The sequence below is a fragment of the Paenibacillus sp. FSL R5-0923 genome, from assembly GCF_038009145.1.
Lineage (GTDB): Bacteria > Bacillota > Bacilli > Paenibacillales > Paenibacillaceae > Paenibacillus_AQ.
Map to the genome: position 1 here is coordinate 2,768,233 of NZ_JBBPAT010000001.1, position 57,671 is coordinate 2,825,903.

Consider the following 57,671-nt stretch of genomic DNA (forward strand, 5'->3'; position numbering starts at 1 on the left):
GATTTAACTGCGCGGATGATTAATCCACCTAATGAAACGCCACTTGGCGCTATTATTGCACTGATTGGTGTACCATTCTTCCTTTATCTTGCACGTAAAGAAAGGAGGGAGCTGTAATGATGGAAAAGACGACATTCGGTTCCTTCGAAGCCGCCAAAAACAAACGGGGCTTAATTATCATGATTTCGTTGGCTGTACTAATTGTGATTGCTTTTATTATTAGTATGAATACAGGTTACATACGTTTGACTCCTATGGAGTTGATTAATACATTGTTCGGTAAAGGAACCGACAAGCAGGAGTTAATCTTGTTTCAGTTTCGGCTGCCACGTATTGTGATTTCCGTTCTAATTGGGGCAGGTCTGGCTGTATCCGGTGCTGTGATGCAGGGCGTCTTTCGTAATGCGTTGGCGGACCCTGGTATCTTAGGGATTAATGCTGGTGCAGGAATTATGGTTATGCTGTTGATCTCTTTTTACCCTACGGCAACCGCGGCTCCAGTGTATCTGCTGCCAATGGTAGCGTTCGTCGGTGCGGGGCTTACAGCTGCCTTAATCTATGCTCTAGCTTATAAACGGCACCAAGGAATATCGCCTATGCGTCTACTGTTGACTGGTGTAGCTGTCGCAGCTGGGATGAGTGCAGCTATGATCGTGCTTACGCTAAGGCTTGATCCAGAAAAATACCAATTCGTCGCTACTTGGCTAGCAGGCAGCATTTGGGGAACAAGCTGGAAGTTTGTACTTTCACTCCTACCGTGGATTCTTATTCTGGTGCCTTATGTCATCTATAAGGCAAGGGTGATGAACGTACTGAATCTAGGGGAGCAGACCGCTGTGGGACTTGGTGCCGCAGTAACGAAGGAACAATTTCGGCTTCTTGCGGCTGCGGTAGGATTAGCAGCGGCGAGTGTCGCTGTCAGCGGTGGAATTGGTTTTGTGGGATTGGTCGGACCCCATTTGGCGAGACGGTTAGTTGGGCCGAAGCATCAACTCATGCTTCCGACTTCGGCACTGCTTGGGTCACTACTCGTTATTACAGCGGATACCATTGGACGCTGGATCCTCCAGCCATCTGAGATTCCTACGGGTATCGTTGTAGCTGTAATTGGAGCACCATACTTTTTGTATTTGTTAGCCCGTACGAAATCTTGATGAAAGTAGGCTGATCTCTCACCAGAAGGAGCGAATTATTAACATGTTGCGTCGTTTTTTTGCTTACTATAGGCCCTATAAGGGATTGTTTATTCTTGATTTTTCTTGTGCGATTGCTGCTGCACTACTTGAACTGGTCTTTCCGTTAGCCGTTAACCGGGTAGTAGATGATCTGCTGCCAAGCGGCAATTGGAGATGGATACTCTATTCATGCCTCGGCTTGCTGGGGATATATATTGTCAGTGCCTTTATGCATTTTGTCGTCACTTACTGGGGGCATAAGCTGGGGATTAATATCGAATCGGATATGAGAAAAAAGCTTTTTGACCGAGTTCAGAAGTTATCTTTCAATTTCTTTGACAACAACAAGACCGGCCATCTAGTATCCCGGATGACAAATGATTTGATGGACATCGGTGAGATTGCCCACCACGGTCCAGAGGATCTCTTTATAGCAGTAATGACGCTGCTCGGTGTGTTCGGCATTATGCTCAGTATCAATTGGCAATTAGCTATTCTGACGTTTGTGATCGTTCCGCTTATGATTTATTTATCCATGTACTTCAGCCGGAAAATGTCTAAAGCCTTCCACATTATGTTCGCGGACATTGCTGACTATAACGCACGTGTGGAGAACAATGTAAGCGGGATCCGCGTTGTGCAAGCTTTTGCTAATGAGAATCATGAAATTTCCCGTTTTGCGGTCAATAACGAACGCTTCCGTATAACAAAGCTGATGACCTATCGAATTATGGCTTGGAATTCATCCTTTAGCTTTGTTCTCATGAAACTGGTCTCGTTATTTGTTCTCGTATGCGGAACATATTTTGTAATCCAGAAGCAAATGACCTACGGTGAATTTATTGCTTTTGTGATGTTGTCCAATGTATTTTTAGGACCATTACAACAGATTAACTCGGTCATTGAGACCTATCCCAAAGGCATTGCAGGTTTTAAACGTTATCTCGAACTGCTGGAGACGGAGCCGGATGTTGATGATGCGATTGATGCTAAGACAGTTCATGATCTTAAGGGGAATATAACCTTCCATGATGTGGCTTTCGCCTACAGCGATAAAGAGAACGTACTCCAAAATGTGAATCTGTCGATTCAAGCAGGAGAGACCGTTGCTCTGGTCGGTCCATCTGGTGCGGGTAAGACAACGCTTTGTAGTCTACTACCTCGCTTCTATGATGTAAGTGAGGGTAACATTAGCATTGATGGAATTGATATTCGTTCCATGAAGCTTGAATCTCTTCGTTCACACATCGGGATTGTACAGCAAGATGTATTTCTGTTTGACGGAACCATCCGTGAGAATATCGCTTACGGGCGGTTGGGTGCCTCCGATGAAGAAATCTGGGAGGCAGCACGGCGCGCCCAACTGGAAGAGCTGATCAAATCCCAGCCTGCTGGGCTGGATACTATGATCGGGGAGCGGGGCGTTAAGCTCTCTGGAGGTCAGAAGCAGCGGCTATCCATTGCCCGGATGTTCCTGAAGAATCCAACGATTCTCATTCTAGACGAAGCCACTTCGGCGTTGGATACCGAGACGGAGTCCGCAATTCAGGAAGCACTTGCGGAGTTGTCACAAGGTCGTACGACGCTTGTTATTGCTCATCGATTGGCAACGATCAAGAATGCCGACCGTATTGTTGTTGTTGCGGAAGGTGGTATCGCTGAACAAGGCAGACATGAAGAACTGTTACAGACTACCGGAATTTACAGTCGACTACATGAGGCACAATTTGGAGCGTAAGAAGCTAAGGGCATCAATAGAATATACTTTTGGAGGGACATAATGAACAATCAACTGGAATTATACGATGTAACGATTATTGGCGGCGGACCTGCTGGGATGTATACAGCTTTTTATAGTGGAATGAGAGACCTCAAGACGAAGTTGATTGAAGCGAAGGATGAGCTCGGAGGAAGAATGCTTATTTATCCTGAAAAAATGATCTGGGACGTAGGCGGAGTAACGCCGACTCTCTGTCATCAGCTGATCGGGCAGCTCAAGGAGCAGGCGCAGACCTTTGAACCCACAATTGTGCTAGGACAGCAAATTATGAATCAAGAGAGACAAGAAGACGGGACATATATCTTAACCTCGTCTACCGGGGAACAACACTGGACACGAACCGTTATTCTGGCAATTGGTTACGGAATCCTACAAATGGCTAAGCTCGAAATCGAAGGTGCGGATCGCTATGAGGTGACGAATCTTCATTATACCGTTCAGGAGCTAGAGCCATTCCGTGGCAAAAGAGTGCTGATCTCCGGCGGAGGAGACTCTGCAGTAGATTGGGCAAATGAACTGGAGTCCATTGCAGCAAGTGTAACGATTGTTCACCGTCGTGAACAGTTTGGGGGTCATGAGAAAAATATTGTGCGGATGAAGGAATCTTCGGTCAATGTCCGCGTGCCCTATGCAGTAAGCCAATTACACAGCAGTAATGGGGAAACGATAGATCAGGTGACGATCAACCACATAGAGACAGGTGAATCAGAGCAATTTGAAGTGGATGCAGTGATCGTAAACCATGGTCTTAAGAGCGATTTTGGTCCGTTAAAAGAGTGGGGCCTTGATATGGGCGAATGGTGTGCGAATGTATCTGATAAGCTGGAGACCAATCTCCCAGGCATATTTGCAGCTGGTGACTTTGTGGATTACACAAGTAAGGTACGTTTAATTGCCGGTGCTTTCACGGATGCAGTTCTGGCGCTTAATAGTGCCAAGCTGTTCATAGATCCAACTGCGGCTAAAGTTGCTTATGTGTCTTCTCACAATGAGCGGTTCAAAGAGAAGAATAAGGCGCTTGGTGTCGTTGACGACCATTAATAGCGGTAAATTCTTAAGGAATAGGTTTGATTTTAATGTTGAGCGTATAGGGCTTCTTATCCATTTCGAGCGGAGAGAAGCCTTATGCGCCTTCTTTATATTTCAAGGTTTAATAGCCTGATGATCTGGAAGGGAGCAGGAATGAAGCTATCTAATAATAACCTGGTACACAGAATTTATATGTTAAAAGAGGCTGGGAAACGCCAGTGCGGCGGTGGTCACATCAGTAATCTCCAGATGGCCCAGTCCCCACTCTTCCTGACACCAAAAGAAGCTACCGTTCTAATAACCATTGAAGGAGAGATAGTAGCTCTTAAAATAGGTGAAATTCTTTTTTTAAGTGCAGGTACGATTTATCATATTAATGCTCCATTAGAGACCGTTATCTCTGTTCTAGCAATCTCCTATGAGGTATATGGGCTAAGCAATAGCACTGAGCAAGAATTGGTTTATGGACTTTGCCGTGAATTTTTTCCGGTCAATGGGATTTTACCAGTACGTACGACGAATAAAATAACCCGCTTATTCAGCGAATTGGAAGATGTTGCTGCCAATAATTTAGAAGCACAGGCAGATAGAATTCAATCCTTGCTGTATCAGCTGCATCAACTGGTCGTAGAGGCTGACGCTGAAGCAGACATTACGGATAGTTCATATTTCAGAATGCTCTCTTATATTCACCAGAACATCCAAAAGGAGATTACGCGAGAGATGATGTCTAGAATGATGGGATTTAATCCTCGCTATTTCTCAGTATGGTTCCGCAAGCAGACGGGGTGGAGCTTCACCGAATATGTAGCTCATTTAAGAGTGAATAAAGCGAAAAAATATTTGATGTCCAGCCAAGCAACAATCCAGCAAATTTCTCAAAAAGTAGGCTATTCAGATGGACTATATCTGAGCCGGAAATTCAAGCAAGTCACCGGGATGACTCCAACAGATTTCCGTTTGCGTCCCAAACCGAAGCGGATAGTAGCGTTGCAATTTTTCGGGGATTTACTTGCGCTGGGAGTGAAGCCTGTCGCGGTTGAAAAAGATGTGATGAACTACTCATTGCTTTTACAGCCGGAACTAGCGGATGTACGATCGTTTGAGTTGCAGGGATGTTCGGCGGAAGCGGACTTGTCTGGACTGGAAGCTGATATAGTCATTGCACCGACCTATCTGAGCCCCCGTCAGCTTAAATGGATGGAAAAGTTGGGTCCACTAGTTACGGTGGAATGTGATGAAATGGACCGCTTAGAACAGATTCGTTTATTCGGCAGACTGCTGGGAGAAGAGGAGAGGGCAGAAGCATGGATAAGACACTATCATTTGAAAATAGATTTGGCCAAGCAGCGCTTGTCCTCACTAATTGAATCTGGTGAAACGGTAGCGGTGTATGAGATTAGGCAAGATAACAGTATTTATATCTGGAATCATACAGCCCGAGGTGTGTACAATCTGTATCCAATGCTAGGGTTAGCTCCGCCGGACAAGGTAAGGTCAGATGTTCTGGAGCGGAATGATCATCTATGCATCTCACTGTCGGAATTGCCAATATACGCGGCTGACCATATGTTTGTGGTTGTATCAGGACGAGAGGACTGGATGTCGAGAACACGTAAACGCATTAGCAAGAGTGTGGTTTGGCGCAATCTTCCAGCATTCAGGAATGAACGCATATATTACCTCAAGCTTGAGGAATTTTGGGGCAGCGAAGGGCTTGCACTCGAACGTCAGTTGGAGATACAGACAGATTTGTTAATCGGCTATAAGTTAAGCTGACAATCGTCCATAGCCAAATTGATGTATTAGCGTGTATATATGTTTTCCCACGGAGACGTTATATTAAACATGGATCTAAATGATATTGATTATCAATATCACAATAATATAAAGTCTCAAGGGGGATTTACATTGTACAGAGTAATATCGTTAGGAAAAACAAGTATGATAGCCGTTGTACTTACGCTGGTGCTAATGTTGAGCGCATGCGGACAAGCTGCTAATCAGGGGAATGCTCCAGCTAGCACGTCTGCTGAAGTGGCTAAAAGCACTAATGATTCTGTAGTTGCCAGCACGGAGCCGGCTGCTGATGCAGAGTACTGGACATACGAAAGCGACAAAGGTCCGGTGCAGATCCCACGCAATCCACAAAGAATTGTAATTCCGGTACAAGACTTTATCGGTGATCTTCTGACGCTGGGGGTGACGCCCATTGCCGTAGCTGGGAATGACATCTTGAATCATCCATATTTCAAAGAGGCGCTTACAGGTGTAGAAGTAGTGGGTGATGACATGACGGTGTCCCTGGAGAAAATAACGAGCCTGGAACCGGATTTGATTATCACTTATCAGGAAGATACCTATGAGCAAATCTCCAAGATTGCTCCGACTGTCTTTATTCCTTGGGGCAAATACGACTATAAGGAACGATTGATCGAGATCGGGAAAATCTTGAACAAGGAGCAGCAGGCTGTAAAATGGGTGGCGGATTTCAATCAGAAGCTGGAAGCGAAGAAAGCGGAATTGGCCGATCTGATCGCAGCTGACAAAAAGGTGGCAATCTTTGAAATTGCCGGTAAAGAGCTGTATCTATACGGTTCGTCATATGGGCGTGGTGGAGAGATTATATACAACGGATTGGGGCTGCATGCACCTGATCTTGTCGAAGAGGTAGCCTTTAAGGAAGGCTGGGCTTCCCTTTCTCTCGAAACGCTGCCCGAGTATCTAGGAGAAGCTGATTATATATTCCAAGGCTTCAGCCGTGGTGTGGAGCAGGACAAGCTGGACATTCTGGACAGTGTCTTCTGGCAAAGTCTACCTGCTGTTAAGGCGGGTCATGTGTTCACTTACGATCTCAAAACTTATTATCTCTCTGATGCTTATGCGCTGGACAAGCAGCTGGATGAGATAGTCACGTTGTTGAAGTCCCTACAATAAGTTAAATTTGAAGCGTGAGATAAAAACACTCACAGATAAAACGCATTTAGATGCTTATAAGTTATCTTAGTAGGAATTTTGTACAACAATAAAGGGATGTCCGCTTAGCCGCTATGGCTTCGGACATCCCTTTTCCTCATGCATTATTTATTATTTATTAGCCAATCGGCCAGCTCTTCGGTCTGGGTTAATACCGCGATAGGGTCATAATACCAGGAACGTTCTTCTTTCCAAACATAGAGGTGTCCATTTTTGACTGCAGGAAGGTTGCCCCAAAATGAATCAGCCTTGTAATCAGCTTCTGTAAGGTTATTTGAGGTTAAGATAATATAATCTCCGGCATACTTAGTTAACGCTTCTTTAGATATTTCCGCCCATTGCTTCTCCATAATCTCCGCTGCTACTTCTGTAGGCGGCTTGCGACCAAGCGCTTGATAGATGGGCTGTCCGCCTCGGCCAAAGTTATCGCCATAGACCCAGATAGATTTTCCACCGTCTTCCATGATGGAGAAGGTTGCATCCGCCGGGAGGACCTTGTCCACTTTTGCTTTAGCTTCGGCTATCCGTTTGTCATAATCTGCAAGCCAATTCTTTGCTTCTTGTTCCTTTCCAAGGAGTTCTCCGAAATAGGTTAATTCTGCATGAGCATCTTTTAAATCCCCGTAAGGCACAATGATGGTAGGAGCAATTTTGCTAAGCGTTTCATAGCTTTCTGCTTGTCCCGAAATAATCAAGTCAGGATTTAGTGCGATGATTTTTTCAGGTGACATTTTACCGTACGCTCCTGTGTCTGTAACACCGGTAAGAGCCTCCTTATAATACATATTCTCTAAGGTCAAGCCTGGAGCTCCGATAGGAATGGTATCAAGAGCTATTAGACTTCCCAAGTATTCCTCAGCGACAATTCGTTTAGGATGAACAGGGATTTCAACATCACCTTTTACGGTATTTACTGTCTTGACAGCAGGGGTTTCAGCACTTTCTGCTTCTTGACTAGTTTCGGTTGGTGCTTGTGTTGCTGCTGTTGTATTACTGGTGTTACTGGTACCACCTGTATTCTCCACCGTAGTATTGGAATTTCCACAAGCTGATAGGACTAGAATTAACGTCAGCATGAAGGGAAATAGAAGCCAATGATTCTGTTTCGAAGTATTCTTTTGTAGATTATGCAATTTGTTGTTCCTCCTATGGTAATTGATTATCATTCTCAATAAGAACTTTACAATCTTCTCTGGTTATTTACTATGGACGAATATGATCTTCGTTTGTGCATATTTATGATGTCATCACACGCAGCAATTCTTTAAGCTGTGCTTGAGAAGACAGCGGATCAAATCCATAGAACATGTCACCCTGGTTCAGGATGTATACCCGATTGTTACGGACTGCATCTAACTGCTTCCAATCACGAGAACGCAGAAGGCGAGAGAGGCGTTTTCTTCCCTCAGAAGATGATGGGATGCTAGTGATAATAATATAGTCTGCAGGATAGGTTCCGATTTCCTCAATAGAAGACACTAGATACCCTGAATCCATTATTCCGTTCTCCATAATGATAGATGGTGGCTTGAATCCAAGATCTCCGTACAAAATCTGACACCCCCTACCGTAGCTGCTACTGAAACAATAAGCTGCTCGGGAACTAAGCTCCCAAACGATAGCTGTCCCTCTTTCCGATCCTATCGAATGGTTCAGTTTCTTATTGGCAGCATGGCAGAGCCCATCGTAATGACCTAACCATTCTTCTGCTCGCTGTCGCCGGTTGACTACATCAGCGATCAAACCAAATTGCTCTCGCCAGCTCATTTGCATAAAGGGTAATTCAATGACCGGAGCAACTGGAGTCAGAATCTTATTCTCAGGAATATTGTAGCTGATAATGATATCTGGTTCTGCTAAAGCTATCGAATCAAATAGAAGGGAAGAGTTACCTTCGTTCATCGTAAGTTGTTTGGAGGCTGGCACTTGCTCTAAGCTCCGATGCCAATCCGAATAAACACCGAGTTGAGGCATAATTTCCAGTACCCGTAGGATAGCTGTGTGATTGTAGTTTAAAGCAACAATTTTTTTGTTCTTATTCTGATAGGCTGTAGGTGAAAGACCCACAAGCTGCTTGAATTTACGGCTCAGATAAGTTCCTTCTTCATAACCAACCTCATGCGCCAGCGTTGTTAGATTTGGGGAACTGGTGAGGATTCGCTGCTGTGCTCTGCGGATTCTTAACAGTGTAATATAAGCGCTGAAAGTTTGACCCATAATTTTACGAAAGGTACGTGAGAAGTGTTCAGGGCTTACCCCAGCTAACGTAGCCATCTGCTCCCGAGTAATATCTTCGTTGTAATGAGCTTCTATGTATTCAAACACATTTTCAATCCAGCTTCCTGACGTCTCCTTTTTAGCAGCCAGTTCATGATGAAGATCCACGATGAATTGAGTGAATAATTGCTGGACCTTAAACGGTTTCCGATCATCGGGTTCTATCCAAGCACTGTAAAGCTCACCAGATAGTGCGATCAATTGTGCGGAGGCGTGGTGTAAGGCTGGGCTGCCATTTAGAAAATTTTGCTCTTGCCTATGGTTGGGCATACTGGTGTACTCTATCCACATCCCCTGTAACTGTTGCTCAGTCTTTAGCTTCAATTTTGAAGTTGCAGCAAAGGTCATGATGATTCCGGATTCGAGGCTATGAAGTTCGCCATCTATCTCAAGCTGACCTTTACCTTCCCAGACAAACATAATACAGGAATTCGTAGCTGGGATGTTATCGGTTGCGTAGTGGGAAAGACTTGTTAGGCTACTAATCTTAACAGGCATATAAAAAGGATGGGAATGATGTGGCATCCCGCCGGATTGGATGGGCATGGTAGAAATCGCTCCCCTTTTCAATGATAATCATTCTCAGTTATAGTATACCAGTCTTTCTTTCTATTGACTATAATGGCTCTTATGATAGTGTTTAGAATAATCCGCTAACGGAATATTTTAGGCATGAAAGGAATGGGGATTTCATGACAACTTGGAATTTACAAGGAACCGTAAGTCACTTGTTGATATGTAATGGTAGCAGCTGCAAGAAACATAAAGGTGAAGAGGTAGCTGAAGCGATAGAAGATGAGATTGAAAAGCAAGGTGCACAGAGTCTTATACATACGACGGTAACCCGTTGTAATGGTAGATGTTCAGATTCCTGCGTCGTGATCGCATACCCTGAAGGTGTGTGGTACAAGGAGATCACACCTAAATCAGCGAAATCGCTAGTACGGAAGCATTTACAGGGCGAGAGACTTGAAGATCATCTGCTGTATACATATGATGGTCAGCTGATGGCTGCAAATGACAAGGGAGCTAAAGGGAAGAAGAAAAAATAGCTGTCAACTGATCGAAGCTTCGCAGCTAAGTGAAATCAAAGTAGAAATGATTGAAGTACCGTCAATGCGCTGGCGGTATTTTTTTGTCTTTTCAGGAAAGCAACTTCGTTTCTTTTTGTTTAGTAGAGGATTATGATTGAATGAAAGGAAGATCTAGGGGGAATAGACATGTTTAAGAGGTTTACAATGGATGATCATGCAGAAACGGCGCAGTTGTTTGCGGAATCTTTTTGTGTATTACATGAAGAAACTTTTCATACATATATGATGCTTGCGACTGAAGAATACAGTACTACGATTGCAGAATTCATGGCGTAGCAGATGCCAAAAAACCGGATTCTAACAAAGTATATCAATCCATTGGTTTTGTGGAGGCGGGCAGAATTGCAGATATCAAATTTGACTTGCGCCCCTAACGTTGACTATGCTATTAAAAAGTGAATAAAATAACACTTCATATAAGGCGCATGGGGGAGAGGGTTCGATGGAGAGGCTGCAGGTGTGGCCGGGGAAGTTTAAGAAGTTTTTTCTGAACAATAAATTTGTGGTAACCTTACTTGTTTTATTGTTAACTGGGGTAACTATCCTGGTGTTCTCAAAGATACCGTTTATTTTTACGCCTATCTCTGTATTGCTGCACACGGTGGCTGCACCATTGTTACTATCCGGTATCGCTTATTACTTGTTGAATCCGTTAGTAGACCTAATGGGAAAAAGATTCAGGATGAAACGTGTGTATGCAATCATCATTCTTTATCTGTTAATTGCGGGTATTATTACGTTGATTCTGGTGATGGTGATTCCGATTCTTCGAACGCAATTATCTGGTTTGATTGACGATTTTCCAAGGTATAGTGACTTGATCCAGGAACGATTTATGAATCTGACGGGAAGCGAATTCTTTGGTCAAGTTCAAGATAGTATAGGAACCAACCTAAGTGAAATCACCAGTAAAATTACGGCTTGGGGCACTTCTTTTCTGAATAATGCGCTAACAGGTGTAGGAAGCTTCGTCGGAGCCGTTACGGAGATTGTGCTGGCGGTGGTGACGACACCGTTTATTCTATTCTACTTGCTTCGTGATGGAAAAAGATTGCCAGATTACATTTTGAAATTTGTACCTACCGCGCTGCAGCCGCAGACTCGGATGGTAATGTCGGAAATGAACGCCCAGGTATCATCCTATATTCGAGGGCAAATTATAGTAAGCTGCTGCATTGGTGCGCTGCTCTATATTGGCTACTTGATTATTGGTCTGGAGTATTCACTTGTCCTTGCCATTGCTGCTGCATGTACAGCAGTTGTTCCCTATTTGGGTCCGGCAATTGCTATTACACCAGCCTTAATTGTGGCCATGGTCACTTCGCCATTTATGCTGCTGAAGATGATCATCGTTTGGACGGCTGTACAGCTGATTGAAGGAAAGTTTATCTCTCCGCAGATTATGGGCAAGACACTGAAGATTCATCCGATCACGATCATTTTTGTGATTATTTTTGCCGGCAAAATGTTTGGCGTTCTTGGCATTATCCTTGCAGTTCCTGGTTACGCGGTGCTCAAGGTTGTATTTACACATATTTTTCAATGGTTCCGGTTCCAGTCCGGATTGTATAAGCAGATTGAAGAGAATAAGGAATAATGTGGAAGGGTGAAATGTAATGGTAGGACCGATAGCAGTAACCTCTTACGGTAAGCTTCAAGGACGAGAGGAGGATGGCGTGAACGTTTGGCGTGGAATCCCTTTTGCCGCTCCACCAGTTGGAGAGCTTCGATTTCGTGCGCCGCAGCTACCAGAAGCTTGGAGCGGAATTAGAGATGCTTCTGAATTTGGTCCAGTTAGCCATCAGCCAGCGGATACGAGAGGTACACGTTTCGGTGGCTTAACACCACTTCATTCTGAAGATTGTTTATATTTAAATGTATGGTCACCTGCATCCCCAGGCGAGGCACTCCCTGTAATGTTTTGGATCCACGGGGGTACATTTGTGACTGGTGCTGGAAGTCAGCCACAGTTTGATGGCACTAGTTTCGCGAAGAATGGTAATGTAGTCTTGGTGACGATTAATTATCGACTGGGACCATTTGGTTTTATGCATCTGTCTTCGCTTGGTGATGGATTTGCGTCTAATCAAGGCTTGCTGGATCAAATTGCCGCGCTGGAATGGGTAAAGCTTAATATTTCCGCCTTTGGAGGCGACCCTCAGCGAGTTACGGTATTTGGAGAATCAGCTGGCAGCATGAGTATCGCTGCCCTTCTGGCTATGCCTGCTGCAAAGGGATTATTTGCTGGAGCGATCATGCAAAGTGGAGCTGCTCAAACCTTGCCAAATCAGCAAGGAAAAGATATTGCTGTAGCATTACTTACTGAACTAGGCATTTCTCCTAATGGAGATACTAGCCTACTTAATACGTTCTCAGCGGAACAAATTATAGAAGCAGCCACAAGAATGACCATTAAATTAACGGGTGGTTCAATAGGCATGTTATTTCAGCCTGTCATTGATGGGGATACGCTTCCTGTAGATCCTGCACAGGCTGTGGCAGAAGGATCAGCCCAGGGTATTCCTTTGTTGATTGGAACCAATCGAGATGAGGGGAATTTATTTTTCAGGGGAGAAACACCAGGTGCAGACTTTGATGAATCGCTCAAGGCGCTGGAGCAGATGATGGGAACTGGAAGTCTGGCGGAGGTTGCCAGCCACTATTCTTCTACATGGGAGGGACAGGCGGAGATTCTAACGGATCTATATTTCTGGGGAACCTCTATATCCTTAGCTGAGAATCAATTGGCCTATGCGCCTGTGTGGATGTATCGTTTTGATGGGACGGTCCCTGGCCATCCATTGTTAAACAAAGCTGTACATGGTGCGGAAATTGTCTATGCTTTTAACAATCTGTCTCATGTAACTCGCTTGGGTGCGGAAATTACACCCGCAATGCAAAAATTGGCTGAAAGTATGCATGCGGCATGGATTGCCTTTGCTCATCGAGGAGACCCAGCGACATCTGAGCTATCATGGCCTGAGTATAATCTCGAAGGACGTCCTACACTGATCTTTGATGAAGAGATGCGAGTAACTCAAGATCCCGATTCAGAGAAACGCAAGAGAATTGTCTCTATTCTGGTTTGAGAAGTCTGAGGAGATGAACGGGGATGAAGGTCCAAGGATTTAATCATGTGACGGTAAATGTGAGTGATTTATCACGTTCATTGAATTTTTATACTGGTATTTTGGGTCTTCAGCTAATACACAAAGGGAATACAGATGCCTATCTGGAATGGGGAAGCGCATGGATTTGCCTCATTGAAAAGCCAGAATACACTGAATTAATGGGCAGTGTAATTGGGATAGACCACATTGCCTTTAGTATAGCGGAAGAACATTTCGAGGAGGCTTTACAGGTACTCGGTACCCACGAAGTACGAATCATTAGAGGACCTGTTAAAAGGGGAGTAGGCTGGACCGTCAACTTTCTCGATCCAGATGGGATTCAGTTAGAGCTACACACCTCTAATCTAAGAGAACGAATGGGTGTTTGGAATAACAAACAAGAATAAAATAGAAAGGGGAGCTTCTTAGCCAACTGGCTAAGAAGCTCCCCTTTTTTCTATCGACCTAAATATTCCTTAATCCCCAGAACTACTGCTTCGGCTATCCTATTCTGTACATCTACTGTGAAGAGTAATGCTTCGTCCTTGGTATTACTTAAGTAACCACATTCTAATAAAATGGCTGGCATTTTAGTTTCTCTTGTTACATGATAATTTGCTTGACGAACCCCTCGATCCTGAAGACCTGTAGCAACAGTAAGATATTTATGAACGGTTTGCGCGAATAATAAACTATCTTTACGTGTGTAATAGGTCTCTGTACCACTAGGATTGCTCTTACTGCCCACTGGGATACTATTGGCATGGACAGAGATAAACAAATCTGCTTTTACCTTATTGGCGAGGTTGGATCTGTCCTGCAGGGTCGGGTATGTATCATCACTTCGAGTGAGCACAACCTCAATATTTGGCTCTTTCTTTAGTAATTCTGCAATTTTTAGTGCTGTTGGCAAGGTGAAATCCTTCTCTTTGCGGTTACTTCCAGTGCCAGGATCTTTCCCACCATGTCCTGCATCAATAACGATTATCTTCTTGTCTGTGTTGCCAGTAGAAGGTGGAGGCGTTGTGACCGGTACTTCAGGTACAGTGGTTGCAGGAGGCGTGGTGCTTGTCCCATTTAGATCCACTATAATAAGTCCATCGTTAGCATTCGTTACACTGTAGTTATTCGCACTGTTCAGATCAATCACGATCCGGATCGTAGAGGGAGAACTACTGAATAATGAATAACGAATGGTTGAGACGTTAGGATATTCGGTAATCGTCAACTGCCCACTTTGGTTTTTTCCGACAGAAAGGTTCTGATGAAAGCTGTCGCCAAAGCTGGTATTCGGTAAATCTACGACAATTCGGTCTTTATCTGTCATTGTGAATACATTTGGTGTTACACTGCCGTTCATCGCGATGATGAGCTTGTTATCGATGAAGCTAAGATTTGTGACTGTTGCCGTCGAGGTGTTTCCATCAGTTGTTGTGTTACCATTCGCTCCATTATCAGAGGGTGCGGTTACAGATGTGTCTGGAACTGTAATTTCTGGTTCGCTTCCGCCAATCTCTGGTACTGGAGAAGTTAAGTATACCGTTTTGGTCACATTATCCCAACCGACAGTAGTTCCTGTCTGTTCACCAACAAATCTTAAAGGAACGAGGGTCGTGTTGCCACTGAGAAAAGGAGGGTTGTCCAGTTTTACCTGTTTCCCCGAAGCCTCTGCCATCGCATTATTCACGATAAGCTTTAATGTCGTTCCCTTTTGCTCAATGGTTGCAGTCTTGGTCACATTATCCCATTTCACGGTATAACCAAGCTGCTCCGTAACGAGGCGAAGTGGAACCATCACGCTTCCATTTACAATTTGAACTTGTGCTTCTTTTGAAATCTTTAGATCATTGCCGTCTAGATTGATGTGTGTCTCTGCAGAGCCGGCATAACCAGTTCCTGGATGAACCAGCACCAACAAAAGCAGCAGTAACGCCAAAAAACCAAACTTCTTCATCTGCAATCCCTACCATCCCCGTTTCTTGGTTTCTAGCAATTCTTACTTTTTCTTCCTATGATGCAGTTTCGGCTTATATAAATCTTAAACGACAATAGTTTCCAAAAGTTGCGCTCTTTTAGAGTGAAAAAGGAAAAATTTCGGTATAAAAAGCGAAAAGAGAGCTTTCCCAAACATTTGGGTTAGCTCTCTTTCCCTAACAATATTTTATTGCAAAGAAGTATAACCCGTTTTTTCTACCAATTCCTGACCTTGAGCAGATTGCATCCAATCTAGAAAGGGCTGAATATTGGGGTTGTCACTTCCAGCAGTCACAGCATAAAATTCTGTAGCCAAAGGGTACTGTCCACTGCGAATACTCTCTTTGTCGGGCTTAACACCATCGATGGCGAGTAGTGCAATTTCCCCACTTTGATTCATTTCTGAGGCGTAAAATAAGAAGCTGTACCCGAGTGCATTTTTATAATTGCGATAACTGGAGGTTTGTTTAATAATTCCGCTCATAATATCCGCCACGTCTTCCTTAGGAGGTGTCATGAGTGTAGTGTCTCCCATAAACTTTTGCAGCATCGTCTGGCTCCCACTATCCTCTGGGCGTTGAAAAGCGCGAATACGGTTATTAGCTCCGCCTACATCTTTCCAATTGGTGATCTTGCCTGCGTAGATATCTTTAAGCTGGGCGGTGGAAAGTCCAGTTACTTCGTTTCGTTTATTCACAAAAAATACGAAAGCCTCGCGGCCGATGGGTGTGATCTTCAGCTCGACGCCTTTTCGCTTCGCATGTTTCTGTTGGGCAAGAGAAGGAGCAGCGACAAAGATAATATCAGTTTCACCTTCGATTAGTCTTTTGTAAGCTTCCGGTGTGCTACTGCAAATCACTTGACTTGTTTGAAAATCATATGGATTATAACTGGCCGCAGGATAAGCAGATTGCACGAAAGCTGAATACAGTGGGTATAGTGCGGTTGCGCCATCCAATTTTGGTAAGTTGTTATCGATATGATATGAAGAAGGTTTATCCAAATTCACTGCTTTGGTATTCTCAGCAAAAGGTTCGTATTGTACCAAATTAACTTCCCGATCATCGACCGTGGCAATGCTGTTGATATATGTTTGTTTGATCTCATATCCTGCGGTTACGAGCACACTAAGTCCGAGGATGGATAGCAATATAATATTGCTTGTTTTTCGGGACAACACATTAAATATAAGGAGTACAACATAAATAGCTATCACAACAGATAAAATCGCCACAAGTGGAGTATAAAACATTAGTCCCCCGAAAAGCGCGGTAATTATTGAACCTATGAATCCTAAAAAAGCTATGACTCCGACAGCAAAAAAGGAGAACAATAACTTCGTCCAGAATGACTCCTTCATCCAAAATGATTCTTTCATAACAACCTCCTTAGAAAAATTCCTAAACTATGGAAAAATAAACATAATTTCATTATACAGATTTTTTTGGATGAGACAGTAGAACAATAACGAATAAAATATGTAAGAAAAGCTGTGATACATGAAAATTTTATGTATATTTTCATAAAGTACTGGACGAATGGCAAGAAGAGGTTTATTCTGAGATTGTGAAAAAAACAACGGAATACAAGATTCTCGGGGTAGGGTGAAATTCCCAACCGGCGGTAATGTTCAAAGCGAACTGAGCCCGCGACTCACTTGTTCTGCTTGCAGAGAAGTGACTGATCTGGTGTGAATCCAGAGCCGACGGTAAAGTCCGGATGGGAGAGGATCATAAGATAAAGGCGCTAGGAGTCTATCCTGTACGTCTTTATTGATAATGCCCCCGAGTCGACCATTTATGGTGATTCGGGGGTTTTTGGTCTCTTATCGAGGGTTTGTATCGACAAGGAGAATGGAATTATGAGTAATGTAACAGCTTCATCATCAGCTAATAAGGTAAGCAGCACGTCGCCGTTACGCAGTGGGTTTTGGCTCGTTGTGTTCGGTGCAGCACTATGGGGCGTTGATCCGCTCTTTCGTATTATCCTCTTAAAATCTTTGACCTCATCGCAAATTGTTCTTTTGGAGCATGTGGTGCTTTTCTTGGCTGCTTCCCCTGTTCTTTGGCGTCACCGGGCGGAGCTAAAAGGTATTGGATTTCGCCAGATTGGAGCTTTGCTAATTGTTTCCTGGGGAGGTTCTGCTGGGGCGACAATTCTATTTACGATGGCACTCTCCAGTGGGGATTTAAATGCTGTGCTGTTGCTGCAAAAGCTTCAGCCAATATTCGCTATCGGTCTTGCAGCCTTAATTCTTAAAGAACGTCTGCCTAAAAATTTCGGAATCCTCATTATTGTGGCACTGGTAGGAACCTATCTGCTGACCTTTGGCTGGAGTATTCCATTCGGACATGTGAACAACTTTATCGGTGTTAGCAGTCTGATGGCCTTAGGAGCGGCCGCATTGTGGGGTGGCTCAACAGTAATGGGACGTTATCTGCTTGGGTCTATGAAATATGAGACCGTGACTTCCCTAAGATTTATATTGGCGCTGCCGTTGCTTTTCGTTATCACCACATTAGAAGGTGCTCCTTGGCAGATTAATGGTGGATTTGGTGCATCTGCTGCCATAGCCATTAATTTGTTGCTGCAGGCTCTGCTGCCAGGACTACTCAGTATGCTGATGTATTACAAAGGACTCAGCACTACCAAAGCTTCCTTTGCTACATTGGCTGAACTAAGCTTTCCTATGACGGGAGTAATCATTAACTGGATCGTATTCCAGCAGCTCGTCACGCTACCGCAAATTATCGGGTTCGCGTTGATCTGGACCGCTTTATTCTTCATATCGAGTCAACAATCTAAAGCACAAACGCTCTGAACAGACTCTGATTGTATAGATTGAACAAATAAAGTATAAAGGGATGACTGGAATGCCTAGCGGCTTTCGGATCATCCCTTTTTGTATGTCTCTACAATACATTAGACTGCAAAAACTGCAGAAATGTTTCGTACGTAGCATATAGCGCAATAATTTAAGCCTTTACAATAGAGAAGACGATAACAGTGCTTGAACAAGCTATCACCTGTCTACCTCATTTTGCAGGCAGAAATTATCTATGCGTTAATGAAGATTATTTGTACAATAGAGGCTATGACATTTGAGTCGGAGTGTGAAGGAAAGTGTATAGATATAATTTATTTACCAAAATCGTAAGTATCATGGTCATCATGCTGATTCCTATTACGATCCTCTATTTCTATTCCAATAAGACGACCACGGATGTGCTACGTACGGAGTTAAATACTTCGAACAGCAATCAGCTCAGTTTTTTTCAGAATCAAGTAGAGAGTAATATGGAGCTGTTGTCCTCCTGGCCGATCCTGCTCATTCATGATCCTGATATTTTGAGCTTGAAGGATACTTATTTGAAGGGAACACATTTGAACCTGGATGCGATTAACCTGATTAAGCGGATTCAGACCAAAATCAGTATTCAGGAAAGCTCCTCCAACTGGAAGAGTAAGTTGTACCTCTATTCACCGTCCATCCACCGAATGGTGTCAGAGAATGATGCTATACCGTATTCGGATGAGGATTTGAAGCGGGAAGTTAAGTCAGGCTGGCATGTAGAAAAGATCGTTGAGCAAGATGGCGACCATTTTGTGTTCTCTTGGTTTTCTTTTACCCCCTTCATGTCAGAGTTCACTCCTGAAAAGGTCAATACGATTATGAAAGTGGAGTTTGACAGCCGAAACATTGAAGATATGCTGGATAAATTCAAAAGTGATGGCAGGAGAGATCCTTTTTATTATAAACAGGGTACTGGACTTATCTTTAACCGTAGTGCTGACAAGCTGCTAGCTAATGAATTGGTAAAAAGGCTGGAGCAAGAGCAGCTGAAGCAAAGTGAAAATCGTACAGTGAACATTAATGGTGAGTCCTACAGTGTAAACATAGTCTATTCGGATAAAATGGGCTGGTATTTGATCGACTATATGCCGCTGTCAGAAATACTGCATCCGATCCAAACCTCCAACCGCTTATTTTATTTTGCTATTGGTGCATTGTTATTAATGAGCTGTCTCGTAGCCTATCTACTATATGTTCAGGTGCAGGTGCCCGTTAGATTATTGGTTGGAGGCTTCCAGAGATTGAAGCAAGGAGACTACTCTGCTCGGGTGGAGATCAAAGGTAAGAATGAGTTCAGCTTCCTGTCCGGAAGGTTTAATAGCATGGTGGAACAGATTCAGAAGCTGATTGAGAATGTGTTAATGGAAAAGATCCATGTCCGAGAAGCTAGATTAAAGCAGCTTCAATCCCAGATTAATCCGCATTTCTTCTATAATTGCTTCTCATTTATTACGAGTATGGCGAAGCTCGATAATATGGGTGCTGTCGTCGGTATGTCGCATAATTTATCCCGGTATTACAGATATACGACCCGCCAAGAACGCGATCTTGTTGCTTTATCTGAAGAAACGGAATTTGTGACTCACTATCTGGAGATCCAAAAAATGAGGATGAGCAGACTTCAATATGAAGTTCTTATCCCGCCGCAAATGCGGAAAAGAGATCTTCCTCCGTTGGTTCTTCAGCCTTTGGTCGAGAATGCGGTTATCCATGGGATTGAGCCTGTCTCTAAAGAGGGGCTGGTGCGAATTACGGGCACATGCAACGGAAGAGTTATGACATTAACGGTTGAGGATGACGGAAAAGGCATGACCCCGGAGGAAATTATCGTATTGGAAAATAAGCTAGGCAAAGCGATGGATGAAGAAATGGGCTGCGGGCTTTGGAATGTGCATCAGAGAATGCGGCTGCGTTTTGGTGAGGATGCAGGATTGACGATTGCACCATCATCACTCGGAGGATTGCAGGTTAAACTTCAGTGGTTGTTACCGTTAACTGACAATAATATGGATGACATCTAGGAGGGAATATGATGATAGAGATATTGTTAGTCGATGATGAGCCTTATGTAACAGAAAGTCTGGCCCGCACGATTCCGTGGGACGAGATTGGCGTAAAGCAAGTACATCAGGCGGCATCGGGTGCCGAGGCTCTGGAAATATTGGAACAGCAGGACATAGATATCATGGTTACTGATATTTCGATGCCTGGAATGTCCGGTTTGCAATTAATTGAAACGGTGAGCGAGAGATGGCCGGATATCCGGTCGATTCTGCTGACAGGTTTTTCTGATTTTCAGTACGCTAAGAAGGCGATTCAGCTACAGGCTTTTGATTATATTTTGAAGCCAGTGAGTGATGAGGAATTTATCAATAGTATCTCCGGAGCGATTGAGTCTCTAAAAGACGAATGGGAGGCACACGATAAATATCATTTGCTACTCTATAATCGCAAAGCCGATTACAGTGTTTTGCGGGCCAACTTGATGCATGAGTTACTACTTGGTAGAGTGCTGTCTGAGCGGACACTTGCATTAAAGCTTAAGGAATATGAAATCTCTTTCGAATCAGATGTTGAAGCGGCGATGTTATTGATTCAGCTGGGTAAACATTACGCCGCAATGGATCATCATTCGGTTTCCCTAATGGAATATGCCATCGGCAATATTGCCGAGGAGCTCTTTAAGGAGCAGTTCCATGTCTGGTTTTGCAAAGCACCACATGATTGTTTAATTTTGCTTGTGGAACTGAAGCCAGTCATCCAGCGAGAGTTAGAGAAGTCGAATAATTACGATGCTGCGAGACAACAAATCCTTAAGTCAGCGATTGCTAACTTCAGAATTAGTGTGAGTAACTACCTGAAGGGTGAGATATCGCTTATCGTAACGGAGTGGTTTACTTTTCCCGAAGGGATGACGGCTGCCTATCGAAGTGGCTTAAGTTCAATGTATTTGACAACACATAATGAAACAGGCTCGGTACTTTATCTGGGGGATCGTCATCTTCAGGAGATGATGAGCATCAAATCACTCGAAAGTCTTTATCGTCCGCCAACGCTCATTCATTTGCTGGAATCTAAGCAATGGGATACAGCCCGTCAGAAGATAGCTGATGTGTTCCGAGATATGGAGAATGCACGCTTTTCAAGTGAGCATCTGTATGAAGTCTTTCTGTCCATTACTAATGCATTCATGTACATTGCTCACAAAGGGGGGCAGTTCATCTCACAAATCGACCAATATGCGTTCGATCCGATGTTGACTCAGAGCATCATTGTTTCTTTTGACAAGCTGAAGGACTGGGCGTTCGATATGCTAAACAAGCTTCAGAAGGAACTCTCAGAAAGTGATCAGAACACGAAAAGTTACATTATAAAGCAGGTACATGAGCTGGTAGGAAACCATTCTGGGCATGATCTGTCGGTGAAGACGATAGCGGATCATGTGTATCTGCACCCCGTATACTTATCTAAAATATATAAGGCAGAGACAGGAGAAGGGCTCGGAGACTATATTATCCGCATGCGGATGGAACGTGCACTTTATTTACTTAAGAATACGAATAAAAAAATCTATGAAATCACTACCGAACTCGGATATCAGAATCCGCAATATTTCAGCAAAATGTTCAAAAAGCATTACAATATGACACCAAATGAATTTCGTGACGGATAGAGAGGTTGAGAAAGGTGCAGAAACCTTGTTTAAATGACGTATTCGACATCATCTTCGTTCCCTATAATTAAGTCATAACCAACACTTAAGGAATCTAAGGGGGAACAAAATGAGCGCGATGAAGAGAAAAAAATGGCTGCCGCTCCTGTGTATGAGTATGCTTTTGGTAGGTAGTCTCGCAGGTTGTTCGGGCAATAATGCCGCTGATGGAAAGAATACAGCCGGTGATACGACTACCAATACAACATCTAATTCTGAAAACGCCTACAAGGATAAATATGATCCTGAGGTAACCATTACAACGGTATGGGGTGTTGACCCTGAGCTTAAATTCAAGAACGGGGAAAGCATTGAGAATAACGTTGCTACGAAGTGGACAAAAGAAAAGTTCGGCATCAATATTAAATCACTTTGGTCCATCACAGATACGAATGGTGCTTTTGGAACCAAGCTACGCCTGTCGATGTCATCTGGTCAGGAAATGCCTGATGTTGTAACGATCGGTACAGGTGATAGCACGATTGCTCAGGATTTGATCGATTCCGGTATGTATGCTGAAGTGGGGACCCTGTTCGATAAATACGCCTCAGCTACTTGGAAAGAAGCCATGGCACAGGATCCTAACGTATGGAACCAATACAGCCGCGATGGCAAAAAAATGGGTCTTCCTGTACTTGATTACGCGTACAACCATGATTACATTCTCTGGATCCGCCAAGATTGGCTAGACAAGCTAAATATGCAAGCACCTAAAACGATTGATGAGCTGGAAAAGGTTATGGATGCCTTCAAGAATCAGAACCCTGATGGCTTGGCACCAGATAAAGTAACTCCGCTCAGTATCGGCTTTAAGACATCGATGAACACTTGGATGGGCGATCCTTCTTGGATCTTCGGTGCTTACGGAACTCTTCCACAGCAGTGGAATCTTGATGCTGATGGTAAATTGGAATACGGTTCTGTAAATGCAGGTATGAAGCAAGGGTTGGAAAAAATGAAGGAATGGCTCGCAAAGGGTTATATTCCTCAAGAAGCAGCACTTTGGGATGAGAACAAAACAGCTGAGCCAGCAGTGGCGGGTACAGCAGGTATTCTCCCAGGACCTTACTGGATGAGCGGTTGGCCGCTTCAGGATACTGTGAAGAATGCTCCGAATGCTGTATGGGCTCCAATTGAAATTCCAGCGGGACCAGATGGTAAAGTTATGCGTCATGGTACACAGTTCACCAACGGTGTAACTCTGATTAGCACTAAAATGAAAAATCCAGAAGCATTCTTCACCTATCAAAACTATCTGTTCGATAACTTCGCTGATCCTAAGCCTGGTAGCGAGCTGGATAATGGCCTCTTCGCAGGATATGACTATGAACTAGATGCAAACGGTAAGATGATTGAAAATGATAAAATTGCTGGTGGTTATGTGAACAGCGTTCGTTATATGCTGGTTCGTGACGGTGCCCGGATTCCGGATGCCCAAATGAAAGCTCTTCTTAACCTTGCAGATGGTGCTGAACCAACCACTCGTTTGGAGAAGGATGTAGCTGTGAACTATGGTAAGGATACCCCTGCGGCTGCAAAGGTTCTGCTGGCACAAGAGGATAAATCCTTCAAAAATATGTTCACTGGTCCTACTACTGAAACTATGAAATCGAAGATGGATTATCTGAACAAAATCGAGAACCAAACGTTTAATGAGATCATCTATGGCAACAAGCCACTAGAAGCTTTCGATACCTTCGTAGCGACCTGGAAATCAGGCGGCGGCGACCAAATCACTAAAGAAGTAAATGAATGGTATGACAGCGTAAAATAATGCTCTGTTAAGGGTATAAGTAGCACAATTAGGGACTGTTTCCTCAGCTGTTTATTTAGCTGTGGGAACCGTCTCTTTTTGCGTTAGCGGTTATCCGAATTTGTATAAATTAGCTTCTGTTTCTATACGGTAAAGAGATTGGTTTTGTACCATATATATTGGTTTTGCTCGCTATTTGGGGAATCCTGTCGTTGCTATAATTTGAGTATGGTTACAGAAGAACTTGACACGATATGGGGGACCAAGGATGAGAACACTTAAAAAAACATGGCCATTTCACTTAATGTTGCTGCCGGCGATGATATTCCTGATCATCTTCAGCTTTATACCGATGGGCGGAATTGTGATGGCGTTTCAGGATTATAAGCCATGGCTAAAAATTTCGGGATCAGCGTGGGTTGGATTAGATAATTTCCGCTATCTATTTGAACGTAATGACAGCATGCAGGTCATTTGGAACACATTGATTATTGCCGTTCTGAAGATGATCTTCAATCTGGCTGTGCCGTTTGTGTTCGCCATTCTATTGAATGAGATTCGCAAGGTTTATATACAGCGTACAATTCAGACATTGGTTTATTTACCTCACTTCTTGTCTTGGGTCATCCTTGGCGGGATCTTGCTAGATTTGCTTGCTACAGATGGCTTCGTCAATCAGATCCTCGGCAGTATGGGAATTAAACCCATATTTTTCTTAGGTGATAATAACTGGTTCAGGTTCACGGTCATTCTCACAGATGTATGGAAGGAATTTGGTTATAACACGATCGTCTTCCTGGCTGCTCTAGCAGGAATTAACCCTTCATTATATGAAGCTGCTGAAATAGATGGTGCAACCCGCTGGAAACAGACACGTTTTATCACAATGCCTTCTCTACTGCCAATGGTTGTTGTGGTAGGTACTCTGGCTCTCGGAAATGTATTGAATGCAGGGTTTGACCAGATCTTTAACCTCTACAATCCGCTGGTCTATCAGAAAGGCGATATTATCGACACCTTCGTATACCGGACAGCTATTCTGAATGGTGAGATGGGCTTTGGTACAGCAATCGGACTGTTCAAGTCAGCCATTAGTATGGTCCTAATCCTTGTATCGTACAGTCTGGCTAAAAAATGGGCAGGATATCGCATTTTCTAAACTACCAATGGAAGAGGGAGACCTATGTATTACAAAACTAGAGGTTATCGTATTTTCAACATATTCAATACTTGTTTTCTGATCATACTCGCACTCATGTGTATTGTTCCTCTGATTCACGTATTAGCTGTATCTTTCAGTGCCAAGTCTGCGGCTGATGCCAATCTGGTGGGCTTGTGGCCAAAGCAGTTCTCTCTGGAAGCTTATAAAAAGACAATGAATAATCCGATATTCCTACACTCTATATGGGTATCCGTACAAAGAACTGTACTCGGAACCGGACTTACGCTTCTGATTACTTTTCTGGCAGCTTATCCGCTATCTAAGGAAAACTCAGCCTTCAAAGGCCGGAATGTTTATTCCTGGTTGTTCGTGTTCAGCATGGTGTTTAATGGTGGTCTGATTCCATTCTATATTGTTATTCAAAAGATTGGCTTAATGGATTCCTTCTGGGTACTCGTTCTGCCAGGTGCGGTGAATACATTCTTGGTAATTCTGATGCTGAACTTCTTCCGCGGTATTCCTAAAGATTTGGAGGAAGCTTCGCTAATTGACGGTGCAGGACATTTCCGTACCTTGTTCAGCATTTACTTACCGATTTCATTACCATCGATTGCGACGATTGCACTGTTTAGTATGGTGTTCCACTGGAACTCCTGGTTCGATGGACTATTGTATTTGAACAATTCTAAGCAGTTTCCGCTGGCGACCTTTCTGCAGACCGTTATCATTCAACGGGATATGAGCTCCATGAGCATTAATCCGAAGGAGATGGAATTAATCTCGCAGACAACGGTTAGAGCCGCGCAAATCTTTATCGGGGCTGCTCCTATTCTAATCGTATATCCATTCTTGCAGAAGTATTTTGTTAAAGGAATGACACTTGGTTCTGTAAAGGAGTAGGGATGATGATAATGACATTTATCAATGGAATGGACATCTCGTTTTTGGATGAAATAGAGCAGGGTGGAGGCAAATTCCATAGTCGCTCTGTTCGGACTGCTGAGGAAGGTGAGGATTTACTCCACATCCTTAAGGACAATGGAGTAAATGCCATACGGCTGCGGATTTGGAATGACCCTCCAGGTGTCTTTTGCAATTTGGAACGGACGCTGGTTATGGCAAAGCGGATCAAAGAAGCAGGGCTGGATTTTCTACTGGATTTTCATTATTCAGATATATGGGCGGATCCAGCTAACCAATGGAAGCCAAAAGCTTGGGAGGTACTTGACTTCAGTGGTTTGACATCCGCCGTGTATGAGTATACACGCGAGACCCTTGAAGCTTTACAGTCCCAAGGCACACTGCCCGATATGGTGCAGATCGGTAATGAAATTACGCCAGGCATGTTATGGGGAGAAGGCAAGGTTGATGGAGATTGTGATACTCCGGAGCAGTGGGAGCAGTTCACTACGCTAGTTAAAGCAGGTATAGCGGGTGCGAAATCCGTCGATTCTGACTTGTCCATCATGATCCATATTGACCGGGGTGCTGATCATCCGGCGAGCCGTAACTTTTTTGATCGTTTCTTAGAACATGGTGTAAATTATGATGTTATCGGATTATCATTCTACTCTTGGTGGCATGGTACTTTGGACGACTTACAGCTTAACCTGAACGAATTAGCGCTGCGTTATAACAAGGATATCATTGTGGTGGAAACAGCCTATCCATGGACACTGAATGCACCTGAAGGATTTCCAGTAATTGTGAATGAGGAAGCCCAGCTCCATGATGGTTATCCAGCCACAGAAGAGGGTCAAGCTAAGTATATGAAGGATTTCATAAACGTAATTGAGAATACACCTAACGGAAAAGGAATCGGCTTTTATTACTGGGAGCCTGCTTGGATTCCTTCGCAAAAGGAATGGTCTGTTGGGCATGAGAATGGGTGGTCCAATTTAGCTCTGTTTGATTTTGAAGGCAAGAAACTGGATTCGCTCCATTTCTAAAGATTATTAGAAAAGAAGACAGCCAATGGTTAAGCACCGTGGCTGTCTTCTTTTTTAATTCAAAAAGGCATCTAAAGCCACCATAGGCTTACCAGAAGAATCAAAGGCACCTTTTGTGTAAGCGTACCATGTACCATAACTCTCCGGTTCCCAATAGAACACGCCAAGCCCTTTGCCGCCACTTACCGATTTTGTTTTGCTAATGATGTCGGTAAGAAAAGCTTTCGCCGTTGTTGGAGCACTAACGTCCATGCCGACCTCTGAAATGATCACCTCTTTACCATACCGGGCAACCATATCATTCATATTCGTTAATGTCTGAGCGTTCAGTGTAGACCAGTTGCTTGTAGTGGGATATAGTGACATGCCGATCACATCATAGTTGGCACCGTTAGACTTCAGACCGTCAAACATCCAGCGGAATAAGGAATTGTCGTAGCCGTTAGAGAGGTGGACGATGACTTTTGAACTACTACTGACCGCTTTTACTGCACTATATCCTGAATTGATCAACGCGGCAAAATTACTCATACTTACAGAAGCTTTTCCATCCTCCCAAAGCATTCCATTATTCGTCTCGTTCCCTACCTGTACCCATTCCGGAATAACGCCATTAGATTATCCGTCAGCATATATAATTTATGGCTCTGGTAGAATCTAATTCTCTTGAAAATCAATAAGCTTCTTCGCCCATCGTAACCTTCTGACTGTCTGGTGAGTAATGACAGCTTTTGTGCCGATTTTTTAACCAGAATTTAAACAATCAAAGAACCTCATTTTAACCTTTGTCTTCTACAATTAATATGAAGATGAGTGACAAGGATGTCTACTTATCCAATCTTTTGTAAAGGGAGCAACGCTAAAATGAAGACGAAGAGAACGTTTAGATTTACAAGGATGATTCGAAACATTGTGCTGGGTTTAACCGCAACTATGCTAATAGTTGTGTTAGTGAATCAAGTGCTTTCAAGGTACGAACACAAGAAATACCCTGCATGGGGTCAATATGTTGAAGTAGATGGAAAGAAAATGCATGTGTATACAAAGGGGACGGAGGGTAGCGCCATTGTTTTGTTAAGCGGACTGGGAACGATTTCACCTGTATTGGACTTCGAACCCTTAATTAACGAGTTGGCCAACCATCACAAAGTAGTCGTTGTAGAACCTTTTGGATATGGCTGGAGTGATATGACCGATAAAGAACGAACGGTGGAGAACATCGTAGGGGAACTTAGGAGCGCGTTGCAAAAAGCAAAGATAGATGGTCCCTATATCCTAATGCCTCATTCTATTTCCGGAATTTATAGTATGTATTACGCCAATAAATATCCCGACGAAATCAAAGCTATCGTTGGAATCGATATCACCTTACCGCAAGCCGTGGACTATTTTAAGGAACCTGTTCCCACTATGCCCAAATATATGAGCTTGGTCGTTCCGAGCGGGTTGGCAAGACTTGCGTCCTATATCAGTCCGGGCATTGTTTTACCACAGGCCGATGAAGGTACTTATACTGTTCAAAATCTAAAGATGACCCAAATCATTACCGCATGGAAAGCCTATAATAAGAATGTAGTGAATGAAGCAAGGGAAATAAAGAACAATATTGCTGCTACAAAGGATATGGTCTTTCCGCCAAGTCTGCCTGTAATGATCTTTACGCCCCCAAGTGATAAAGTGAATGCCGATGGGAAATCTAATTTAACCTTCTATGAGGATCAGCTCCGTAAGCTGGATCAGCATCAGCTCATCATCTTAAAAGGGCATCATTATCTGCATTGGACCCAATATAAGCAAATATCTGCTGACGTGAACATGTTCTTAAACAACTCTGCTGCTTTGGAGTGAATCATGAGGGAGCAAGCTCTCTCAACTTCATACGATGGCCTTCGCTGAACACTTTTGTAACGTGCTGCCGCAAAAACTCCGTTGCAGTTCTTTGCCAGACATTTCTCTATTCGTAAATGACCCATCATAGTTAAGCAGATTTCCACAGGAAGATTTGTCCTGTTTATATAGCAATGGTCACATCTTGCTCCTCAGCTAAATAAAGCGCCGTTTACGCCTCAAAAAAAACATGTCCACCAAAACACAATCTAATTGACAAAATACCGCTGTTCAAATCAAATCCAGCGTAAATGGGGGAATTTTGCTCGTTATCTAACGACTACTGGATTGAAAGGTCAAAAGCCTTTCCATCAATCTCGATCCAGGAATGATCGAAATACGGTTCATCCGTTCGCTGAACTTCTCCGATGCAAAGCTCCGACTCAATGCCTTGTTCGTTAAGCATCACATACATGATGGAAGATAGTAGATGACAAACGCCTGGATTTGGGTTCTTCTTAAAGTCGTCATTCAGCAGGAAAAACGTCTTATGGATTGCCGCTTACTGAGAATGGTTGGAAATTACCTCTTCCGCGACCTCGCTTCAAATTTTCCCACAGCAGCCTCCGCAGATTAGGATTTAAACAACAATACCCATTAAGAAGAGATGTTTGTATCCATTTACATAAAACTCCTCCCTTTCTCTTTTATAACAAGATTGTAAGGTGGGGTAAGCATTCCCGATACCAATAAAAATTCAACATTTCAGCATCTTTGGAAATTGATTCAGAGCTACAAGAGTAAAAATAAGGCTTTACTCCCATACTACCGTTATCTTGCACCGGAGCTACTTGACCACAACCTTTAGGAGGAATGCGGATGAAACAACATTCTGCTCCCGCCATCTATATACAGCTTAAGAACCGGGTGACGGTGCCCAAAGGTAAAGGTGTCACATTGGGTGATATTGCATTTTTGATCGCGGAGCCAGAGCTGAAAGAGTCGCTGGAATCTATTCTGCTAATGAAACCAGAGCAAAGTGACGGCAATCTAATTTTGATTGACCTTCTGATGGTTATTCCCCGCATTTATGAGCTGGTGCCCGAAGCGGACATTGAGCCGATTGGTGAAGGCAGAACGATTGTGCAGATTGAAAGTTCGGTGGAGAGGCGGAAGCCTTCAGTAGCGATGTTTGTCTTAGTGTGGCTGCTGCTGTTCTTCGGATCTGCGCTGACCATCATGAATTTCCATGCGGATGTAAACATGCAGGAGGTTCAAATCCGAATTGTGGAGATGATAACCGGTCATCGGGATGAACATCCGGTTGTATTTCAGATTGCGTATTCTGTAGGAATCGGCTTTGGAATGGTCATTTTTTTCAACCATTTATTTAAGAAAAAGTGGAATGAAGAGCCTACACCGCTAGAAGTGGAAATGTACCTGTATCAGAAAAATATCGACCAATACGTCATCAATGAGGAGTATAGCAAAATGAGGCGCCGTGGAGAAAATCAACCAGAGAACGTGGAGGACGGAAGATGACGGCACCTATAACACTAGGGTTGAATTTGCTGCTGGGTATTGCAGGGGGGATCGCTGTAGGTGGCGGTGTGATCGCTTTATTTGTGGTTCTCGACATGGTGCCCCGTCTGGCTCAATTAACTTCTTCTTACGATAAAGTACATTGGTACGAGGGTGCGATGGTAGTTGGATCATTGCTAGGAACCGTAAGTGATTTTTGGAATTGGAAAATATCCTCAGGTCCTTTAGTTGAACTTGGTATAGGACTTTTTGACGGGATTTTTGTCGGGATGCTCGCTGCAGCATTGACCGAGGTATTAAATGTGCTGCCGATACTCGCTAAACGCTTGAACATGACACATTATTTGTTCGGGCTGTTAATGGCGATGGTAAGCGGGAAGGTCGCGGGTTCTTTGTTCGACTGGTTTGTATACCGACAGTAAACGGGGGTTATGGAATGAGCAAATTTATTCACAGCGGTGATTCTGTGCCAGAAGAGGATCATCAGGAAGAAAACGCTGCGGCTGCCGCAGCAATGAAGAATACCGCAGAGGATCTAGTTGATGATCATACCGAGGTTAACGGAGCTTCTATGACCAGTGAAGACGCAGATCCGGCGGAAAATACTACAGCAGCTGATCCGAGTCAAGAACAGCAGGATGCAGAAGCATCAGATGAGCTAGGGGTAGAAGAGCAGAGCACTGAAGCATCAGAACAGCTGGATTCCGGGCAGCAGGATGCAGAGGCATCTGCGGAGATAGGGGCAGAAGAGCAAAGCACTGAAGCATCAGAACAGCCGGATTCCGGGCAGCAGGATGCAGAGGCATCGGATGAGCTAGGGGCAGAAGAGCAAAGCGCTGAAGCTGCACAGCCGGATTCCGGGCAGCAGGATGCAGAGGCGTCAGATGAGCTCGGGAATCAGGAACAGAATGAGCCTAGTAAAGGATTTTTTGCCAGGTTATTCGGCTTAGATTCAGACTCGGAATCCGAAGATGAGGCGCAAGATCAGAATACCCAACAAGCAGGCGGATCAGAGTCCGCAACAGAGTCCGGGGAAGAATCTCAAGCCAAAGTGACGCCAAAGTCCAAACTATCTAAAAAGCAAGCGCAACAAGAGTCACAAGACAGCAATAAAAAGGGAAGCAGCAAGCTACAGAAGAAACGAGATCGCGAGCACTCCAACTCATTAAAAGAATCCGTCATTTACTGGCAAGGTAATGATGAAATCCCAATGTCCTTACAAGATACGAAACAAACACTTACTGAGGTAATGGGACTGGGCACAAGCTTTGATGTAACGTTCAGACAGATGTCCTTTGGCGGACATAAGACAGCTCTACTCTGTTTAAGTGGTTTTACCAACACAGATGTGACCGATGATATTCTAAAACGTTTGACCTATCTCACCTCTGAGAATCTGTCTACGGGTGTGCTGTCTAGCTTTATGAATGAATATGTCCCTCACATCCAGGTGGAAGAGGGGAATTCTTTAAGTGAAAGTATCGAGAAGGTACTTGAAGGCTTGAGCGTGCTATTCGTCGAAGGTGAGAACAAAGTTATCATCATGGATACTCGTTCTTACCCTAGTCGCAGTCCAGCCGAGCCTTCGATTGATCGGGTGGTGCGCGGTGCGCGCGACGGTTTTACAGAGACTTTACTGAGCAATATCTCGCTTGTCAGAAGACGGGTTCGAGATCCAGGGCTGAAATATGAGCTATTTCGGGTTGGACGACGGACACAAACAGATGTATGCGTGGCTTACATTGATGATATCGTTGATAAAACACAGGTTATGTCTGTTATCGACAAAATCAAAAGCATTGATATTGATGGTATTCCTCTGGCAGATAAACAATTAGAGGAGGCGATTATCGGCGGTGGATGGAATCCATATCCTATGGTGCGTTATTCTGAACGCCCCGACGTCGTAGCTTCCAATTTATTGGAGGGACGGGTAATACTGTTTGTAGATACCTCACCAATTGTTATTGTTCTTCCGACTACTTTTTTTGATCTTTGTCAGCATGCAGAGGAGAATCGTCAGACTCCTTTTATGGGAACGTACTTGCGGTGGGTCCGTTTCATCGGTATATTTGCGTCCATGTTCCTGCTGCCGCTATGGATGTTGCTTGTCATTCATCCTGAACTAAAGCCGGCTATGCTGGATTTCATTGGACCTCAAAAGACCGCCAGAATTCCAATACTCGCCCAGTTTCTAATTGTGGAGCTTGGGGTTGATTTACTGCGGATGGCTGCAGTACACACACCAACGCCTTTAGGTTCAGCGATGGGTCTGATTGCAGCTATATTGATTGGCGATATAGCGGTTCAGAGTGGTTTGTTTGTAAACGAGGTAGTTCTGTATATGGCTGTAGCCTCCATTGGTATGTTTGCAACCCCGAGTTATGAGCTGGGTCTTGCGAATCGAATCGTCAGGCTTGCGTTGCTAGTTGCCGTAGCGGCATTCCAGGTGCCAGGATTTATGATTGGCACGACGCTACTGACTATTTTCCTTACTACCCATCGCTCCTATAACTCGTCTTATATGTGGCCGTTTATACCTTTTAATGCAAAGGCAATGAGTGAAATTCTAGTGCGTAAGCCAGTCTTAAGCTCGAAGACAAGGCCGTCTTTCAACAAAACTAGAGACAATACAAGGGTGCCGCCTACTCAAAAGAATGATTAACAATCGTAGGAAAATACAAAACTACTGCAAATTAGTCCATTCAATGGAGTTCCCACTGTCTGTTATACTGAATACACTAAAGACAGGGTGGAACCTTGATATTCCACAGAAATTGGAGGACTAAAGAATGTTTCTACACGGTACTAGCCGAATTAACGATGCTGGGCATTTGGAGATCGGCGGATGTGATGTAACTGAATTGAAGGCGGAATATGGAACCCCGCTATATATATTGGACGAGCAATTGGTGAGACAACGTTGCCGGGAATATATGGATGCTTTTAAATCCTCTGGACTTGGGTTCCAAGTAGCTTATGCAAGTAAGGCGTTCTCAGTAATGGCTATGGTTCGTTTGGCTGATGAAGAAGGCTTATCGCTTGATGTTGTATCTGATGGCGAACTTTATACTGCTTTGCAAGCTGGCTTTCCTGCAGAACGCATTCATTTTCATGGCAACAATAAGACGTCTGAAGAGATCGAAATGGCGATTGATGCCGGGATCGGCTGTTTTGTAGTCGATAATCTGGTAGAGCTTAATCTTTTGCAGTCGATTGCATCACGTAAAGAAGTTAAGGTTAACATCTTGTTACGTGTGACACCAGGTGTCGAAGCTCATACGCATGAGTATATAACAACAGGCCAGACCGATTCCAAATTTGGATTTGATATCGGTAATGGATCAGCTTATGAAGCAGTTAAAGCGGCAGTCAGCAAAAAGAATTTAGTGCTGCTTGGCGTACATTCCCATATTGGTTCTCAAATTTTTGAAACGGATGGATTCCAGCTTGCTGTTGAACGTGTAGCGAGTTTTGCTCGTAGTGTTAAAGAAGGTTTGGAAGTGGACTTCCGTGTAGTAAACCTAGGTGGAGGTTTCGGTATTCGTTATGTTGAGGGGGATACCCCATTACATGTTTCTGAATATGTAACTGCAATTACGGATGCCGTGAAGACTCATTTTGCTGGAATCTATAATGCTTTGCCTGAAATTTGGGTGGAGCCGGGCCGTAGTATTGTTGGAGATGCAGGTACTACACTTTATACAGTAGGTACGAACAAGGATATCCCAGGCGTGCGTAAGTACGTTGCCGTTGACGGTGGGATGACTGATAATCCACGTCCTGCATTGTACCAATCTAAATATGAGGCATTACTTGCTAATCGTGCGAATGAAGAGGCTACAGAAACTGTATCCATCGCTGGTAAATGCTGCGAGAGCGGAGATATGCTGATCTGGGATGTAGAGCTGCCTGAGGCTGAAAGCGGCGATCTGTTGGCTGTAGCCTGCACAGGCGCTTACAATTACTCCATGGCGAGCAACTACAACCGGCTTCGTCGTCCGGCTTTAGTGTTCGTTCAGAACGGACACAGCGATCTTGTAGTGCGTCGCGAAAGCTATAATGATCTTATTGCCAACGATATTGTTCCTGAGCGTATCGCTAAACAAGCTGCTGTTGCTAAGTAACAGCCGTTAATGTTAGGTAGGGAAAACTGGTAAGGCATAAAGAGCAAGCAGGAATTACTCCTGCTTGCTTTGCTTTGTGCGTAGTTTCATAGTAATATAATTGAGGTATTCTAAATTTGTTAATTTTGAAAGGGGTCATTTACATATGGCAAAGCAAGCGAAAATTACTCTTGAAAATGGCGGCGTAGTGCTGATTGACTTGTTCGATCAAGATGCACCAAACACTGTAGCTAACTTTGAAAAGCTAGCAAAAGATGGTTTCTACAATGGATTGACATTCCACCGTGTTATCCCTGGTTTCGTAGCTCAAGGCGGATGTCCTAACGGAACTGGATCTGGTGGTCCAGGATACACAATCAACTGCGAAATCAACCCAAACAAGCACGAGCGCGGAACACTTGCTATGGCACATGCGGGTAAGAACACAGGCGGAAGCCAGTTCTACATCTGCTATGCACCGCAACCACACTTGGATGGAGTTCACACTGTATTCGGTAAAGTAGTTGAAGGTATGGATCTTGTTGATACTTTCAAAGGACGCGACAAAATGACTTCGATAGAAATCATCGAAGCTTAAGAATTCTTAATTTAAAAAGGCTAGTCTCCGGATTATCGGAGGCTGGCCTTTTCTTATTTAATAGGGAATCCGGCTTATTCGTTTACGTCTCGATTTACGCTGCTCTGGCACCCAGAAGAATACCAAATACATGAGCAGAAACACAATGAAGGCAAACAACTCTTCAACAAGCAGGTAATAAGGATAAGGCCCGAAATAATCCAATACAGAATAAGTGCTGGGCTTATGAGATAAGAACATGTAGTTAGATCCTAGGATGTAATTGGCGATCCACACACAAGCGGCCACAATGTTTAGTCCAAGCATGGTGAACAGGAGGGATTTCCAAGTGGGCTTATAGCCCTCAATCCAGGTCATATAAAGAGAAGCGAGAACAATACCACCATGTGCTATAAAGAACAGTAGAAATCGGAAATGAGGGAATGGATAGACCAGATTCGGTGTGAGTAAAGCAATGAATGCTCCACCAATCCCAGCAAAATACAGAAAGGAATATAGTGCTCGGCTGCGAGTGATCAGCATGATAACGGATAGTAGTAAAGTAATTCCGCATAGTTCGAGCGGGAGTGAGCTACTGGATTGCCATACGCCTTGAGAGAGGTACCATATTTGAAGTCCTGTTTCTGAGAACAAAAGAATAATAATCAGCAGCAAGCGCACACTTTGCCGAAGTCTCACATCAGTCCGAATCTCGAATCTTAAACTGTAAAACAGTATACAGACCAATGTAATGATAGACAGAGCAATCCAATGTGAAGGGGAGAACATAATGAAATCCTCCGTACGCTGTCGATCAAAATAAGATGAAAGATGCATGAACCAACCTCCTTCGTACCTAAAAAGCACTTCAAAAAACAACTTTGTAAATTTTTGATATTTTCTGTTTCTGAACATCCATAAAATGGTTATATATGTATGCATTCTGTCAGCTAACCCACAAAAGGATGGCTTTTCATTATTTTAACATAAGATGGGGCAATGGGCGCGGAATTACATAAGAAGCATTCGAGCATGAGGAATGGCAGAGATTACGCTTCAAGAGGGGATACAAACATAGAAAAATCAAATTGGAAAAGGAATTGGAGGCTTTAGGATAATGTTAAAGAAAAGAATAAGTGTGATGATCGTTATTCTGATGCTTGTAGCGCAATATGCCTATGGCATCGGGTTCACTCCACAAGTACAAGCAGCGGCAATCGATCAAGAGCGGAATATCATCACCAGTGTCTCAATGGCTGTATATGGTGAAGACGGGCAGACGGTTACGGATAGCGTCTATGAGCAAGAAGCTAATGTAACATTAGATTATACGTGGTCTATTCCTAAAGCTCATCCGTACAAGCAAGGTGACACCTTTACCTTTCAGCTTCCAGAGCAGTTTCAGCTTTTTAATGATATTAGCGGCTTGTTGGTCTCAGAGGATGGAGATGTAGGAACTTTTACAGTTGAGCAGTTATCACACCAAGTAACAATGGCCTTTAACGACTACATAGAAACGCATGATGATGTGCAAGGAACGCTTCGGATCAATACTAAGTTTGATAAACAAAAAATCTCAGGAAGTACTGTTCAGCAGATTTTATTTCCGGTGAGTGGTGGTGTTCAGACGGTTACTGTGAATTTTAAACCGAATGTAGGATCGACCATTGAGAAGAGGGGGATTCCTCAGGGTTTTAATGCAGACCATATTCTATGGTCTGTTGACGTAAATAAATCATTAAAAACTGTTGGAAATGCAGTCGTAACGGACCCTATACCAACAGGTTTGTCACTTAGCACTCCGGTTACTGTGAGTGTGTATCAACTGAGTATCCAGTTGGACGGTTCGGTAACACAAGGCGCACTACTCGATACCAGTAAATATTCTACAGAGTTCACTGGAGGATCGTTAAATGTTCATTTCACTGATCCTGCGATTTCGAGTGCTTACCGTATTGAATACTCCACAGCTATTACTGATGAGCATCGGCTAAGCTTCACGAATACAGCGACTTTTACAGGAGATGGGCAAGTTCCTGCAAGTTCTTCTGCTACTGTTCAAGTAGAACGAGGAGGAAGTTTGAACAAGTACTCTAGCGGATATGACTGGAGCAATCAAATCATTTCCTGGGCAATCGAATATAACTATAATAAAAAAACGATTCCGCAAGGAAATGCTGTACTAAAGGATTTGTTTAATGATTCTCAAGCGTTAGTAGCCAATTCTATAAAAGTATACACGGTGCAACTGGATTCAGCGGGTACAGCAACGTTGAGTAATCTTTTGACCAAGGATATTGATTACACTGTAGTTGCAGCTTCAGACGTGAATAAGTCAGGGTTCACCTTACAATTTAAACAAGATGTAACATCTCCTTATCGAATCGAATATAAGACCAAAGCTGTAAAGCGTGTGTTTGAAGATACCATAATCACTAATACAGTTACGGACAGTACCTATACTGGAGAAGCTACACGCTTAATACGGTCAGCCATTTTGTATAAGAACTTATCAGGCGTAGATTATCAGAATAAAACGGTTGGATGGAAAGTCACATTAAACAGTGATAACTATCCAATGGGTCAGGTTGAAGTTACGGAGTCATTCCCGTTTGGCGGACTGAAGTTTATTCCGGAATCACTCGTAATTAGAAATTCTAATGGGAATGTATTGAATCCTTCCAAATATAGTTTGGTTTACAATGCTCCTGTTCAGGCTAATAAAGGATTCAAGGTTGTCTTTAATTCGCAGATTACTGGTCTTTATACGATTAGCTATACAACGGAATTTAATAAGGATTGGATTTGGTCTAATACTGAAAATTTCAATAACAAGGTTAGGATGGACTGGTTAGACACGTCCGAAATTCCTCGCACAACAGAAGCAGAAGGGCTATTTATTCCAAGAACTGAAGCGAAAAGCAATGGTTTGAAGTTTGGTTCTTATAATGCTTCAACTAAAGAATTAGCTTGGACATTAGGGGTCAATTATAATAGCAAAACGGTTGCAGAGCCAGAAGTCGTGGATATTTTGAAATCGGGTCAAACCCTGGTTCCTGGATCGCTGAAAGTATACACCATGAATGTTGCTAAGAATGGAGACCCAACGAAAGGTGTCGAGGTAAACAGTAGCAAATACACTTACGGTGTTAATGGTAATAATGAGCTGAAGCTCTCTTTTACAGATGCTATTCAATCCGCTTATTATATAGAATTTCATACAAGTCTTGAAGGCAAAGTCATTGGCACTTCTATTGATAATAAAGCCAATCTCTATGATGGGGCAAAAAAGGTATCCAAGGATTTGAACGCTACCGTAAAGATTCCTTATGGAGACGAATATCTCTTGAAAAATGGTGTTCAGAATGGCGAAAAAATCGATTGGAGCATTCAAATTAATCGTAGTCAGTCTACTGTGAAGAATGCGTTAATCAACGATACTCCTAGCGCTAATCAGATTCTGCTGCAGGATTCATTCCATCTGTATCCTACAATCGTAGCTGAAAATGGGGATGTAACAAAAAGCGGACCTGAATTGATTCAGGGTATCGATTACAGCTTAGAAATAAAAACAGATGTAGACGGCAAGCAGTCGTTTGATTTAAGCTTCGCCAAGGAGATTAGTAAACCTTATATTCTCGACTATCAATCCCTGATTATGGCGAATACAGGAGACAAAGTTATTAATACTGTTCGTTTCAGTGGATTTAATGTTATCGAAATAAGCAAAGATTCTTCTAAAGAAATTATCGTCGGTGTGTCGAGTGGATCAGGATCAGGTAGCGGGGTTAGAGGTTCCTTGATGATCAAGAAGCTGGATGCAGAGGACAACTTGAAGACGCTGGCAAATGCAACTTTTGCACTCTATCGCCTTAACGGCTCAGACCGGGTATTTATTAATAGCTTAACCACAGATTCCGCTGGTACAGTAACATTCAATAAATTATGGTTGGGTAACTACGTATTGATTGAGACGACAGCTCCTAGTGGCTATGTACTTGATCCTAAAGAGCATCCAGTGTCCATTCATTCTTCATCAACGAATCAACTCGTAATTACGAATCAAAAAGCAGTTGAGCCTACGCCTACTACAACGCCAGAACCAACTATAGTCCCAACCGCAACACCAGCAGCTTCATCGGAACCGACGGCTACTCCGTCAACAGAGCCGACATCAGGACCTGCGTCTACACCAACCTCAGGAGCCCCAGGAGGTCCGTTAACACCTACACCTACGAGTTCGCTGGTGCCAGGAGTAATCATCAATGATCCGGCAGTACCTGCTGGCCCTGGGAATACGACCGATCTGGAATCCGCGACATCAGAAGAAGTAGGAACTCCTGATTTAGTTATTACAGATGAAAATGTCCCTTTGGGTGAAGTCGACATTGTTGATGAGGAAGTTCCGAAAGGTACAGTCAACAACAGCACTTCAAGTGCCCCTCAGCTTCCAAAGACGGGAGAAAGTAGCCCTGTGCCGCTCTACATGACAGGTATTGGATTAATAGCCATAGGCTATATTCTAAACCGTGTATTTAGACGTGGAGGAAACTTAAAGTAAGTGAATAAGTATGATTTGAAATTGAACGGAAAGAAGCACCCGGCGTGATTATAGTCGGGTGCTTTTGTTTGTGTTCAGAATCTATTCACTCGCAGGGAAGGAAGTCTCGAATTCGGTTTGTTTACGTGAGCTTTTGGCTAAAATTGTTCCACTGTGGAGCTCTGTGATGCTCTTGGCAATCGCGAGTCCTAAGCCGCTTCCGCCAGTCTCCCTGGAACGTGACTTATCTACACGATAAAATCGCTTGAATAAGTGGGGGAGGTCCGTGGCAGGGATCGGGTTACCGTAATTCGTGCATGTAGCAATCACACTGTCATCTTTTCTATAAACGGAAATATCTAGAATCTTACCTTCTTTACCGTATCTAACCGCATTGGTAAATAGATTCTCATATAATCGTACTAACTCGTCCGCATCACCATGGATAATTAAAGGGCCCATATCCGTATGAATACGGTAGGTCATATCCGCTTGCTCCAATACGGGAGCGAATTCCTCGACAAGCTTTTCGAGCAGCTTGCCGAGATCTACAGGCTCCATATTAAGGGGAAGCCCGTTGCTGCTAACACGTGTATATTCGAATAAATCGTCGATTAGCTTTTTAAGAGTCAGGGATTTCTCATAGGCGATATTCACATAATAACGCAGCTCAACCTCGTTCTTATAACGATCCTTCTCCACATATTCCAGGAATCCCAGTACAGAAGTTAGAGGGGTTCGAAGATCATGGGATACACCAGTGATTAGGTCGTTTTTGGCTTTCGCTGCTGCTCGTTCTTCATCTATAGCGGATTTTAGCTTGCCCGCCATGAGGTTCATATTTTCGGCGAGTTTACCGAGTTCATCCGTTCCTGTTACTGGTACCTTGAAAGATAAGTTGCCGTCAGCAATCGCTTGAACCCCGCTTGAAATGTTATGAAGATGGCTTGTTGTATTTCTGGATAGCTTCAGGATGAAAAAAATAAATAAAGGAACCCCAATAAGAATCACTATAGGAGTAGAACCGATGTTATTGGTCACCCAGCGGATGAGTTTAACGCCCCAGAAGGAATGAGAAGGATTGAGCCATAGCAAAAGGGATGTCCCATAATAGCCGACCAATAAAATTGCTGCTGTAAGAGCTAGACTCGTTAGGCTAAAGCCAACTATTTTCCAAGATAAGGTATCGAATCTTTTAAAGTTCATCTAGAAGAACCTCCTTTTTCCAGTTTGTAGCCAACGCCCTATACCGTCTTTAAATACTGTGATTTTCTTGAATTAGCTTCAATTTTTTCTCTGATTTTTCGAATGTGTACGATGAGTGTATTACTGAGTCCAGTGATTTTATCTAGTTCCTGACCCTTGGCAGATCGGGAATTTTTGTGTTTCCCGAATTTTTATACAGGCCTCTATACCGTCCGTACTACAAGAAGTATACAATATTCTCGATTGAAATCCTTATTTGAAGGCTGGCGAGGATCGATGGGAAACAGTTTGTTTAGCTCTTTGAAAAACTTAAGGCTATTATAAAACCGTCCACATACCAAAGATGAAACAGGCGAACTTCCCAATGGCGGCATGTAAAAGTAAAAAGTAAACTTAATAGTTTCTTAACAAGCCTTAAGATTTGGGAAGCGGCTATGCTATAATAATTTCAAATTCAATAGGTTGGAGGAGAATTGGAAGATGTGGAAAGAGTTTAAAGCTTTTGCCCTGAAAGGAAATGTACTAGATTTAGCCATTGCTGTCGTTATCGGAGCAGCTTTTGGTAAGATTGTGACTTCATTAGTATCTGACATCATTATGCCAATTGTTGGCTTGATAACAGGTGGTATAGATCTGAAGGATCGGGCTCTAAGTGTTATGGTTATGCATAATGAACTGCTTATCCCTTATGGGCAATTTTTGCAGGCGGTAGTTGATTTCTTTATTATTTCCTTCTCAATCTTTATGGTGATTAAACTGGCTAATAAATTCCAGCGCAAAGAAGCCGTTAAAGTTGAAGTGGTGGAGACGCCAGCACCCGCAGAAGATATCGTGTTGCTAACGGAAATTCGTGATTTGTTGAAACAACAAGAACGCGGATTGTAATTGGGAAAAGAAAAAGCGCCTGGAGATACAGTCCAGGCGCTTTTTCTTTTGTTATGTAAATGTATGGAATGGGTTTTAACTGTACATTTGCAGGCTATGTATAACCATGTCGTTTCTTCTAGTAATCACCATACCTCTCAGAATTAAGTTACAAATTTTAAGTAAATATATAAAACGCACTTGCATTTCGAAGGTGTAAGTGATAATTTTGTTAGTAAGGAAAAGTTGAACCTCAATTAAATAAAGGATCAATCCTTCAGGGCAGGGTGTAATTCCCTACCGGCGGTGATGTTGTTGTAGAGTGCTTATTTATTAAGTTTATCTACCACACTTAGTCCGCTACCCGGCTCGCGTTGTTGACGCGAACGGTGGACCCGGTGAAATTCCGGGACCGACAGTATAGTCTGGATGGAAGAAGGAGAGGTTAACCGCTTGTCTGTAATAGACAGGTGGACTGCAGTGTTTTCATTTATTATGTGCGATATTTCACAATTGCCGTCGTTTGACGGTTATTTACGCACACTTTTATTTGGACTGCCGATAAACTCTCGCATAACCCATCTTTACTCCTCCTGGAGAATGAGATGGGTTTTTCTGTTTTTACGCATCAGATAGACAGTAAGTGGATAGGGGGAACGAGATGGATAATATGAATGACGAGTTTTATATGTCGTTAGCGCTGGATATGGCAGAACGGGCCCAAGGACAGACGGGAATTAACCCTGTTGTTGGCTGTGTTGTTGTAAAGAATGGAGCGATGATTGGACTTGGAACTCATTTGCAGCGCGGAACAGGTCATGCTGAGGTTCATGCCTTGAATATGGCGGCTGGCCAAGCACAGGGCAGCACTGCCTACGTAACACTGGAACCATGCAGTCACTATGGCAAGACTCCGCCCTGCAGCCAAAGGCTGATCGACGAGGGAGTAGCCAGAGTGGTAGTCGCTTGTGAAGACCCTAACCCTCAGGTTGCGGGTCGCGGCGTTCAAATGCTGCGTGAGCATGGCATTGAAGTAGAAGTAGGGTTGCTGCGAGAACGTGCGCTGCGGTTGAATGAGCGTTTTATCAAGTATATTTTGACAAAACAGCCTTTTGTTACGCTCAAGAGTGCCAGCACGCTGGATGGTAACCTAGCTACCAAATCTGGTGACAGTAAATGGATTTCAAATGGTGAAGCGCGGGAGATCGTACATACGCTGCGGCATCGGCATCAGGGAATAATGGTCGGTGTGAACACAGTGATTGCAGATAATCCTTCACTGACGACAAGAACGGAAGTGCCGGGTATTCATCCGATACGGATTGTGATTGATTCTGGACTACGTATTCCTTTGGATTCAGCAGTTGTAAGTGACGGTCTAGCGCCTACTATCATCGTGACAACTGAAGCCGCAGATGATGAAAAGAAAGCAGCACTTCTTCAAGCAGGTGTGCAAATCATTGTTAGCGGAGCAGGACCACGGGTGGATTTGAAGGCTGCTATGGTAACACTCGGTGAAATGGAAATCGGATCGATTTTACTTGAAGGCGGAGGCACGCTAAATGGTGCGATGCTGGAGAGTGGGCTAGTTGATCGAGTGATTCTCTTTTTCGCTCCAAAGATTGTTGGCGGTGGTGCTGAAGCGAAAGGGACGTTCGTATTTCCTGGTATAGAGCTAATGAAGGATGCGATTTCTCTGGAGGGATTGGAAGTAAAAGTGCTCGGAGATAATGTATGTATCAGCGGTACTCCGGTACGCTAAAGTAAATGGTTACAAAACTTAATCGTGTGCTTCCGGAGCAAGTTTTGTTCGGAGAGATAGCGGAGAAGTGTTACTCACACAAAACTCCTAGGAGGGAAAGCATGTTCACTGGATTAGTCGAAGAAGTTGGCACTCTGAGAAGTGTCTCCACCGGTGGAGAAATGATGGTGCTGAACATTGCCGCTTCCGTCATCATGGATGATTTGAAGATTGGTGATAGCGTATCGGTTAATGGCGTCTGTCTTACAGCGACAGCTTTAGGCGAGAACTATTTTACAGTGGATGTCATGCCTCAGACCTATCGAAACAGTAATTTGAAGGAGCTACGTCCTGGCAGTCGAATGAATCTGGAGCGAGCAATGGCAGCCGGTGGTCGTTTTGGAGGTCATATTGTTCAGGGACATGTCGATGGCACTGCTGTCATCAAAAGCGTAAAGCGTGATCAGAATGCAGTAGTTTATGAGATTGCGCCGGATCGCAAATCGCTGTTTAAATATATCATCCCTAAAGGGTCGATCACGATTGATGGCATTAGCTTAACAGTAGTAAAGACGACGGCTTCATCGCTTACTGTATCCATTATTCCGCATACGTTAGGGGAAACTGTGCTAACTTATAAGCGGGCAGGAGATAGTGTGAATATTGAGTGTGATGTCCTGGGCAAATATGTAGATCATCTTCTTCATTATGGCTCAGCTGCACAAGATGAAGAAAGTGATAGCAGCTCCGGGATTAGTCGTGATTTCTTGGCGGCAAACGGATTTGTTTAAATAATGAGTAAGCTTACGAAGAAGGGAATAATCCTTCGTAAAGCTATTAGGAGGATAGGATCATGAGCGAACAATCGAAGAAGGATAGTGTCTTGGATCCGATTGAAGAAGCGATATATGATTTAATGCGCGGCAAAGTCATCATCGTGGTGGATGATGAAGATCGTGAGAATGAAGGGGATTTTATAGCTCTTGCTGAACGGGCGACACCAGAAGTCATCAATTTTATGATCACTGAGGGGCGTGGTTTGGTCTGCATGCCAATTACCGCTGAGCGTGCGGAAGAGCTTGAACTACAGGCTATGGTCAGTCACAATACAGATAATCACGGCACAGCCTTTACTGTATCGGTTGACCATATAGATACAACTACTGGTATATCAGCAGGGGAAAGATCCTTGACTGTAAAGGCCATGATTGACCCTAAAGCGAAGCCGTCTGATTTCCGTAGACCTGGCCATATGTTCCCGCTGATTGCGAAAAAAGGCGGTGTACTGCGCCGTTCCGGACATACAGAGGCTGCTGTTGATTTAGCCCGTATGTGTGGTGCATATCCAGCCAGTGTGATTTGTGAAATCATCAAAGAAGATGGCTCGATGGCCCGGTTGCCTGATCTGGTTGAGATTGCTAAGAAGCATGATCTTAAGTTGATCAGCATCAAAGACCTCATTCACTATCGGAACGAGAAGGAACAGCTCGTCAATCGCGAGGTGTCTGTACGTCTGCCTACCGATTTCGGTGAGTTTCAGACCATTGCCTATACAAATGAAGTGGATGATAAAGAACATGTAGCATTGGTGAAGGGCGATATTTCCGGTGATGAGCCAGTGTTAGTACGAGTACATTCCGAATGCTTGACGGGTGACGTATTCCACTCCCATCGCTGCGATTGTGGTCCCCAGTTTGAAGCAGCGCTTCGGCAGATCGAAGCTGCTGGTAGAGGCGTATTGCTCTATATGCGTCAAGAAGGCAGGGGCATTGGTCTTATTAATAAGCTTAAAGCCTACAAGCTTCAAGAAGAAGGACTCGATACTGTAGATGCCAATCTAAAGCTTGGTTTTCCAGCAGATTTGCGTGATTACGGGATTGGAGCACAAATTCTGAAGGATCTAGGTATAAGTCAAATTCGTCTCTTAACGAACAATCCTCGAAAGATCAAAGGGTTGGAAGGTTATGGATTGGAAGTTGTTGAGCGAGTGCCAATTCAAATGCCGGAGAATAAGGATAATACTAATTATCTCCATACGAAGCAGGCGAAACTTGGGCATTTGCTGTCTTTTGACGACATTGAACAAAATGAGGATTCGAAAGTATAATCACACACAATAAAAAACGAAGGGTAGATGAATGATATGCCGAAATATTTAGAAGGACATTTAGTTTCCGAGGGGTTAAAATACGGAGTCGTAGTAGGACGTTTTAATGAATTTATTACTAGTAAGCTTTTGTCAGGTGCACTTGATGCATTTAAACGCCATGGTGCTAACGATGATGAAGTAGATGTTGCTTGGGTTCCAGGCGTGTTTGAAATTCCGTTAATTGCTCAAAAAATGGCGGAAAGCGGTAAATACGACGCTGTAATCACTTTAGGAACTGTTATCCGTGGCTCTACAACGCACTATGATTATGTATGTAATGAAGTTGCAAAAGGGGTAGCTGCGATCAATCTTAAAACCGGCGTGCCGACGATTTTTGGCGTAGTAACTACTGAGAATATTGAACAGGCCATTGAGCGTTCAGGAACCAAAGCAGGGAATAAAGGCTGGGATGCTGCGACTGCTGCGATTGAAATGGCGAATCTTAACAAACTGTTTAAGTAAGACAGCTATTGACGAATCAGTCGAATTCGTGCTTATTTATAGTATAAGAAGAAAGCATGGATTATAGAGCCCTTTCTACTTGTGTAGCGTCCTTTAGGGCGCTGCACTTTACTTTTTTTGGCGGGAGGATGCTTCGTGACTGTATTGTACAAGCTGGAAACGTTTGAAGGTCCGCTGGATCTGCTTTTGCATTTAATTGATAAGGCGGAAATCGACATCCAGGACATTCCGGTCGCCGAGATCACCGAACAGTATATGGAATACCTGCGAAGTATGCAGGAGCTTGAACTGGATATTACGAGTGAATTTCTCGTGATGGCCGCAACCCTATTATCTATAAAGAGCAAGCTATTGCTGCCCAAACCACCGGTCATTGAGATCGATGATTTTGAATATTACGAAGAAGATGAATTTGATCCACGAGCTGAACTTGTTCAGCGACTGATTGAGTATCGTAAATTCAAGAGTATTGCTGTTCATTTAATGGATATGGAGAGCGAGCGGAGCTTGATTTTTACGAAGGAGCCGGAGGATCTGGGTCCATACGTGCCTGAAGAGATTGACCATACGCTAAAAGGACTACATACTTCCGACCTTATAGCTGCTTTCCGTAAGGCACTTAGTAAGGCGGCAAGAAGGTCATCTTACCAGCGGATCACCCGGGACGAAATATCGGTAAAAGATCGTATACGTGATGTATCGGATGCGCTGCAGCGCAGAGGAAAAGGCGGAAGGCTCCATTTCTCAGCACTGCTTCACGATGAAATGGCGCGACACGAAATCGTAGTTACTTTTCTTGCGATTCTGGAACTGATGAAAATGAAGGCGATTTTTTGCTATCAAGAGAAATTGTTTGAGGACATCGTAATGGAGTGGAGAGGAGGAGAACACTTCAATGGATTACAAAACGCTGAAATCGATTATTGAGGGCCTGTTGTTTCTATCAGGTGATGAAGGGATCTCCGTACGGCAAGTCGCCGAGATTACGGAGCAGCGGCCAGAGCTTGCGGCTGGAGCATTAGAAGAACTAAAAGAGGATTATGTAACACAGGAGCGGGGATTGCAGGTAGTCCAAATTGCCGGGAATTATCGGTTGGCTACATTACCTGAGCATGCCCATTATTTTGAACGCTTGGCTTATTCCCCATCCAGATCAACCTTGTCTCAGGCCGCATTAGAGACATTGGCGATCGTGGCCTATCGTCAGCCCATTACACGGGTGGAGATCGAAGAGATTCGAGGCGTGAAATCCGAACGTGCTATTCATACGCTGAATAACAAGGATTTGATCCATGAGGTAGGTCGTGCGGAGGCCGTAGGGCGTCCAATCTTATATGGGACGACTAAATCATTCTTGGAGAGCTTTGGCCTAGCAAGTCTGAATGAGCTGCCAGAACCATCTAACTTCGAATCCACTGATAATTTGGAAGAGGAGACACAGCTATTGTTCAATAAGCTGGATACTCAAATGACGTTCGAGGATATAGAGCAACCTTAGTTTTTTTTGTTATTCCGCAATGATTTGTATTGCTGGGACTGCCCATAAACCATTCATAATGGTTTATGGGCAGTCCCTATTTTTTTGTAGAGCCACATTTTTTAGCCAAACCCCGAATTTTTTCCAGATTAAATTGCCATACTAAACCAAAGGTTCCCATTATTAAGGTTTCTTGGAGGTAAATACGTGACGTTATGGCTTGGAATACCCCTCGGATTGCTGGTACTGGCAATGATCCTGGTTCTGTCTTCATCTATCGATTTCCGCATCCGGTGCTATAAACATGACAAAAATGATCTGATCGAGTTAGATGTTAAGACACTTTTTGGTCTGATCAAACTGCACTATGAACTGCCTCGATTGGTCTTTAAGGGATTGGAGCAAGGCGTGCTTGGAAAGTTTAAAGAGACGGGTACCGCGACTACAGGTGTTGACACTGTAAAGGAAGAACAATTCGATAAAGAAAGAATTGAGCGCTGGCGGGACAATGTACAGCTAGCAGTGAAATCCACACGTGGATTGAAGAAGTGGTTCAAGGAAACTGTATCACATGTCAAAATATCAAAGCTCGACTGGTCCACAGACTTCTCACTAGGTGATGCGGCAGACACTGCCATAGTATCAGGAGCCGTCTGGGGATTGAAATGGAGCATCGTTGGATTTATTTCGAAGAGGGTCAAATTGAAACACAATCCACGAGTGTTTGTGAAGCCTGTTTTTCAAGATGAGCATTCTTTTTCAATGGAGTTCGTATGTGAGGGTAAATTGTCCGTTTCCTATGCCGTATACGCATCATTGCAGCTTATTCTTCGTGTCTTGAGGGAGGCGGGGGGAATCAGTAAGTGGAGAAAAATACTAAAACGGATGCGTAGGGAGTCTCATGGGCAAAGTTTAGAATGAAAGTTACATACAAATGCGTGGATGTGGGGATGATAAGCGCTGTAGAAGCAAGAGAAATCGTACTCAATTAAGGAGGAAACAATATGAGCGACCATCCTATTCAGGGTCTAATGCAAACAGCGATGGAAAATATCAAGGGCATGGTAGATGTTAATACGATTGTTGGAGATCCAGTACAAACACCTGACGGTAGTATTATTCTGCCGATTAGTAAGGTGGCCTTTGGGTTTGCTGCAGGGGGTAGTGATTATCGAGTAGAGGATTCTATAAGTGGATCAAGCTCCCAAGGCGGTGTCAAAATGCTTCCTTTTGGTGGCGGTAGTGGGGGCGGTGTCTCCATCAGACCGATCGCTTTTCTAGTGGTTGGTAAGGATGGGGTAAACATTGTGCCACTCGACAATCAAACGCATTTGTTCGAAAAAATTATCGATGCCACGCCTGGGCTCATCGACAAAATCCAGACCATGTTCCAAAGCAGCAGTTCTTCAGGTCAAGCTGGGTCAACTGCTACACAAGCACCACAAGCACAAGCACCACAAGCACCTGCTAAACCCGATCCAAGTACATCCCAATCTTCAACACATTAGGTACACATAATTCAACAAATAGCCTCGGGGATATCGCCTTACATCAGGCGGTGTCCCTTTTTGTGTGGAGAGGACATACCCTAAGGCTGGTCCGCATACACTTGTACAACATAAGCATGAAATGAATGACTTTACTTAAGAACCGATAAGAATCCGGAGGATAAATATGAAGACAATAACCCGTAAATTTCCAATCGCCTTATTACTGAGCATTTTGCTGCTGTTTCTGACACCGCTAACTTTGATTCATGCGGAGAACAGCTCCATATCTACGCATGCAAGGGCAGCGGCGCTGATTGATGTGGAATCCGGGCGTATTTTGTATAGCAGTCGAGGAGATGAGCCGATGCTTATTGCCAGCCTGACTAAAATAATGACTGCCCTCGTCGCTATTGAGAATGGTGATTTAGCATCCAAAGTCAAAGTTGGTAAAAATGCTTTCGCCAAAGAAGGCTCCTCTATTTATTTACAGCAAGGTGAAGAGATGACGCTGGAAAATATGCTGTATGGTCTAATGCTGCGATCTGGGAATGATGCGGCAACAGCGATCGCTGAACATATCGGCGGTTCTGAAGAAGGGTTTGTATACCTGATGAACAATAAGGCTGAAGAGCTCGGATTAAAAAACACTCATTTTGCTAATCCGCATGGTCTAGATGCTGAAGGTCATTATTCGAGTGCTAACGACTTAGCCGTACTGACGGCGTATGCTCTTCATAATCCTGTATTTAAGCAAATTGTGAAGACACAGGAGAAAACTGCGGACAATCCAAATGAGAAATGGGATTACAAGTGGAGAAACAAGAATAAAATGCTGTACTTATATGAGGGCGCAGACGGTGTGAAGACAGGATATACCAAAAAAGCGCTACGCTGCCTTGTCAGCTCAGCGACCAGAAACGGCCAGCAGCTTGTCGCAGTGACCATAAATGATGGGGATGACTGGAATGATCATGCCTCACTGCTAAACTTTGGATTTAATCACTACCCACTAAAAACAATGATCGAACGCGGGGACCCCGTGAGCGGTTATGACTTCGTGACAGCCAAAAAATTCGCCTATCCGCTCGGACAAGGGGAGCAGGATAGAGTGACCACCAAACTTGTCTTAAATCAGATCCCTTCGGCGTCAGCCAAAGCTGCAAGATCAAACTTTGGATTACAAGGGGTTCTCGTTCTTGATCTAGGTGGCAAGGAGATAGGCCGGGTTCCAGTATATACACGAGAGTCCTTACCTCCTGAGGAATCCGCTTATACTAAAAAATATAGTACAACGCAAGCACACACTTATCCTGCTGATAATTGGTTTCAGGCTATAGGGAGTGCACTGAAGGCGTTATTTAAATTGGGCGAAAGTTCCAAGTAAGCAGATAGCTGAATAATGAGGAGGGAGGCGTATCCATGATTAACGGGATCTGGCTAGGAATGATCATCATCGGTTTTCTGTTCGCCGCCGTTAACGGCAGAATGGATGAATTTACAGCCGCCGTATTCGACGGAGCCAAGAGTGGGGTTACAGTAAGTTTCGGCTTAATAAGTGTGCTTGTATTCTGGCTAGGAATCATGCGGATCGCAGAGGATGCTGGTTTGCTTAAAAAAATAGCCAAGATTCTTGGGCCTATCGTAGCCTTCCTCTTTCCAGATGTGCCGAAGGGTCATCCTGCAATCGGATATATTCTCTCCAACATGAGCGCTAATTTGCTTGGACTTGGCAATGCGGCTACACCTATGGGGATCAAGGCGATGCAGGAGCTGCAGAAGCTCAACCCGGATAAAGAAACGGCCACACCAGCCATGTGTACCTTACTGGCGCTTAACACAGCAAGCATTACGCTAATTCCCGCGACACTAATTGCGATCCGATTGAATTACAATTCGGCAGATCCTGCGGGAATAGTAGGCACAACCCTCGCCGCAACGGCTGTGGCGACTCTTGCGGCTATAGTTGCTGACCGGTTTTTCCGAAGGATGACATTGCTGCGCAAACCTCCAAAGCCGCCGTCAGCAAAGTCTGGTTCTGCTCCATTGGCCAAGACGTCGCTGCCTAATTCTTCATTGAAAGGGTGAGCATGACTTGTACCAGTTAATCAGTCTCCTATCGGCATGGGCGATTCCGGTCATGATTACGTTCATCCCGCTCTATGCTTTTACGCGTAAAGTCCCGGTGTATGAGTCATTTGTTGAAGGGGCGAAGGATGGATTTGGAACGGCAATCGCGATTATTCCTCATCTTGTGGGAATGCTTGTGGCGATCAGCGTCTTTCGCGCATCGGGCGCACTCGACTTCCTAATGGGATTCATATCTCCTGCTCTGCGGGGACTTGGCGTACCTCCTGAAGTACTGCCGCTCGGCCTTCTGCGGCCCCTCACTGGGACAGGCTCGCTTGCTTATACCACGGATCTGATTCGCGTTCATGGTCCGGATTCTCTAATCGGCATGATTGCCTCCACCATACAAGGCAGCACGGACACAACGCTCTATGTATTAACGGTTTATTTTGGAGCCGTTGGTGTGCGTAACGGACGTTATGCACTTAAGGTAGGTCTATTCTCCGATGTCGTTGGCTTCGTCGCCGCGATCGCGGTCTGCCTCCTGCTTTTTGGGTAGGAGGCGTCACCCCCTTTCCTTCCTCAACATATGCTATTGCAGCAATGTGGAGGGAGGCAATCCGCTATGAACTACAAAGGTTTTATTCTGCATCAGTCTCGCTGTACTTCCATTAATGGCAAAGGCTTTGATTTCTGGGTTGATGTGGACGGAGCCATTTATGCAGCACCGCTGCTGACCGATCCGGAGTATATTCACATTTGCTTGGAAGGTGATTTCAGCTGGGAAGATGGCATTCCTCCATTATCTGGAAGGAAGGAACAGCTATTTGCCACAGGTAAACTCATTTTAGAACTGGTAGAGCGCTACCAAATCTCCCCTTTAATCATCGAACCCCACAATAATTACTGCCCAGGAGCATTTTTTCCATGGAATGAACTTGTGATTTATCCCTCTGATGGTTATCATTAATCTGAGGTGACTAGTCGAAAATGGAAAGATTACAGAAAATTTTGGCGCAGGCAGGTGTGGCGTCCAGACGTAAGTGTGAAGAAATGATTTTGGCCGGTAAAGTGGAAGTCAACGGGGAACTCGTAACTACGCTTGGCACGAAGGTGGACCCCGCAACAGATATTATTAAAGTCTCCGGTAGACTGATCCGGGGCGAGAACAAAATCTATATTATGTTCAACAAACCTAAAGGAGTCATTACAAGTGCTTCCGATCCAAAGGGTCGCAAGGTTGTAACAGATTACCTTAAAGGAATTACAGAACGGGTTTACCCTGTAGGCCGTCTGGATTACGATACGGAAGGACTGCTGCTGTTAACGAATGATGGAGATTTCGCTAACTTGCTTACCCATCCTAAGCATCATGTACCTAAGACGTATCACGCTACGGTCAAGGGTATTCCGCACGGTACTGCACTGGACAAGCTAAAGGCTGGGATCAAGCTGGAAGATGGTATGACAGCGCCTGCCGAAGTAGAGTACAAAGATATTGATGAAGCGAATAAAGAAGCAGTAATCAGCATTACGATTCACGAGGGACGTAACCGTCAGGTACGACGCATGTTTGATGCGATTTCACACCCCGTTCTCCGTCTGAAGCGGATTTCATTCGGGGATATTATGCTGCAAAATCTTAAACGTGGATCCTACCGTCATTTGACTAAAGATGAAATTAACCATCTGCAGCAAATTGCCAAAGCAGGATTACTCAAAGAAAGAACTCCACGTAAAGAGTCATAAAGACACACAATATTCACAATTAAACCCCCTAATACTGTGACGAAATTCGCTATAATGTTCATAGGATGTTCACACCTTACAACATAAGTATGAGTTGCGTCACAGAAGGGGGCTTTACATGTGGGTAAAGCGAGAAAACCAATTCAAATCGTAATTCTGTTTCTAATCGTTCTAGTGGGTGGTTATGCAATTGGTTCCTCTGTATTTGGTGGAAGCGGAAAACCAGAGGAAGGTAGTAAAGCGCCTGCCATTGATTTGCTGGGTCTTGATGGACTTGGGCATACGTTAGACGAGTATAAGGGGAAGGCTATTGTGCTGAATTTCTGGGGCTCATGGTGCACGCCATGTGTAAAAGAAATGCCGGCTCTCCAAGCACAATGGGAAAAATGGAAGGACAAAGATGTAGTCGTTATTGGAATCAACGTAGGTGAAGATCAGATGACTGTCGAGAATTTTGTGAAGCAAGTCAATATTGATTTTCCGATTTTGATGGACACGGGACGAGACGCTGTACGAAGTTATGGTATTTCTCCACTCCCCACTACTTTTTTTATTAATGCAAAGGGTAAAATTGACAGCATTCATATTGGTCAGCTTGATTTAGATTCACTAGATGATCAAATTGGGAAGCTGGTGGATTGATGAGTGAACGCGAGGCTTTTATAACCAATACCAAATGTGAATGTGGCCATCAGAACCCTGTAGGCACTGTTCTATGTGAAGCATGCGGAAAGCCGCTTGGCAAAGAATCGGACTGGGGCGAGAATCTGGAAATGCGTTATGATGGTGTAGCCCGTCGTTCGCAGCGTGTTAATCCAAGCATTATTGATCGAGTTTGGAACTTTTTTTCATCTGTCAAAATAGCGATATATCTAATCGTTTTGACACTGTTAGGCTCTATGCTGGGAACCATTTTCCCTCAGGAGAGTACTTTCCTTAATATTGATGCATCGAGTTATTATAAGCAGGAGTACGGAACAGCTGGGGACATCTACTATAAGCTTGGACTTTCACATACATACGAATCCTGGTGGTTTGTGACTCTACTCGTAATGATTGGTGCTTCACTAGTCATTTGTAGTTTGGACAGAGTACTTCCGCTATATAAGGCATTAACTAGGCAGAAGATTCGGAAACATCGTCAGTTCTTAACTCGGCAAAAGGCTGTGCTAGTTACTGAAGTGCAAGAAGAACCAGAAGCTTGGGTTGCTCGGGTGGTTCAGCCTATGCGTAAAAAGGGCTACCGAGTCAAGACGGATGGAGGAGCTCTGCTGGCAGAAAAACACCGCTTCAGCCGCTGGGGGCCTTACGTAATACATATTGGTTTGATTATTTTTTTACTTGCTGTACTGGCAAGAGGATTGCCGGGTCTCAACATGGATCAGCATCTTGCTTTCCCGCAAGGGGAAATTACACAGATTCCGGATACTACCTATTATTTAAAAAACGAGAAATTCACCGTAGAGTTCTACACCGATGAAGAGATGCCTGAGGAGTTTCGAGGCAAAAAAATCCTTCCAAAATTATTCCAAACTAAAGCAGTGCTATATAAATGTACCGCGGATTGCGCAGATCCTACTAAGGAACCGCAGCTTACTGAGGTGACAACGCATAATATCCAAGTAAACTCACCTTTGGATTATAAAGGATTGAAAGCGTATCAGTTTGATTATGATCTAACACCTGTGCTGCGTTCTGTACAGCCAGTGCTTAAGAATTCCACCACTGGGGAGTCGTACGGTAAATTCAAACTGGATATGAAGAATCCGCAGCGTACAATTACAGCGGGACCCTATACGATGACTTTAAAAGAGAAGTATATGGATTTTGGACTGAATGAGGATGGTCAGCCGATATCTAAGTCGCCTTATCCGAATGCACCAGCATTCTTATTCTTGATTCAAGGACCGAATTTGCCAGCGGAAGGGCAGCAGTACTTCTATTTTCCTAAGCAGGTAGATAAGTCTCAGTTTCAGCAGGTGGCTATTAACGATAAGCTTGGTGGCAGCAATAGATTTCTTGAGCTTGAAGTGGACAACATGAGCGATGTTGATTTTTCGGAATCGACTACATACTTGAATATACGTATTGATCGTGCAATGCCTTTTGTATGGTTAGGTGCAGCAATCGTGATGCTGGGTTTAATCCTTGGATTTTACTGGCAGCATAGACGCATCTGGCTTACCGTTGTAAACGGAGAGCTAATACTCGGAGGACATACGAACAAGAATTGGTTCGGTTTCCGTCGTGAGATCGTTTCTATTTTAGAAAAAGTAGATATGGTAGTCGATGAAAAATCAATAGATAATGGAGGAGGCCTTACATGAGCTTGCTCGATATCAGCAGTGCCGTCTTTATTGCCGCATTCTTATTATACAGCGGGTCGTTTATGTTATTCACTATCGCTATCATGGGTCGCAAGTGGTCGGGCCGCAAGCCAGAGGAACATACTGCTCGATGGGGTAAAATAGCTTTTATTGTTTCTTCTATAGGTCTTATCTTTCATCTTATTTATTTCTTTACACGTTGGTTTGGTGCAGGACATATTCCAGTCAGCAATATGTATGAGTTCATGACTTTCTTATCCATGATGGTTATGGTAGCCTTTACAGTGATGTACGCGATCTATCGCAAAGTTATTCTCGGTCTGTTTGCAGTTCCAATTAGCATTATTGTGATGGCGTACGCAGCTGTATTTCCACAGGAGGTTCAGCCGTTAATTCCATCCCTGCAATCGAACTATCTCAAGATTCACGTAACACTGGCAGCACTAGGTGAATCCTTTTTCGCGGTAGGTTTTGCGGCAGGGCTGATGTATCTGCTACGGACTGTTAATTTTTCCAGTAAAGAGAAGGCGGATCGTAAGCAACAGAGACTGATTGAATTTACTCTCTTTTCAATCATTGTTATAATTGGGTTTCTGGGTTCAGTTTTTGCTTTCCGCGGAGCAGGTTATGAGACTGTTTTTGTTCGTCCCAACGTTACGATTGACAGCGCAGGGCAGGAAAATAGTACAATAGAGAAAGTGAGTTATCGAATGCCGCCGATTGTGGCTCCTCACAATAGCGAAATTGAAAGCTTCCAGTCGTTTCTTGGCATGAAAGAACCTCTCTTTGAAGCTCCTTCATGGATGAATGGTGTGAATGCTGGCCGGAAGTTTAATACTGTAATCTGGTCGATTCTTTCCGGATTACTCCTTTACGGAATTCTTCGCTTGATCGTACGCAAGCCACTAGGCGCAGCGATTCACCCGGTTATGGAGGGGATTGATGAAGGCGATCTAGATGAGATAACGTATAGGGCGATAGCCATTGGCTTTCCTATTTTCACATTAGGCGCTTTGATTTTTGCAATGATATGGGCGCAAATAGCCTGGGGAAGATTCTGGGGATGGGACCCCAAAGAAGTCTGGGCACTCGTTACTTGGCTTTTCTATAGTGCTTATCTTCATTTACGATTGGCTCGTGGATGGCAAGGGCGAAAATCTGCCTGGCTTGCCGTTCTAGGCTTTTTGGTCGTAATGTTTACCTTAGTTGGCGTTAATCTAGTCATCGCCGGACTTCATTCTTATGCGGGGACGGACTGAGCATAGTTTACCTGCTAACACAGCACAATGGATTTAAGGTTACGTTCTACTGTATTTGATGAAGGGGTTGTTGTGAAATGGCAGATCATTTAAACAGAATTCTGGTAGTGGATGATGAGGAACGCATTCGCCGCCTGCTAAAGATGTATCTTGAAAAAGAAGGTTATGAAATCGACGAAGCTGAAGATGGCGAAATCGCTCTTCGCAAAGCAACAGCAAATGACTACGGTCTAATTTTGCTGGATGTTATGCTGCCTGGCATTGATGGAATGGAAGTGCTGACCCGACTCAGAGGGGTCAAATCGACACCTGTCTTAATGCTTACAGCTAAAGGCGAAGAGATTAATCGTGTACAGGGCTTTGAAATGGGCGCGGATGATTATGTCGTGAAGCCATTTAGTCCTCGCGAAGTGATTTATCGCGTGAAGGCCATTATGCGCCGTTCTTCAGCAACAGCATTTTTGTCCAAAGAGAGCAACTCCAGTAATAACATTGTATTCACTCATCTTATTATTGAGCATGACGCACACCGAGTAACTGCTGGCGGTGAAGAAGTGAGTCTGACACCGAAAGAATACGAACTGCTGCATTATTTGGCGATTTCACCGGATAAAGTGTTCTCTCGTGAAGAACTCCTTAAAGATGTTTGGAATTATGAGTTTTTCGGAGATTTGCGTACAGTCGATACTCATGTTAAGCGTCTTCGTGAAAAACTGAATAAAGTATCACCGGAATCCGCGGCGATGATTACAACTGTATGGGGTGTAGGCTACAAACTTGAGGTACCTAAATAAGTGAACTTCTGGAGAAGTCTTGTCGGCAAGCTGTGGGTCACGATCATCTGCCTGGTCGCTGTCGTGCTTATTACACTCGGGTTGTTTCTACTTCCCTATATCGACAGCAACTTTGCTAATTCCGGCGATATCAAACGTTTATTTATGTATACGTGCATGATCGGATTTTCTTTGACGACATTCTTCGCGTTGTTCTTGTTTACCAAGATCACTCAACCGATGCAACGTGTCATCGAGGCTGCAAACAACATTCGACGTGGTGAATACGGAACAAGGCTGACGCTGGTCACAAGTGACGAGATTGGCCAATTGGCGACTTCCTTTAACCATATGGCTGAGGAGTTGGAAGAGAATATTCGCAGTCTGCACCATGAGAAGGGCCATCTATCCAGTGTATTACGCAGCATGAGTGATGCTGTAATCACCTTTGACATCGAAGGCCAGATTATTCTGACCAATCCGCATGGTCAATCGCTACTTGAGAGCTGGAGCGATTTAGAGTGGGAACAAGAGAGTGACATTGAACCTCATACGGAAACGGCTGAGAGTAATGTTCCACCTCCCCTGCGTCCTTTATTTTTGAGCACGTTGAAACAAGGCGGCGATGAGCGTTCTAATGTACATGTCCGGCAGGGCGTGTGGTCCGTCC

General features: G+C 43.9%; 52 protein-coding genes, 1 pseudogene and 2 riboswitches (2 of these 55 only partly in view). Of the genes and pseudogenes, 44 read left to right on the plus strand and 9 right to left on the minus strand.

What is annotated here, in order from left to right; genetic code table 11:
- The 6 genes from MKX35_RS12240 to MKX35_RS12265 form a co-directional block, all read left to right on the plus strand.
- Positions 1-117, plus strand: partial view of a FecCD family ABC transporter permease gene (locus MKX35_RS12240; RefSeq protein ID WP_042190334.1) — the 3' end only. It extends 942 nt beyond the left edge of the window; the window shows 117 of its 1,059 coding nt (coding positions 943-1,059); its start codon lies beyond the left edge, outside the window; it ends in the stop codon at positions 115-117.
- Positions 118-119: 2 nt separating this feature from the next.
- Positions 120-1,154 carry a FecCD family ABC transporter permease gene (locus MKX35_RS12245; protein WP_042194295.1) on the plus strand — a complete coding sequence of 345 codons (1,035 nt, stop codon included), beginning with the start codon at positions 120-122 and terminating at the stop codon, positions 1,152-1,154.
- 43 nt (positions 1,155-1,197) lie between these two features.
- Positions 1,198-2,913: an ABC transporter ATP-binding protein gene (locus MKX35_RS12250; RefSeq protein WP_042190332.1), complete on the plus strand. Its 1,716-nt coding sequence runs from the start codon at positions 1,198-1,200 to the stop codon at positions 2,911-2,913.
- A gap of 42 nt (positions 2,914-2,955) precedes the next feature.
- Complete coding sequence (locus MKX35_RS12255) at positions 2,956-3,996, plus strand: NAD(P)/FAD-dependent oxidoreductase (RefSeq protein ID WP_042190330.1); 1,041 nt, start codon at positions 2,956-2,958, stop codon at positions 3,994-3,996.
- 141 nt (positions 3,997-4,137) lie between these two features.
- Complete coding sequence (locus MKX35_RS12260; RefSeq protein ID WP_179086695.1) at positions 4,138-5,763, plus strand: AraC family transcriptional regulator; 1,626 nt, start codon at positions 4,138-4,140, stop codon at positions 5,761-5,763.
- A 132-nt stretch (positions 5,764-5,895) separates the two neighbouring features.
- On the plus strand, positions 5,896-6,921 hold the full coding sequence (locus tag MKX35_RS12265; RefSeq protein ID WP_256716300.1) for an iron-hydroxamate ABC transporter substrate-binding protein: 1,026 nt from the start codon (positions 5,896-5,898) through the stop codon (positions 6,919-6,921).
- A 143-nt stretch (positions 6,922-7,064) separates the two neighbouring features.
- On the opposite strand, the gene MKX35_RS12270 is transcribed toward MKX35_RS12265, so the two are convergent.
- The gene (locus tag MKX35_RS12270; protein ID WP_256716301.1) at positions 7,065-8,093 is read right to left on the minus strand and encodes an ABC transporter substrate-binding protein; all 1,029 of its coding nucleotides are present in this window, start codon (positions 8,091-8,093) and stop codon (positions 7,065-7,067) included.
- A gap of 103 nt (positions 8,094-8,196) precedes the next feature.
- The gene (locus tag MKX35_RS12275; protein ID WP_076299547.1) at positions 8,197-9,783 is read right to left on the minus strand and encodes an AraC family transcriptional regulator; all 1,587 of its coding nucleotides are present in this window, start codon (positions 9,781-9,783) and stop codon (positions 8,197-8,199) included.
- Between the two features lie 146 nt (positions 9,784-9,929).
- Between MKX35_RS12275 and MKX35_RS12280 the strand changes: the two genes are divergently transcribed.
- The 5 genes from MKX35_RS12280 (at position 9,930) to MKX35_RS12300 (ending at position 13,848) form a co-directional block, all read left to right on the plus strand.
- Entirely contained in the window at positions 9,930-10,289 is a 360-nt protein-coding gene (locus tag MKX35_RS12280; RefSeq protein WP_042190321.1) for a (2Fe-2S) ferredoxin domain-containing protein, read from the plus strand.
- A 168-nt stretch (positions 10,290-10,457) separates the two neighbouring features.
- Positions 10,458-10,607, plus strand: a complete 150-nt coding sequence (locus MKX35_RS12285) for a hypothetical protein (RefSeq protein WP_179085765.1) — start codon at positions 10,458-10,460, stop codon at positions 10,605-10,607.
- A gap of 166 nt (positions 10,608-10,773) precedes the next feature.
- Positions 10,774-11,928, plus strand: coding sequence for an AI-2E family transporter (locus MKX35_RS12290; protein ID WP_076299548.1), 1,155 nt, complete (start codon positions 10,774-10,776; stop codon positions 11,926-11,928).
- 19 nt (positions 11,929-11,947) lie between these two features.
- Positions 11,948-13,420, plus strand: coding sequence for a carboxylesterase/lipase family protein (locus MKX35_RS12295; RefSeq protein WP_076299549.1), 1,473 nt, complete (start codon positions 11,948-11,950; stop codon positions 13,418-13,420).
- Between the two features lie 23 nt (positions 13,421-13,443).
- Complete coding sequence (locus MKX35_RS12300; RefSeq protein ID WP_076299550.1) at positions 13,444-13,848, plus strand: VOC family protein; 405 nt, start codon at positions 13,444-13,446, stop codon at positions 13,846-13,848.
- Between the two features lie 50 nt (positions 13,849-13,898).
- On the opposite strand, the gene MKX35_RS12305 is transcribed toward MKX35_RS12300, so the two are convergent.
- Complete coding sequence (locus MKX35_RS12305; protein WP_076299617.1) at positions 13,899-15,395, minus strand: N-acetylmuramoyl-L-alanine amidase family protein; 1,497 nt, start codon at positions 15,393-15,395, stop codon at positions 13,899-13,901.
- Between the two features lie 207 nt (positions 15,396-15,602).
- Positions 15,603-16,793, minus strand: coding sequence for a PstS family phosphate ABC transporter substrate-binding protein (locus MKX35_RS12310; protein WP_256716302.1), 1,191 nt, complete (start codon positions 16,791-16,793; stop codon positions 15,603-15,605).
- Positions 16,794-17,001: 208 nt separating this feature from the next.
- A riboswitch (FMN riboswitch) is annotated at positions 17,002-17,150 on the plus strand.
- Between the two features lie 126 nt (positions 17,151-17,276).
- Here MKX35_RS12310 and MKX35_RS12315 point away from each other — a divergent pair.
- From MKX35_RS12315 to MKX35_RS12345, 7 genes are all read left to right on the plus strand, one after another.
- Positions 17,277-18,236: a DMT family transporter gene (locus MKX35_RS12315; RefSeq protein WP_076299551.1), complete on the plus strand. Its 960-nt coding sequence runs from the start codon at positions 17,277-17,279 to the stop codon at positions 18,234-18,236.
- A 302-nt stretch (positions 18,237-18,538) separates the two neighbouring features.
- On the plus strand, positions 18,539-20,290 hold the full coding sequence (locus tag MKX35_RS12320; RefSeq protein WP_076284532.1) for a sensor histidine kinase: 1,752 nt from the start codon (positions 18,539-18,541) through the stop codon (positions 20,288-20,290).
- An 11-nt stretch (positions 20,291-20,301) separates the two neighbouring features.
- On the plus strand, positions 20,302-21,942 hold the full coding sequence (locus MKX35_RS12325; protein WP_076299552.1) for a response regulator transcription factor: 1,641 nt from the start codon (positions 20,302-20,304) through the stop codon (positions 21,940-21,942).
- 109 nt (positions 21,943-22,051) lie between these two features.
- On the plus strand, positions 22,052-23,755 hold the full coding sequence (locus MKX35_RS12330) for an extracellular solute-binding protein (protein ID WP_076299553.1): 1,704 nt from the start codon (positions 22,052-22,054) through the stop codon (positions 23,753-23,755).
- 247 nt (positions 23,756-24,002) lie between these two features.
- Positions 24,003-24,893 (plus strand): ABC transporter permease, encoded by an 891-nt coding sequence (locus tag MKX35_RS12335; RefSeq protein WP_042129685.1) that lies wholly within the window; start codon positions 24,003-24,005, stop codon positions 24,891-24,893.
- A 24-nt stretch (positions 24,894-24,917) separates the two neighbouring features.
- On the plus strand, positions 24,918-25,796 hold the full coding sequence (locus MKX35_RS12340; protein WP_042190304.1) for a carbohydrate ABC transporter permease: 879 nt from the start codon (positions 24,918-24,920) through the stop codon (positions 25,794-25,796).
- A 2-nt stretch (positions 25,797-25,798) separates the two neighbouring features.
- Complete coding sequence (locus tag MKX35_RS12345; protein WP_305953486.1) at positions 25,799-26,845, plus strand: glycoside hydrolase family 53 protein; 1,047 nt, start codon at positions 25,799-25,801, stop codon at positions 26,843-26,845.
- A gap of 54 nt (positions 26,846-26,899) precedes the next feature.
- On the opposite strand, the gene MKX35_RS12350 is transcribed toward MKX35_RS12345, so the two are convergent.
- A complete protein-coding gene (locus MKX35_RS12350; protein WP_371916566.1) occupies positions 26,900-27,451 on the minus strand; it encodes a glycosyl hydrolase 53 family protein in 552 nt (183 codons plus the stop codon).
- Positions 27,452-27,709: 258 nt separating this feature from the next.
- On the opposite strand from MKX35_RS12350, the gene MKX35_RS12355 reads away from it, so the two are divergent.
- Positions 27,710-28,693 (plus strand): alpha/beta fold hydrolase, encoded by a 984-nt coding sequence (locus MKX35_RS12355; RefSeq protein WP_076299555.1) that lies wholly within the window; start codon positions 27,710-27,712, stop codon positions 28,691-28,693.
- A gap of 319 nt (positions 28,694-29,012) precedes the next feature.
- Here the strand turns inward: MKX35_RS12355 and MKX35_RS12360 are convergent, their stop codons facing one another.
- Positions 29,013-29,228, minus strand: coding sequence for a lasso peptide biosynthesis protein (locus MKX35_RS12360; RefSeq protein WP_341044463.1), 216 nt, complete (start codon positions 29,226-29,228; stop codon positions 29,013-29,015).
- 323 nt (positions 29,229-29,551) lie between these two features.
- On the opposite strand from MKX35_RS12360, the gene MKX35_RS12365 reads away from it, so the two are divergent.
- The 5 genes from MKX35_RS12365 to MKX35_RS12385 all read left to right on the plus strand — a co-directional run bounded on the left by MKX35_RS12365 (position 29,552) and on the right by MKX35_RS12385 (position 34,918).
- Complete coding sequence (locus MKX35_RS12365) at positions 29,552-30,214, plus strand: stage V sporulation protein AA (protein ID WP_076284536.1); 663 nt, start codon at positions 29,552-29,554, stop codon at positions 30,212-30,214.
- Positions 30,211-30,636, plus strand: a complete 426-nt coding sequence (locus MKX35_RS12370) for a stage V sporulation protein AB (RefSeq protein ID WP_076284537.1) — start codon at positions 30,211-30,213, stop codon at positions 30,634-30,636. The genes MKX35_RS12365 and MKX35_RS12370 overlap by 4 nt, the downstream gene beginning before the upstream one ends.
- Before the next feature lie 629 nt (positions 30,637-31,265).
- On the plus strand, positions 31,266-32,879 hold the full coding sequence (locus MKX35_RS12375; protein ID WP_076284655.1) for a spore germination protein: 1,614 nt from the start codon (positions 31,266-31,268) through the stop codon (positions 32,877-32,879).
- Positions 32,880-33,006: 127 nt separating this feature from the next.
- Positions 33,007-34,341 carry a diaminopimelate decarboxylase gene (lysA, locus tag MKX35_RS12380; protein ID WP_076284538.1) on the plus strand — a complete coding sequence of 445 codons (1,335 nt, stop codon included), beginning with the start codon at positions 33,007-33,009 and terminating at the stop codon, positions 34,339-34,341.
- A 145-nt stretch (positions 34,342-34,486) separates the two neighbouring features.
- On the plus strand, positions 34,487-34,918 hold the full coding sequence (locus MKX35_RS12385; RefSeq protein ID WP_076299556.1) for a peptidylprolyl isomerase: 432 nt from the start codon (positions 34,487-34,489) through the stop codon (positions 34,916-34,918).
- 57 nt (positions 34,919-34,975) lie between these two features.
- Here MKX35_RS12385 and MKX35_RS12390 read toward each other — a convergent pair whose 3' ends face one another.
- Positions 34,976-35,734, minus strand: a complete 759-nt coding sequence (locus tag MKX35_RS12390) for a YwaF family protein (protein WP_076299557.1) — start codon at positions 35,732-35,734, stop codon at positions 34,976-34,978.
- 280 nt (positions 35,735-36,014) lie between these two features.
- Here MKX35_RS12390 and MKX35_RS12395 point away from each other — a divergent pair, with 280 nt between their 5' ends.
- On the plus strand, positions 36,015-39,458 hold the full coding sequence (locus tag MKX35_RS12395) for a collagen binding domain-containing protein (RefSeq protein WP_076299558.1): 3,444 nt from the start codon (positions 36,015-36,017) through the stop codon (positions 39,456-39,458).
- A gap of 81 nt (positions 39,459-39,539) precedes the next feature.
- On the opposite strand, the gene MKX35_RS12400 is transcribed toward MKX35_RS12395, so the two are convergent.
- Both MKX35_RS12400 and MKX35_RS12405 read right to left on the minus strand, forming a co-directional pair.
- Positions 39,540-40,643 carry a sensor histidine kinase gene (locus MKX35_RS12400; RefSeq protein WP_076299559.1) on the minus strand — a complete coding sequence of 368 codons (1,104 nt, stop codon included), beginning with the start codon at positions 40,641-40,643 and terminating at the stop codon, positions 39,540-39,542.
- A 38-nt stretch (positions 40,644-40,681) separates the two neighbouring features.
- Positions 40,682-40,765 (minus strand): annotated as a pseudogene (locus MKX35_RS12405) (DNA-binding response regulator); the annotation flags it as partial.
- A gap of 358 nt (positions 40,766-41,123) precedes the next feature.
- Here MKX35_RS12405 and mscL point away from each other — a divergent pair.
- The 19 genes from mscL to MKX35_RS12500 all read left to right on the plus strand — a co-directional run.
- Entirely contained in the window at positions 41,124-41,528 is a 405-nt protein-coding gene (gene mscL, locus MKX35_RS12410; protein WP_076299560.1) for a large-conductance mechanosensitive channel protein MscL, read from the plus strand.
- 248 nt (positions 41,529-41,776) lie between these two features.
- Positions 41,777-41,952, plus strand: a riboswitch (FMN riboswitch).
- A gap of 216 nt (positions 41,953-42,168) precedes the next feature.
- Positions 42,169-43,269 carry a bifunctional diaminohydroxyphosphoribosylaminopyrimidine deaminase/5-amino-6-(5-phosphoribosylamino)uracil reductase RibD gene (gene ribD, locus MKX35_RS12415; protein WP_042190282.1) on the plus strand — a complete coding sequence of 367 codons (1,101 nt, stop codon included), beginning with the start codon at positions 42,169-42,171 and terminating at the stop codon, positions 43,267-43,269.
- Between the two features lie 101 nt (positions 43,270-43,370).
- Positions 43,371-44,039, plus strand: a complete 669-nt coding sequence (gene ribE / locus MKX35_RS12420) for a riboflavin synthase (protein WP_042190280.1) — start codon at positions 43,371-43,373, stop codon at positions 44,037-44,039.
- Between the two features lie 62 nt (positions 44,040-44,101).
- Positions 44,102-45,355: a bifunctional 3,4-dihydroxy-2-butanone-4-phosphate synthase/GTP cyclohydrolase II gene (locus MKX35_RS12425; RefSeq protein ID WP_076284543.1), complete on the plus strand. Its 1,254-nt coding sequence runs from the start codon at positions 44,102-44,104 to the stop codon at positions 45,353-45,355.
- A gap of 36 nt (positions 45,356-45,391) precedes the next feature.
- On the plus strand, positions 45,392-45,859 hold the full coding sequence (ribH, locus tag MKX35_RS12430) for a 6,7-dimethyl-8-ribityllumazine synthase (RefSeq protein ID WP_042194286.1): 468 nt from the start codon (positions 45,392-45,394) through the stop codon (positions 45,857-45,859).
- 135 nt (positions 45,860-45,994) lie between these two features.
- The gene (locus MKX35_RS12435; RefSeq protein WP_042190275.1) at positions 45,995-46,786 is read left to right on the plus strand and encodes a segregation and condensation protein A; all 792 of its coding nucleotides are present in this window, start codon (positions 45,995-45,997) and stop codon (positions 46,784-46,786) included.
- Positions 46,755-47,357 (plus strand): SMC-Scp complex subunit ScpB, encoded by a 603-nt coding sequence (gene scpB / locus MKX35_RS12440; RefSeq protein WP_042190273.1) that lies wholly within the window; start codon positions 46,755-46,757, stop codon positions 47,355-47,357. The genes MKX35_RS12435 and scpB overlap by 32 nt, the downstream gene beginning before the upstream one ends.
- A 186-nt stretch (positions 47,358-47,543) precedes the next feature.
- Positions 47,544-48,257 carry a DUF2953 domain-containing protein gene (locus MKX35_RS12445; RefSeq protein ID WP_076299561.1) on the plus strand — a complete coding sequence of 238 codons (714 nt, stop codon included), beginning with the start codon at positions 47,544-47,546 and terminating at the stop codon, positions 48,255-48,257.
- Between the two features lie 83 nt (positions 48,258-48,340).
- On the plus strand, positions 48,341-48,844 hold the full coding sequence (gene ytfJ, locus MKX35_RS12450; RefSeq protein ID WP_076284545.1) for a GerW family sporulation protein: 504 nt from the start codon (positions 48,341-48,343) through the stop codon (positions 48,842-48,844).
- Positions 48,845-49,010: 166 nt separating this feature from the next.
- The gene (locus tag MKX35_RS12455) at positions 49,011-50,210 is read left to right on the plus strand and encodes a D-alanyl-D-alanine carboxypeptidase family protein (RefSeq protein WP_042190269.1); all 1,200 of its coding nucleotides are present in this window, start codon (positions 49,011-49,013) and stop codon (positions 50,208-50,210) included.
- A 35-nt stretch (positions 50,211-50,245) separates the two neighbouring features.
- Entirely contained in the window at positions 50,246-50,911 is a 666-nt protein-coding gene (locus MKX35_RS12460) for a nucleoside recognition domain-containing protein (protein ID WP_076284546.1), read from the plus strand.
- 52 nt (positions 50,912-50,963) lie between these two features.
- The gene (locus MKX35_RS12465; RefSeq protein WP_042190265.1) at positions 50,964-51,452 is read left to right on the plus strand and encodes a spore maturation protein; all 489 of its coding nucleotides are present in this window, start codon (positions 50,964-50,966) and stop codon (positions 51,450-51,452) included.
- A gap of 66 nt (positions 51,453-51,518) precedes the next feature.
- Positions 51,519-51,863, plus strand: a complete 345-nt coding sequence (locus tag MKX35_RS12470) for a peptidoglycan recognition protein family protein (RefSeq protein WP_076284547.1) — start codon at positions 51,519-51,521, stop codon at positions 51,861-51,863.
- A 20-nt stretch (positions 51,864-51,883) separates the two neighbouring features.
- Positions 51,884-52,642, plus strand: a complete 759-nt coding sequence (locus MKX35_RS12475; protein WP_036676166.1) for a pseudouridine synthase — start codon at positions 51,884-51,886, stop codon at positions 52,640-52,642.
- A 120-nt stretch (positions 52,643-52,762) separates the two neighbouring features.
- Positions 52,763-53,284, plus strand: coding sequence for a redoxin domain-containing protein (locus MKX35_RS12480; RefSeq protein WP_042190261.1), 522 nt, complete (start codon positions 52,763-52,765; stop codon positions 53,282-53,284).
- Positions 53,284-54,969, plus strand: a complete 1,686-nt coding sequence (resB, locus tag MKX35_RS12485; RefSeq protein ID WP_076284548.1) for a cytochrome c biogenesis protein ResB — start codon at positions 53,284-53,286, stop codon at positions 54,967-54,969. Before MKX35_RS12480 ends, resB begins: the two co-directional genes overlap by 1 nt.
- Positions 54,966-56,228: a cytochrome c biogenesis protein CcsA gene (gene ccsA, locus MKX35_RS12490; RefSeq protein WP_042190256.1), complete on the plus strand. Its 1,263-nt coding sequence runs from the start codon at positions 54,966-54,968 to the stop codon at positions 56,226-56,228. The genes resB and ccsA overlap by 4 nt, the downstream gene beginning before the upstream one ends.
- 77 nt (positions 56,229-56,305) lie before the next feature.
- A complete protein-coding gene (locus MKX35_RS12495) occupies positions 56,306-57,022 on the plus strand; it encodes a response regulator transcription factor (protein ID WP_036676174.1) in 717 nt (238 codons plus the stop codon).
- Positions 57,023-57,671 carry the beginning of an ATP-binding protein gene (locus MKX35_RS12500; RefSeq protein WP_076284549.1) on the plus strand. 788 nt of this gene lie beyond the right edge of the window, so only the first 649 of its 1,437 coding nucleotides appear in the window; the start codon lies at positions 57,023-57,025; its stop codon lies off the right edge, out of view.

Coding starts and splice junctions, on each gene's coding strand:
- MKX35_RS12325 (WP_076299552.1), top strand. CDS start 20,302: ATGATAGAGATATTGTTAGTCGATGATGAGCCTTATGTAACAGAAAGT.
- MKX35_RS12300 (WP_076299550.1), top strand. CDS start 13,444: ATGAAGGTCCAAGGATTTAATCATGTGACGGTAAATGTGAGTGATTTA.
- MKX35_RS12355 (WP_076299555.1), top strand. CDS start 27,710: ATGAAGACGAAGAGAACGTTTAGATTTACAAGGATGATTCGAAACATT.
- ribD (WP_042190282.1), top strand. CDS start 42,169: ATGGATAATATGAATGACGAGTTTTATATGTCGTTAGCGCTGGATATG.
- MKX35_RS12340 (WP_042190304.1), top strand. CDS start 24,918: ATGTATTACAAAACTAGAGGTTATCGTATTTTCAACATATTCAATACT.
- MKX35_RS12305 (WP_076299617.1), bottom strand. CDS start 15,395: ATGAAGAAGTTTGGTTTTTTGGCGTTACTGCTGCTTTTGTTGGTGCTG.
- ccsA (WP_042190256.1), top strand. CDS start 54,966: ATGAGCTTGCTCGATATCAGCAGTGCCGTCTTTATTGCCGCATTCTTA.
- MKX35_RS12365 (WP_076284536.1), top strand. CDS start 29,552: ATGAAACAACATTCTGCTCCCGCCATCTATATACAGCTTAAGAACCGG.
- MKX35_RS12425 (WP_076284543.1), top strand. CDS start 44,102: ATGAGCGAACAATCGAAGAAGGATAGTGTCTTGGATCCGATTGAAGAA.
- ribH (WP_042194286.1), top strand. CDS start 45,392: ATGCCGAAATATTTAGAAGGACATTTAGTTTCCGAGGGGTTAAAATAC.
- MKX35_RS12460 (WP_076284546.1), top strand. CDS start 50,246: ATGATTAACGGGATCTGGCTAGGAATGATCATCATCGGTTTTCTGTTC.
- MKX35_RS12295 (WP_076299549.1), top strand. CDS start 11,948: ATGGTAGGACCGATAGCAGTAACCTCTTACGGTAAGCTTCAAGGACGA.
- MKX35_RS12255 (WP_042190330.1), top strand. CDS start 2,956: ATGAACAATCAACTGGAATTATACGATGTAACGATTATTGGCGGCGGA.
- MKX35_RS12495 (WP_036676174.1), top strand. CDS start 56,306: ATGGCAGATCATTTAAACAGAATTCTGGTAGTGGATGATGAGGAACGC.
- MKX35_RS12335 (WP_042129685.1), top strand. CDS start 24,003: ATGAGAACACTTAAAAAAACATGGCCATTTCACTTAATGTTGCTGCCG.
- MKX35_RS12400 (WP_076299559.1), bottom strand. CDS start 40,643: ATGAACTTTAAAAGATTCGATACCTTATCTTGGAAAATAGTTGGCTTT.
- MKX35_RS12475 (WP_036676166.1), top strand. CDS start 51,884: ATGGAAAGATTACAGAAAATTTTGGCGCAGGCAGGTGTGGCGTCCAGA.
- MKX35_RS12385 (WP_076299556.1), top strand. CDS start 34,487: ATGGCAAAGCAAGCGAAAATTACTCTTGAAAATGGCGGCGTAGTGCTG.
- MKX35_RS12260 (WP_179086695.1), top strand. CDS start 4,138: ATGAAGCTATCTAATAATAACCTGGTACACAGAATTTATATGTTAAAA.
- MKX35_RS12275 (WP_076299547.1), bottom strand. CDS start 9,783: ATGCCCATCCAATCCGGCGGGATGCCACATCATTCCCATCCTTTTTAT.
- MKX35_RS12290 (WP_076299548.1), top strand. CDS start 10,774: ATGGAGAGGCTGCAGGTGTGGCCGGGGAAGTTTAAGAAGTTTTTTCTG.
- MKX35_RS12395 (WP_076299558.1), top strand. CDS start 36,015: ATGTTAAAGAAAAGAATAAGTGTGATGATCGTTATTCTGATGCTTGTA.
- lysA (WP_076284538.1), top strand. CDS start 33,007: ATGTTTCTACACGGTACTAGCCGAATTAACGATGCTGGGCATTTGGAG.
- MKX35_RS12250 (WP_042190332.1), top strand. CDS start 1,198: ATGTTGCGTCGTTTTTTTGCTTACTATAGGCCCTATAAGGGATTGTTT.
- MKX35_RS12245 (WP_042194295.1), top strand. CDS start 120: ATGGAAAAGACGACATTCGGTTCCTTCGAAGCCGCCAAAAACAAACGG.
- scpB (WP_042190273.1), top strand. CDS start 46,755: ATGGATTACAAAACGCTGAAATCGATTATTGAGGGCCTGTTGTTTCTA.
- MKX35_RS12280 (WP_042190321.1), top strand. CDS start 9,930: ATGACAACTTGGAATTTACAAGGAACCGTAAGTCACTTGTTGATATGT.
- mscL (WP_076299560.1), top strand. CDS start 41,124: ATGTGGAAAGAGTTTAAAGCTTTTGCCCTGAAAGGAAATGTACTAGAT.
- ribE (WP_042190280.1), top strand. CDS start 43,371: ATGTTCACTGGATTAGTCGAAGAAGTTGGCACTCTGAGAAGTGTCTCC.
- MKX35_RS12370 (WP_076284537.1), top strand. CDS start 30,211: ATGACGGCACCTATAACACTAGGGTTGAATTTGCTGCTGGGTATTGCA.
- MKX35_RS12285 (WP_179085765.1), top strand. CDS start 10,458: ATGTTTAAGAGGTTTACAATGGATGATCATGCAGAAACGGCGCAGTTG.
- MKX35_RS12315 (WP_076299551.1), top strand. CDS start 17,277: ATGAGTAATGTAACAGCTTCATCATCAGCTAATAAGGTAAGCAGCACG.
- ytfJ (WP_076284545.1), top strand. CDS start 48,341: ATGAGCGACCATCCTATTCAGGGTCTAATGCAAACAGCGATGGAAAAT.
- MKX35_RS12390 (WP_076299557.1), bottom strand. CDS start 35,734: ATGCATCTTTCATCTTATTTTGATCGACAGCGTACGGAGGATTTCATT.
- MKX35_RS12345 (WP_305953486.1), top strand. CDS start 25,799: ATGATGATAATGACATTTATCAATGGAATGGACATCTCGTTTTTGGAT.
- MKX35_RS12310 (WP_256716302.1), bottom strand. CDS start 16,793: ATGAAAGAATCATTTTGGATGAAGGAGTCATTCTGGACGAAGTTATTG.
- MKX35_RS12455 (WP_042190269.1), top strand. CDS start 49,011: ATGAAGACAATAACCCGTAAATTTCCAATCGCCTTATTACTGAGCATT.
- MKX35_RS12330 (WP_076299553.1), top strand. CDS start 22,052: ATGAGCGCGATGAAGAGAAAAAAATGGCTGCCGCTCCTGTGTATGAGT.
- MKX35_RS12465 (WP_042190265.1), top strand. CDS start 50,964: ATGATTACGTTCATCCCGCTCTATGCTTTTACGCGTAAAGTCCCGGTG.
- MKX35_RS12470 (WP_076284547.1), top strand. CDS start 51,519: ATGAACTACAAAGGTTTTATTCTGCATCAGTCTCGCTGTACTTCCATT.
- resB (WP_076284548.1), top strand. CDS start 53,284: ATGAGTGAACGCGAGGCTTTTATAACCAATACCAAATGTGAATGTGGC.